The sequence below is a fragment of the Streptomyces sp. WMMB303 genome (genome assembly GCF_029351045.1).
Lineage (GTDB): Bacteria > Actinomycetota > Actinomycetes > Streptomycetales > Streptomycetaceae > Streptomyces.
Window position 1 is genome coordinate 505,937 of record NZ_JARKIN010000001.1, and the last position, 46,564, is coordinate 552,500.

39 protein-coding genes, 2 rRNA genes, 1 pseudogene and 2 riboswitches (1 of these 44 only partly in view) are annotated in these 46,564 nt (G+C 70.7%); of the genes and pseudogenes, 12 read left to right on the forward strand and 30 right to left on the reverse strand.

Features of this window, described 5'->3' with window-relative positions:
- The 3 genes from P2424_RS02400 to P2424_RS02410 all read left to right on the forward strand — a co-directional run.
- On the forward strand, nucleotides 1–548 hold the 3' portion of the coding sequence (locus P2424_RS02400) for a TetR family transcriptional regulator (RefSeq protein WP_276474150.1). Its footprint begins 61 nt before the window's first position; the window shows 548 of its 609 coding nt (coding positions 62–609); its start codon lies off the left edge, out of view; it ends in the stop codon at nucleotides 546–548.
- Nucleotides 549–611: 63 nt separating this feature from the next.
- Nucleotides 612–1,223, forward strand: coding sequence for a DinB family protein (locus tag P2424_RS02405; protein WP_346660058.1), 612 nt, complete (start codon nucleotides 612–614; stop codon nucleotides 1,221–1,223).
- A gap of 72 nt (nucleotides 1,224–1,295) precedes the next feature.
- Nucleotides 1,296–1,826, forward strand: a complete 531-nt coding sequence (locus tag P2424_RS02410; protein WP_276474151.1) for a hypothetical protein — start codon at nucleotides 1,296–1,298, stop codon at nucleotides 1,824–1,826.
- Between the two features lie 203 nt (nucleotides 1,827–2,029).
- On the opposite strand, the gene P2424_RS02415 is transcribed toward P2424_RS02410, so the two are convergent.
- On the reverse strand, nucleotides 2,030–2,581 hold the full coding sequence (locus P2424_RS02415) for a hypothetical protein (protein ID WP_276478792.1): 552 nt from the start codon (nucleotides 2,579–2,581) through the stop codon (nucleotides 2,030–2,032).
- Between the two features lie 92 nt (nucleotides 2,582–2,673).
- Nucleotides 2,674–3,342, reverse strand: a complete 669-nt coding sequence (locus P2424_RS02420) for a uracil-DNA glycosylase (protein ID WP_276478793.1) — start codon at nucleotides 3,340–3,342, stop codon at nucleotides 2,674–2,676.
- Nucleotides 3,343–3,731: 389 nt separating this feature from the next.
- On the opposite strand from P2424_RS02420, the gene P2424_RS02425 reads away from it, so the two are divergent.
- Nucleotides 3,732–4,895 carry an IS110 family transposase gene (locus tag P2424_RS02425; RefSeq protein ID WP_276474152.1) on the forward strand — a complete coding sequence of 388 codons (1,164 nt, stop codon included), beginning with the start codon at nucleotides 3,732–3,734 and terminating at the stop codon, nucleotides 4,893–4,895.
- A gap of 302 nt (nucleotides 4,896–5,197) precedes the next feature.
- Here P2424_RS02425 and P2424_RS02430 read toward each other — a convergent pair whose 3' ends face one another.
- From P2424_RS02430 to P2424_RS02475, 10 genes and pseudogenes are all read right to left on the reverse strand, one after another.
- A complete protein-coding gene (locus P2424_RS02430; protein ID WP_276474153.1) occupies nucleotides 5,198–6,784 on the reverse strand; it encodes an ABC transporter substrate-binding protein in 1,587 nt (528 codons plus the stop codon).
- Nucleotides 6,785–7,030: 246 nt separating this feature from the next.
- Nucleotides 7,031–7,804, reverse strand: coding sequence for an SDR family oxidoreductase (locus P2424_RS02435; RefSeq protein WP_276474154.1), 774 nt, complete (start codon nucleotides 7,802–7,804; stop codon nucleotides 7,031–7,033).
- 22 nt (nucleotides 7,805–7,826) lie between these two features.
- Nucleotides 7,827–8,588, reverse strand: coding sequence for a 3-oxoacyl-ACP reductase FabG (fabG, locus tag P2424_RS02440; protein WP_276474155.1), 762 nt, complete (start codon nucleotides 8,586–8,588; stop codon nucleotides 7,827–7,829).
- A 132-nt stretch (nucleotides 8,589–8,720) separates the two neighbouring features.
- Nucleotides 8,721–9,125, reverse strand: a complete 405-nt coding sequence (locus P2424_RS02445; protein WP_276474156.1) for a DUF3037 domain-containing protein — start codon at nucleotides 9,123–9,125, stop codon at nucleotides 8,721–8,723.
- Between the two features lie 5 nt (nucleotides 9,126–9,130).
- Nucleotides 9,131–9,949 carry a HipA family kinase gene (locus P2424_RS02450; RefSeq protein ID WP_276474157.1) on the reverse strand — a complete coding sequence of 273 codons (819 nt, stop codon included), beginning with the start codon at nucleotides 9,947–9,949 and terminating at the stop codon, nucleotides 9,131–9,133.
- Between the two features lie 192 nt (nucleotides 9,950–10,141).
- The gene (locus P2424_RS02455; RefSeq protein ID WP_276474158.1) at nucleotides 10,142–12,520 is read right to left on the reverse strand and encodes a phosphoketolase family protein; all 2,379 of its coding nucleotides are present in this window, start codon (nucleotides 12,518–12,520) and stop codon (nucleotides 10,142–10,144) included.
- 386 nt (nucleotides 12,521–12,906) lie between these two features.
- Nucleotides 12,907–13,322: pseudogene (locus P2424_RS02460) on the reverse strand (CBS domain-containing protein).
- Nucleotides 13,323–13,494: 172 nt separating this feature from the next.
- The gene (locus P2424_RS02465; protein WP_276474159.1) at nucleotides 13,495–13,671 is read right to left on the reverse strand and encodes a hypothetical protein; all 177 of its coding nucleotides are present in this window, start codon (nucleotides 13,669–13,671) and stop codon (nucleotides 13,495–13,497) included.
- The gene (locus P2424_RS02470; protein WP_276474160.1) at nucleotides 13,659–13,820 is read right to left on the reverse strand and encodes a hypothetical protein; all 162 of its coding nucleotides are present in this window, start codon (nucleotides 13,818–13,820) and stop codon (nucleotides 13,659–13,661) included. The genes P2424_RS02465 and P2424_RS02470 overlap by 13 nt, the downstream gene beginning before the upstream one ends.
- A gap of 190 nt (nucleotides 13,821–14,010) precedes the next feature.
- Nucleotides 14,011–14,268 (reverse strand): DUF5133 domain-containing protein, encoded by a 258-nt coding sequence (locus P2424_RS02475; RefSeq protein WP_276474161.1) that lies wholly within the window; start codon nucleotides 14,266–14,268, stop codon nucleotides 14,011–14,013.
- 791 nt (nucleotides 14,269–15,059) lie between these two features.
- Nucleotides 15,060–15,210: riboswitch (cobalamin riboswitch) on the forward strand.
- Between the two features lie 178 nt (nucleotides 15,211–15,388).
- Here P2424_RS02475 and metE point away from each other — a divergent pair.
- Both metE and P2424_RS02485 read left to right on the forward strand, forming a co-directional pair.
- Nucleotides 15,389–17,713 carry a 5-methyltetrahydropteroyltriglutamate--homocysteine S-methyltransferase gene (metE, locus tag P2424_RS02480; protein WP_276474162.1) on the forward strand — a complete coding sequence of 775 codons (2,325 nt, stop codon included), beginning with the start codon at nucleotides 15,389–15,391 and terminating at the stop codon, nucleotides 17,711–17,713.
- Nucleotides 17,714–17,864: 151 nt separating this feature from the next.
- Nucleotides 17,865–18,203, forward strand: coding sequence for a hypothetical protein (locus P2424_RS02485; RefSeq protein ID WP_276474163.1), 339 nt, complete (start codon nucleotides 17,865–17,867; stop codon nucleotides 18,201–18,203).
- 160 nt (nucleotides 18,204–18,363) lie between these two features.
- Here the strand turns inward: P2424_RS02485 and P2424_RS02495 are convergent, their stop codons facing one another.
- Nucleotides 18,364–19,695, reverse strand: coding sequence for an aminotransferase class I/II-fold pyridoxal phosphate-dependent enzyme (locus P2424_RS02495; protein WP_276474164.1), 1,332 nt, complete (start codon nucleotides 19,693–19,695; stop codon nucleotides 18,364–18,366).
- Between the two features lie 82 nt (nucleotides 19,696–19,777).
- Here P2424_RS02495 and P2424_RS02500 point away from each other — a divergent pair, with 82 nt between their 5' ends.
- A complete protein-coding gene (locus P2424_RS02500) occupies nucleotides 19,778–20,452 on the forward strand; it encodes a pyridoxamine 5'-phosphate oxidase family protein (RefSeq protein ID WP_276478794.1) in 675 nt (224 codons plus the stop codon).
- Here P2424_RS02500 and P2424_RS02505 read toward each other — a convergent pair.
- Nucleotides 20,439–21,455: an EamA family transporter gene (locus P2424_RS02505; RefSeq protein ID WP_276474165.1), complete on the reverse strand. Its 1,017-nt coding sequence runs from the start codon at nucleotides 21,453–21,455 to the stop codon at nucleotides 20,439–20,441. The genes P2424_RS02500 and P2424_RS02505 overlap by 14 nt on opposite strands.
- A 105-nt stretch (nucleotides 21,456–21,560) precedes the next feature.
- Nucleotides 21,561–22,055, reverse strand: a complete 495-nt coding sequence (locus P2424_RS02510; protein ID WP_276478795.1) for a Clp protease N-terminal domain-containing protein — start codon at nucleotides 22,053–22,055, stop codon at nucleotides 21,561–21,563.
- Between the two features lie 394 nt (nucleotides 22,056–22,449).
- Here P2424_RS02510 and P2424_RS02515 point away from each other — a divergent pair, with 394 nt between their 5' ends.
- Both P2424_RS02515 and P2424_RS02520 read left to right on the forward strand, forming a co-directional pair.
- A complete protein-coding gene (locus P2424_RS02515) occupies nucleotides 22,450–23,313 on the forward strand; it encodes an endo alpha-1,4 polygalactosaminidase (RefSeq protein ID WP_276474166.1) in 864 nt (287 codons plus the stop codon).
- Nucleotides 23,314–23,389: 76 nt separating this feature from the next.
- Nucleotides 23,390–24,220 (forward strand): PhzF family phenazine biosynthesis protein, encoded by an 831-nt coding sequence (locus P2424_RS02520; RefSeq protein WP_276474167.1) that lies wholly within the window; start codon nucleotides 23,390–23,392, stop codon nucleotides 24,218–24,220.
- Between the two features lie 41 nt (nucleotides 24,221–24,261).
- Here P2424_RS02520 and P2424_RS02525 read toward each other — a convergent pair whose 3' ends face one another.
- Together P2424_RS02525 and P2424_RS02530 are read right to left on the reverse strand one after the other, a co-directional pair.
- A complete protein-coding gene (locus P2424_RS02525; RefSeq protein WP_276474168.1) occupies nucleotides 24,262–25,065 on the reverse strand; it encodes a CPBP family intramembrane glutamic endopeptidase in 804 nt (267 codons plus the stop codon).
- Nucleotides 25,066–25,537: 472 nt separating this feature from the next.
- On the reverse strand, nucleotides 25,538–27,034 hold the full coding sequence (locus P2424_RS02530) for a glutamate--cysteine ligase (RefSeq protein ID WP_276474169.1): 1,497 nt from the start codon (nucleotides 27,032–27,034) through the stop codon (nucleotides 25,538–25,540).
- A gap of 500 nt (nucleotides 27,035–27,534) precedes the next feature.
- Here P2424_RS02530 and P2424_RS02535 point away from each other — a divergent pair, with 500 nt between their 5' ends.
- Together P2424_RS02535 and P2424_RS02540 are read left to right on the forward strand one after the other, a co-directional pair.
- Nucleotides 27,535–28,230 (forward strand): hypothetical protein, encoded by a 696-nt coding sequence (locus P2424_RS02535; protein ID WP_276474170.1) that lies wholly within the window; start codon nucleotides 27,535–27,537, stop codon nucleotides 28,228–28,230.
- Between the two features lie 296 nt (nucleotides 28,231–28,526).
- Nucleotides 28,527–28,733 carry a DUF5999 family protein gene (locus tag P2424_RS02540; RefSeq protein WP_074999764.1) on the forward strand — a complete coding sequence of 69 codons (207 nt, stop codon included), beginning with the start codon at nucleotides 28,527–28,529 and terminating at the stop codon, nucleotides 28,731–28,733.
- 193 nt (nucleotides 28,734–28,926) lie between these two features.
- On the opposite strand, the gene gcvP is transcribed toward P2424_RS02540, so the two are convergent.
- Nucleotides 28,927–31,833, reverse strand: coding sequence for an aminomethyl-transferring glycine dehydrogenase (gcvP, locus tag P2424_RS02545; RefSeq protein ID WP_276474171.1), 2,907 nt, complete (start codon nucleotides 31,831–31,833; stop codon nucleotides 28,927–28,929).
- A 184-nt stretch (nucleotides 31,834–32,017) separates the two neighbouring features.
- A riboswitch (glycine riboswitch) is annotated at nucleotides 32,018–32,115 on the reverse strand.
- Nucleotides 32,116–32,250: 135 nt separating this feature from the next.
- On the opposite strand from gcvP, the gene P2424_RS02550 reads away from it, so the two are divergent.
- Entirely contained in the window at nucleotides 32,251–32,628 is a 378-nt protein-coding gene (locus P2424_RS02550; protein WP_276474172.1) for a PRC-barrel domain-containing protein, read from the forward strand.
- Here the strand turns inward: P2424_RS02550 and P2424_RS02555 are convergent.
- The 12 genes from P2424_RS02555 to P2424_RS02610 form a co-directional block, all read right to left on the reverse strand.
- Nucleotides 32,544–34,076 carry a DNA polymerase IV gene (locus P2424_RS02555; protein WP_276474173.1) on the reverse strand — a complete coding sequence of 511 codons (1,533 nt, stop codon included), beginning with the start codon at nucleotides 34,074–34,076 and terminating at the stop codon, nucleotides 32,544–32,546. The genes P2424_RS02550 and P2424_RS02555 overlap by 85 nt on opposite strands.
- A 78-nt stretch (nucleotides 34,077–34,154) precedes the next feature.
- The gene (locus P2424_RS02560) at nucleotides 34,155–34,799 is read right to left on the reverse strand and encodes a MerR family transcriptional regulator (protein WP_276474174.1); all 645 of its coding nucleotides are present in this window, start codon (nucleotides 34,797–34,799) and stop codon (nucleotides 34,155–34,157) included.
- Between the two features lie 243 nt (nucleotides 34,800–35,042).
- Nucleotides 35,043–35,516, reverse strand: a complete 474-nt coding sequence (locus P2424_RS02565; RefSeq protein ID WP_026004895.1) for a bifunctional nuclease family protein — start codon at nucleotides 35,514–35,516, stop codon at nucleotides 35,043–35,045.
- A 74-nt stretch (nucleotides 35,517–35,590) separates the two neighbouring features.
- Nucleotides 35,591–36,358, reverse strand: a complete 768-nt coding sequence (locus P2424_RS02570) for a MerR family transcriptional regulator (RefSeq protein WP_276474175.1) — start codon at nucleotides 36,356–36,358, stop codon at nucleotides 35,591–35,593.
- An 18-nt stretch (nucleotides 36,359–36,376) separates the two neighbouring features.
- Entirely contained in the window at nucleotides 36,377–36,910 is a 534-nt protein-coding gene (locus P2424_RS30940; RefSeq protein ID WP_346660059.1) for an FHA domain-containing protein, read from the reverse strand.
- 420 nt (nucleotides 36,911–37,330) lie between these two features.
- On the reverse strand, nucleotides 37,331–38,248 hold the full coding sequence (locus P2424_RS02580) for a DUF881 domain-containing protein (protein WP_276474176.1): 918 nt from the start codon (nucleotides 38,246–38,248) through the stop codon (nucleotides 37,331–37,333).
- A 5-nt stretch (nucleotides 38,249–38,253) separates the two neighbouring features.
- Nucleotides 38,254–38,586, reverse strand: a complete 333-nt coding sequence (locus tag P2424_RS02585) for a small basic family protein (RefSeq protein ID WP_276474177.1) — start codon at nucleotides 38,584–38,586, stop codon at nucleotides 38,254–38,256.
- Nucleotides 38,583–39,479, reverse strand: coding sequence for a DUF881 domain-containing protein (locus P2424_RS02590; RefSeq protein ID WP_276474178.1), 897 nt, complete (start codon nucleotides 39,477–39,479; stop codon nucleotides 38,583–38,585). Before P2424_RS02590 ends, P2424_RS02585 begins: the two co-directional genes overlap by 4 nt.
- Before the next feature lie 100 nt (nucleotides 39,480–39,579).
- Nucleotides 39,580–42,075, reverse strand: a complete 2,496-nt coding sequence (locus P2424_RS02595; RefSeq protein WP_276474179.1) for a mannose-1-phosphate guanyltransferase — start codon at nucleotides 42,073–42,075, stop codon at nucleotides 39,580–39,582.
- 112 nt (nucleotides 42,076–42,187) lie between these two features.
- On the reverse strand, nucleotides 42,188–42,799 hold the full coding sequence (locus P2424_RS02600) for a CDP-alcohol phosphatidyltransferase family protein (RefSeq protein WP_276474180.1): 612 nt from the start codon (nucleotides 42,797–42,799) through the stop codon (nucleotides 42,188–42,190).
- A 199-nt stretch (nucleotides 42,800–42,998) separates the two neighbouring features.
- Nucleotides 42,999–43,115 (reverse strand): 5S ribosomal RNA (rrf, locus tag P2424_RS02605).
- 104 nt (nucleotides 43,116–43,219) lie between these two features.
- Nucleotides 43,220–46,343, reverse strand: a 23S ribosomal RNA gene (locus tag P2424_RS02610).
- Nucleotides 46,344–46,564: the final 221 nt, after the last annotated feature.

Below are 46,564 nucleotides of genomic sequence, written 5' to 3' on the forward strand. Positions count from 1 at the left end.
TGCTGGCGGAGCGCGGCATGCGCGGGCTCACCCATCGCGCGGTGGACGAGGCGGCCGGACTGCCACCGGGCTCCACCTCGAACCACGCGCGCACCCGGGCAGCCCTGCTGGAGGCGGCCGTACGGCGGCTGACGGAACTGGAGGGCGCCGTGCTGCACACCGCGGACATGGCGGCGGCCGCCGGGGCGGCCGAGGGACCCGGCCCGTTCGCCGGTCTCGTCGCGACCGCGCTGCACCGCCATCTGACCCGGCACCGCGCCCTGCTGGTGGCCCGCTACGAACTGGCGCTGGAGGCCACCCGCCGCCCGGAACTGCGGGCGCACTACGACAGGACCGGGCTGAGCGACTTCGCCGGGCCGCTGCGCACCTTGCTCACCGCAGCCGGCTCCAGCGACCCCCAGCGGCACGCCCTCTCGCTGCTGGCCTGGTGCGACGGGATCCTCTTCAGCTGCACGGCGGGCACCTTCAACAGCACCGTCCCCACCGAGGAGGAACTGCGGGAGAGCGTGCGGGAGATTCTCACCGGGATGCTGGCACCGCGCGGCTGACACCGGCGCCGGCCACCGGCGCGGCGGAACTGCCCCCGCACCTGCGGCCAGCAGGATGGCCGCATGACCACACACGAGGACCAGCCGGCCGCCGGGCTGCGGACCGCGCCCCAGGAGGGAGCGGCCGGCGGCCGCAGCGGGCAGCCCCAGGGACCGCCGGTCGGCGCGGTGAGCGGACTCCCACTACCCCAGGGCGACGGAGCCGAGCGGCAACTGCTGGAGCAGTGGCTGGACTTCCAGCGCGCCACGCTGGCCGCCAAGTGCGCCGGGCTCAGCGACGAGCAGCTCAGGACCGCCTCGGCGCCGCCCTCCGGGCTGACGCTGCTGGGACTGGTGCGGCACCTGACCAAGGTGGAACGGCACTGGTTCCGGTTCGTGTTCGGTGAGGCGGACTCCGAGCCGCTCTACTCCTCGAAAGACAAACCGGACGGCGACTTCGCGGTGGCGGACGCGGACAGCGGAGCGCGGACGCTGGCCGTCTGGCGGCAGGAGGTCGACCGGGCCCGCAGGTCAGCGGCCGCACGCTCGCTCGACGACACGGGAACCAGCCCGTGGCGTCCGGCCTGGACCAACTCCCTGCGGTGGATCCATCTGCACGTGATCGGTGAATACGCGCGGCACAACGGCCACGCCGATCTGCTGCGGGAGCGCATCGACGGCAGGACCGGCTTCTGAACACTCCCCGATCACTCCTGAGGGGGCTTCCGCACCGCGGCCCGGGTGGGAAGAGTTGCCGGAGTGTCACGCATGACGAAAGCCATGGCCCTGTTGGGAGTGGCGCTCTCGACCACCACCGGGTGCATCACCGTCCAGGGCGGTCCCGGTGAGCCGCACGGCAGACCCGCAGCCCAGCACTCCCACCCGCCCCGCGGCGGGGCCGTACCGACCCGCCGCCTGGTGCGGCCCCCGGCGAAGGAAGCGCTGTCCCAGGTGCCGCGCCGGGGAGCCGGACCGGCCCCCTCCCCCGGTGCACAGCCCCCGGGAAGCGGCGCGCCCGGCAACCGCGAGGACGCGCACCCGGCGGCCACGGCAGGCCATCCGGGTCAGCGGCCCGCGCCTCCCCGACCGCGGCCCGGCGCACCGGGCCGGGATCCGGCGCAGGTCATCGGCGGCGGGACGGGTCGCGGACACGACGGCCCCGGGGTGCGTGAGCGGCACCGGCGCAACCACCACCCGCCGCGTCCGAACAGTGCCGTCTGCGAGCTGGGCGAGTCCTACGGGCGCTGGGAGGCGGACAGCACACAGGCGCGCATCTGCCGCTCCCGGTACGGGAGGTGACACCGGCCCTGCGGAACCTGGCCCCTCCGGGACGGCGGCAGGCACCGCCCCCGCCGGGACGCCCGCAGCTCGGCCACCGGCCCGGCCGCGGACCCGCGTCCGGGGCGCGACCCGGCGGAGAGCGGACGCCCGGTCGGGGAGCGCAGGCACCATGCCGGGCGGCGACCGCTCCGGGAGGGGGAATCCGCTCCGGCAGGCGCGCGCTATGCCTGCGGGTCCGGGCCGCCGCCCGGGCCCTCGGCGTCGCCCGGGTACCCGCCCGGTGAGGCGGCGCCGTCGGCGATCCGCTTCTCCAGGCGTTCGGCAGCGGCGAGGAGGCCCTGCCGGTACGCGTCCGCGGGGAGCGCGTCGAGCCTCCGCCGGGCCTGCTCCAGCTCGCTCCGGGCCGCCTCCTCGTCACCCAGCTTGACGTGATCGGCGGCGAGGTCGAGGTACAGCGAGGGGTACAGCGACCGGACCGCCGAGCGGTGCTGCTCCCGGCCGGCCCCGTCCTGCTCCAGCGCGTCGGCGGCCGCGAGGGCGCGCAGATCCCAGGCGAGCTCGTCGACCGGGTCGTCCTGGGTGTCGGCCATGTAGTGCGCGATCGTGCAGCGGTGGAACAGGTCGGCGTCGATGTCGGTTTCCGTCCACAGCGCGGCGAAGCGGTTCCGGGCTTCTTCCCGGTCGCCACCGCGGTGCAGCATGACCGCCTGGCCGATTCTGACCATCGTCGCGTGCTCCGCGCCCTGGGGCACGTCCTGCTGGGGCTCCGCCACGAGGGGCTCCTCCCGTTCGCCGAGTGCTGAGGACACGACGCTAACGGTCGCCTCCGACGATGGCGCCCACCCCCGGCTGAGCCCCGCGTGGCTCAGCTCCGACCGGGGATGCGCCAGTTGACGGGCGTGTGGCCCTGGGCCGCGACGGCCTCGTCGATCCGGGTGAAGGGCCGGGATCCGAAGAAGCGCTTCGCCGACAGCGGTGAGGGGTGAGCACCCTGCACCACCGCGTGCCGTTCGGTGTCGATGAGCGGCAGCTTCTTCTTCGCGTAATTGCCCCACAGCACGAACACCGCCGGGTCGGGCCGGTCCACGACGGCGCGGATGACCGCGTCGGTGAACTTCTCCCACCCCTTGCCCTTGTGCGAGTTGGCCTCGCCCTCGCGCACGGTCAGCACTGCGTTGAGCAGCAGCACGCCCTGCTCGGCCCACGGCATCAGATAGCCGTTGTCCGGCACGGGGTGACCCAGCTCGTCCTGCATCTCCTTGTAGATGTTGCGCAGCGAGGGCGGGGTGCGCACGCCCGGACGGACCGAGAAGCACAGACCGTGCCCCTGGCCCGCGCCGTGGTACGGGTCCTGGCCGAGGATGAGCACCTTCACCTGCTCGTACGGGGTCGCGTCGAGTGCGGCGAACACCTCCTCGCGGGGCGGGTAGACCGGCCCCCGCTCCCGCTCCTCCTCGACGAACTCCGCCAGCTCCTTGAAGTAGGGCTTCTCGGTCTCCTCACCGAGGACGCCCTGCCAGGACCGGGGCAGCATTTCCTTCACGCGCTGTTACCTCCGCTGCGGTGGTGCACTTCCGTCGTGCTCACTGACCGCACCGAAGGTACCGTCCCGCACTGACATTTAGCGTTGTCCTTGGCTCTTCTGGATCTTCGAGGGGCTGCGTAGGGTGCGTCGGGTCCGGTTCTTCCGGCACGGCTGGATCACTGACCGAAGCGTCTGCTTGCAGGCGACTTCTCAACGCTGATCGACGGCTGGACGAACCGCCCGACGCACGTGCGTCCCTGTTGGGAACCCGTGGCCGCGCCCGGCGTGGACCACTGCTACCGAATGTCCGGTCAGCACAACCCTGCGGAACACGCGCTCAGGGGCCGTGGCGGATGTCCCGGGCGGCAACAACACTGCGCCGAGACGGGATACAGCCGTTGAGAATCCACCTGGGCATCGATGTGGCCTGCCGGGCCTCACACCGTGCCACCTGCACCGACGCCACCGGAGAGGTCCTCATCTCCGGACGACGTTTCACCACCACCGCTGACGACCTCGAACGGTTATGGGCGACCCTGCCGGCCTCCGACGACATCATCGTGATCATGGAACCGACCCGTAACGCCCGGGTGCCGCTGGCAGCCTGGTTCCAGGACCGTGGCGCCACGGTCGTGCTGGTGCCTCCGGAGCAGTCCTCCGACCTGCGCGACTACTACAACAAGCACACCAAGAACGACCGCCTGGACTCCCGCGTCCTGGCCCGGCTGCCGCTCCTGCACCCCGAGGGCCTGCGGTCCCTGTCGGACACCGGCCCCGCACACCCCTTGCGCCGCGCCGTCCGCCGCCGCAGCTCGCTGGTCGAGCGCCGCACCGCATCCTTCTACCGGCTCGACGCCCTGCTGGAGCTGATGGGACCCGGCTGGGGCAATGCTCTGGGCTCAGGCGCCTACTGCAAGGCCGCCCTCGCGGTGCTCCAGCGCACCGGCGCCGACCCCCACGCCCTCCGCCGCCTGGGCCCCAAACGGCTGACGGCCCTGCTGATCCGCCACAGCCGCGGACAGTGGCGCGAGGACCGCGCCGAGAAGATCACCCAAGCGGCCCGCGAAACCCTCAAGCTCTGGCCCGCCGGCCTGCTCGACTACGCCGAACTGGCCGAGGACATCGCCGCTGAGGCCCAGCTCGCCGACCACCTGAACACGCAGATCACCATGCTGGAGGACCGGATCGCCGTCCTCTACGAAGAAGCCGACCCCGGCCGGATCATGGCCTCCGGGCCGGGCCTGGGCGTCATCACGGCAGCGGGCATCCTCGGACGCCTGGGAGACCCCAACCGGTTCACCAGCCTCGCGGCCATCCGCTCCTTCACCGGACTGGTGCCCCGAGTCAGCCAGTCCGGCCTGACCGGCCGCCACGGACCGCCCACCCGGGCCGGCGACCCGGGACTACGCGAAACCGCCTTCAAGGCCGCCGATCTGGCCCGCCACGTCGACCCCACCCTGGCCAGCCGCTACCACGACCTGGTGGTCGACAAAGGCAAGCACCACAACTCCGCCCTCTGCACGCTCGCCGCGATGCTGATCACACGACTCGCCGCATGCTGACGCAACGGCACCCTCTACGAACTCCGGGACACCGACGGCCGCGAGATCAGCGAAGCCGAAGGCCGCGCCATCTGCGCCACCCAATACAAGATCGACAAGACCGAGCGCGCCAAGACACTGACCCGCAGGCGCAGCCAACGCCTCAAAGACACCACGACGAGCCGACGCGATCAGGAGTCGCTCAGCGCTCCGGCAGCCGGCTCGTCTGCGAACCAGCCTACGAACGCCGCCCGAAGAACACCACAACGGGCTTGACGTCCGTTAGGAACTCAGCGCAGGACGGCCCCGGCGGCACCCCGTGGCTACCAGCTCGACTTCTTGTACAGCTCCCAGACGCGCATGATGACCGAGGTGTCGACGGCCCACTCGACCCCCGCGACATCCTTCTCGGCGGCGATGTAGACCTTGCCCTGCCACAGCGGCAGCAACCGCACGTCTTCAGCCATCTCCCGCTGCACCTTGGCGAACGACTGACCGGCCGCGCCGCGGTCGCTCTGCCGCCGCGAGTACGGCAGCAGCTCCTCGGTCAGCTTCCGGTTCTTGTACGGGGTGCCCATCGCGTTCTTGTCCCCCACGAAGGGGGTGATGTAGTTGTCCGCGTCCGGGAAGTCGGCGGACCAGCCGCGGCCGAAGACCGGGTACTGCCCCTTGAGGTAACCGTCCTGGAAGTTCTCCCAGGAGCGCGACCGCAGCGTGATGTCGAACAGTCCGGAGTCCTCCAGTTGCTCCTCGAGCTCGGCGAACTCGCGGCTCGTCGAGTCGCCGTACCGGTCCTCGGCGTACCAGAGGGTGAGCTGCACCTTGTCGGTGATGCCCGCGTCCCGGAGTATGGTGCGCGCCTTCCCGCGGTCGGGCTCCCCGTAGCGGTCGAGGTAGGCGTTGGTGTGCCCGGTGATGCCCGTCGGGACCATGGAGTAGAGCGGGTTCGCGGTGCGGTCGTAGACCTCGCGCACCAGCTTCTTGCGGTCGACGAGCTGGGCGACGGCGCGGCGTACGGCGGGTTCGGCGGCCTGCTCGTCCTTCGGGTTGAAGACCAGGAAGTGCACCTCGGAGCCGGTGATCTCGCTCAGGTCGAAGGAGGTGTCACCCGTGGTGGCGGCCTCCTGGAACTTCAGTACCTGATCGGAGGTCAGGCCGCGGTAGGTGAGGTCTATTCGGCCGTGCTCGAGGTCGCCGACCATCTTGGTGGACCGCTTGTAGTAGCGGATGGTGACCGCGTCGTTCCGGATCTTGGCGGTGCCTTTGTAGTCGTCGTTCCGGACGAGCACGGCCCGCTTGCCGGGCTCGTAGCTCTTGAGCTCGTAGGGCCCCGAGCCCGTCACCTCGTTGCCAGGCCGCAGGCTCGCGCGGGGGTAGTCGTCGGGGTCGACGAGGGAGGTGGCGGGAGTGGAGAGGATGAAGGGGAAGGTCGCGTCGGACTTCCTGAGCCGGAAGACCACCACCCGGCTGCTCTTCATCTCGACCTGCTCCAGATTGGCCAGCAGCGCGGCCGGCCCCTTCGGCGACTCGATCGAGGTGATGCGGTCGAAGGAGTGCTTCACCGCTTGGGCGTCCAGCTTGCGGCCGCTGGAGAACTTCAGCCCTTCCCGCAGCTCGCAGCGGTAGATCCGGCTGGCCGAATCGGTGAACCCGCAGTCCTCCGCGGCCTCGGGTTCCGGCGTGGTCCCGGTGTTCGGGATGGTCATGAGGGTCTGGAAGACGTTCCGGTACAGCTCCCAGGAGCCGTCCCAGGCAGCAGCCGGGTCCAGGGAGCTGGGGGCGCTTGTGGTGCCGACCACGATCTTGTGCTCCTCGCCCCCGTCACCCCCGGAGAGCGCGCTGCACCCCGCCAGGAGCACGAGGGAGAGTATGGTCGCTGCGGCTTTCAGCAGCCCATTCCGGTCGAACACGTGCGCGCTCCTCAGTCGGCGGTGCCTTACCTCTGGTGCGGGTGCCCACGGGGTGCGTCCACGCTCCGACGTCACCCGACTACGGGAAAACGTTTGGACATTACCCCAGGCACAGCCGTGACGGAGCAGAACGAACTGTCCGGGTGCCGGGACTTGGAGTCCGACACCCGGACATAAGAGCCATAGGCCGCTCGGTGCGCGAAACCGCTGCACCTGTCCGACGTCCGTACGGGCGCGCCTATTGTGCTATTCGACACCCGCGTTGAGGAAGAGGCCGCCGTCCACGGTCAGCGTCTGCCCGGTGATCCAGCCCGCCTCCTCGGAGGTGAGGAACACCGCGGCGCCGGCCACGTCCGAGGGCGCGCCGAGCCTGCCCATCGGATAGCGAGCGGCCGCCTCCTCCTCGCGCCCCTCGTAGAGCGTGGCCGCGAACTTGGTCTTGACCACGGCCGGCGCCACCGCGTTGACCCGGGCCGCCGGCGCGAACTCGTGCGCGAGCTGCTGGGTCAGGTTGATCATGGCGGCCTTGCTCATCCCGTACGCGCCGATGAACGGCGAGGCCGAGAGGCCCGCGATCGAGGCGACATTGACGATCGTGCCGCCGTGCTCCTGCTGCCAGGCGGCCCAGGTCCGCTGCGCGAAGCCGAGCGCCGAGATCACGTTGGTCTCGAACACCTTGCGTGCGACGCCCGGGTCCAGTTCGGCCATCGGCCCGAACACCGGGTTGGTACCCGCGTTGTTGACCAGGTGGTCGACGCGCCCGTACGCCTCCATCACACCGTCGACGACGGCCGCCTGGTGCTCAAGGTCGTGTGCCTTGCCCGCGATCCCCATGGCCCGGTCGGAACCGAGCCGCTCGACCGCCTCCTTGAGCGCGTCCGCGTTCCGCCCGGTGATGCACACCCGGTCGCCGCGCGCCACGAGCGCCTCGGCGATCCCGTAGCCGATGCCCCGGCTGCCGCCCGTGACCAGGGCGACCTTCCCACTTTCGGGCTGCCCGCCCGTGTTCTGCTCCGTCATGCGATCCGCTCCTCGTCGGCCGTCAGTTGAGGGGTCCGCCGGCGACGTACAGCACCTGACCGGAGACGAAGCCGGCCTTCTCGTCGACGAAGAAGGCGACCGCGTTGGCGATGTCGGCGGGCTCCCCCACGCGCTGGACCGGGATCTGGCCGGCCGCGGCGGTCTTGAAGTCGTCGAAGCCCATACCCACGCGCTCGGCGGTGGCGGCGGTCATGTCGGTCGCGATGAAGCCGGGGGCCACCGCGTTGGCCGTGATGCCGAACTTGCCCAGTTCCTTGGCGAGGGTCTTGGTGAAGCCCTGCATACCGGCCTTGGCCGCGGCGTAGTTGACCTGGCCGCGGTTGCCCAGCGCGGAGGACGAGGAGAGGTTGACGATGCGCCCGAACCCGGCGTCCACCATGGACTTCTGGCAGGCGCGGGACATCAGGAAGGCGCCGCGCAGATGCACGTTCAAGACCGTGTCCCAGTCGCTGTCGCTCATCTTGAACAGCAGGTTGTCGCGCAGCACCCCGGCGTTGTTCACCAGGACCACCGGCGCACCGAGCTCCTCACAGACGCGGGTGACCGCGGCCTCGACCTGCCCGGAGTCGGAGACGTCGCAGCCGACGGCGAGCGCCTTGCCGCCCTGCTGGATGATCTGGTCGACCGTCGGGGCGCAGGCGGCCTCGTCGAGGTCGAGGACGGCGACGGCGTGGCCCTCCTCCGCGAGGCGGACGGCCGTGGCCGCGCCGATCCCTCGGGCGGCGCCCGTCACGATCGCGACTCGCTGCTCGGTGCTGGACATGCTGGTGTCTCCTCGGCCTGAATGGGTGAGCAACCGCTTAGTACCTTTGGCAGTCGTGACGCTATGAGGCACGACAGGCCCTGTCAACGGCGCCCGTGCGGGAGCGGCACGGATGCCGCCCCCGCGCCCGGCTCAGCGGACCAGCAGATCCAGCAGGCGCTCGCTCTCGGCCTCCGGATCGGCCGTCAGCCCGGTGTGCACCGGACCGGGCTGCACGACCGTGCTGCGCGGGGCCACCAGCCACCGGAAGCGCCGCCCCGCGTCGTCGCCGGCGGCCTGCCCGGCCCGGGCGCCGCCGTCGCACACGCACTCCACGGCGTGCAGCGCCGCGCGGACACCGCGCACGTCGGCACACGGGTCGAGGGCAAAGAGCCGGTCCTCGTCCAGGTGGGTGCGGGCCCCCAGGTAGGAGCGCGCACGGCAGTAGACCAGCACACCCGCGTTGATCAGCTCACCGCGCTCGATGTGGGGAACGACACGCAACAGGGCGTACTCGAACACGTCGAGATCGCCGCGCGCGGCCGGCTCCGCAGGCATCCGCTTCACTTGGCACCGCCGCCCTTCCCGGTGAGCCACCCCGGCGCTTGCGAGGGTCCGTCCTTGCTCGGCTCGCCGAGCGTGATCCGTTCATGGATCGTGCGGGCGCGGGAGGCCAGGACCTCGGTGTACGCGGCGCGCACCGCGTCCGGGCCGGCGAATCCCGGCTCGTCGGCGAGCCACGCGTCGGGAATCTCGGCTGCGCACTCGGACAGCAGTTCCTCGGTGACGCGGGGGGCCAGCTCGGCTGCGGCGTCCTCGGTCCTGGGGGCGAAGGGGGCCAGCGCATGGTCGGAGGCGTCGTAGGAGCGCTCGGCGGCCGCCCGCGCGGTGGGCCAGTTGTGGTGGAAGACCAGGGTCGCGCCATGATCGATCAACCACAGATCGCCGTGCCATACCAGCATGTTGGGGTTGCGCCAGGAGCGGTCGACGTTGCCCACGAGCGCGTCGAACCACACCACCCGTCCGGCTTCCTCGGAACTCACCTGGTAGGCGAGCGGATCGAAGCCCAGCGAGCCGGGCAGGAAGTCCATCCCCAGGTTGAGGCCGCCGCTCGCCTTGAGCAGCGCCTGCACCTCCTCGTCCGGCTCGGACAGTCCGATCACCGGGTCCAGCCACGCCCGCACCAGGTCGGGCACCCGAAGCCCGAGCCGCAGCGCGAGTCGGCCGCACAGCACTTCGGCCACCAGCGTCTTGCGACCCTGACCGGCTCCGACGAACTTCATGACATAGGAGCCCAGATCGTCGGCCTCGACCAGACCGGGGAGCGAACCGCCCTCTCTCAGGGGCGTGACGTAGCGCGTGGCGGTGACTTCGGGGAGCATTTCGCCAGGCTATACGGCCCCGGGGACGGGTTGTGGGGTGGCGAGCCCGGTCCGCCGCACCCGCTGCCCCCGGGGAGCCGGAAAGTTCCGTCCCCCGGCGCTGCACCCGTCGTCCCCGCCGTCGCGGGGCGGGCCGGACCGCCGGGGGCGGATCCCAGGCGCCTCGCGGCGACGACGGCTCCCGGGTGGCGCTCAGCCGGGCCAGGTCCAGTCCGTGACCTCGGGCAGGTCCGTGCCGTGCTCCCGGACCCAGCTCTCGTGCCGCAGCCGGATGCTGTCCATGTCCTGACGCAGCTGTGTGGCCCGTGCGGAGAGGCCGGGCACCCGGTCGATGACGTCCATGACGAGTCGGTAGCGGTCCAGATCGTTGCGGACGACCATGTCGAAGGGTGTGGTGGTGCTGCCGACCTCACGGTAGCCACGCACGTGCAGGTTCCCGTGACCGGTGCGCCGGTAGGTGAGCCGGTGGATGAGCCACGGGTAGCCGTGATAGGCGAAGATGACCGGCCGGGCCGTGGTGAACAGCGCGTCGTACGCCGCGTCCGGCAGGCCCTCGAGGTGCTCCTCGCGGGGCATGAGCCGGGCCAGGTCGACGACGTTGACCACCCTGACCGCCAGCTCCGGCAGATGGCGGCGCAGCAGTCCCGCGGCGGCGAGGGTCTCCTGGGTGGGAACGTCGCCCGCGCAGGCGAGCACGACGTCGGGTTCCCGCGCCCCGTCCTCCGTACCGGCCCAGGTCCACACGCTCGCCCCGCGGGCGCAGTGGGCGTGTGCCTCCTCGGAAGAGAGCCAGTCGAAGGTGGGCTGCTTGCCCGCGACGACGACGTTCACCTGGTCGCGGCTGCGCAGCACCCGGTCGGCGACATGCAGCAGCGTGTTGGTGTCGGGCGGCAAGTAGACCCGTACGACCTCGGGTGCCTTGTTGAGCACATGGTCGACGAAGCCGGGGTCCTGATGGGAGAAGCCGTTGTGGTCCTGGCGCCACACATGCGAGGTGAGCAGGTAGTTGAGGGAGGCCAGCGGGCGGCGCCAGTCCAGCCGACGGGTGGTGCGCAGCCACTTGATGTGCTGGTTGACCATGGAGTCGACGATGTGCGCGAACGCTTCGTAGCAGGAGAAGAGGCCGTGCCGGCCCGTCAGCAGATAGCCCTCCAGCCAGCCCTGACAGGTGTGTTCGGAGAGCATCTCCATCACCCGCCCGTGCCGGTCCAGGTGTTCGTCGGTCTCCAGGAGCTGGGCCTGCCATGCCTTACCGGTGGCGCGGTAGACCCCCTGGAGCCGGTTGGAGTCCGTCTCGTCGGGCCCCACGAGCCGGAAGTCCCGCCGCTCCCTGGTGGCCTCCAGCACGTCGGCGAGGAAGTCGCCGAGCACGGCGGTCGGTTCGTGCTGCACGGTCCCCGGCTGATCGACGCGCACGGTGTGCCGGGCGAGGTCCGGCAGCGGCAGACCGCGCAGCAGCAGACCTCCGTTGGCGTGCGGGTTCGCACCCAGACGGCGGGTCCCTTCCGGCACCGCTGCGAGCACCTGCTCGCTCGGTGCGCCGTCCTCGGTGAACAGTTCCCCGGGCCGGTAGGAGCGCAGCCACTCCGCCAACTGCGCCAGCCTCTCCGGGTCCTCACGCACCTGGGCGAGCGGCACCTGGTGAGCACGCCAGGTGCCCTCGACCGGTTGCCCGTCCACCCGGGCCGGACCCGTCCAGCCCTTGGGGCTGCGCAGCACGATCATCGGCCAGCGGGGCCGTTCGGTGCGGCCGCCGTCCCGCGCCGAGTGCTGCAGCTCCGCGATGCGTTCCACGGCGGTGTCCATGGCGACGGCCATGGCGGCGTGTGCGTCGGTGCTGTGCTCCGTGTCGACATAGAGCGGATCGTGGCCGGCGCCCCGCAACAGCGCGTCGAGCTCGTCCGCGGGGATCCGGGCGAGGAGCGTGGGATTACCGATCTTGTAGCCGTTGAGATGCAGGATCGGCAGAACGGCCCCGTCGTGCACGGGGTCGAGGTATTTGTTTCCGTGCCAGGACGCGGCCAGTGGGCCCGTCTCCGCCTCGCCGTCCCCGATGACGCACGCGACCAGCAGCCCGGGGTTGTCCAGCGCAGCACCGTAGGCGTGGGAGAGCGAGTAGCCGAGTTCTCCCCCTTCGTGGATGGAGCCCGGCGTCTCGGGCGCGACGTGACTGGGCACGCCGCCGGGGAAGGAGAACTGCTTGAACAGCCGGGCCATGCCGTCCGCGTCCCGGGACACGTCGGGGTAGGTCTCGGTGTAGGAGCCGTCCAGCCAGGAGTTGGCCAGCACCGACGGACCACCGTGCCCCGGACCCCACACGCACACGGTGTCCAGATCGCGCTCCTTGATGACGCGGTTGAGGTGGACGTGCACCAGGTTCAGGCCGGGGCTGGTGCCCCAGTGCCCGAGGAGCCGGGCCTTGATGTGCTCGGGCCGCAACGGTTCGCGCAGCAGAGGGTTACCGGTCAGATAGATCTGGCCCGCGGACAGATAGTTGGCGGCCCGCCACTGGGCGTCCAGCGCCAGCAGTTCGGCCTCTTCGAGGCCCGCCCGGTCGGCGCTTGCGGACATCTCGGTTTCCTCCTGATGCGTTGTACCTCTGCGGCACGGCGACCTGAAGTGCCCGGAAGGGAGCGGCAGGCGAGGCTTCGCGACGATCCCGACCGTGCCTCTGCCTCCTCCGCTTCCCAGGAGACGGACGCGTCGGTCCGGCCCGTCGGCCACGTCGACGAAAGTGCCGGCCGACGGCCGGATGGCACCGCTGTCGGCAGCGGGTCGCCGGAACCCCTGAGGCGTCCGGGACCGGGCGGTACGTGCCGAATCCGGTGGCCCGGTGCTCACCGGCCCGGAGCAGCCGACCTCGCGCCGTGCCAGGGGTCTCCGCCCGCATGCCGCCGGCTGCGACGCACTCGGCCGTCCGGGGGCGCGCTCAGCACGCGTCCGTCAGCCCTCGCGTGTCAGTCGGCGGAGAGCGCCTCGAGAAGCCGGCCGGTCTCGTCGTGCGGCAGGCTCCTGGCGACATCGGCGACCGCGATCATTCCGACCAGGCGGTCTCCGTCGATGACCGGGACCCGGCGCACGCCGTGGTCGCTCATCGTGGCGAGCACCTCGCTCATGTCGTCATCCGCACCGACGGTGACGGCTTCGGCCTGGTTGAGGCTGCCGGCGGGATCTCGGCGGGCTTGCGCCCTTCGGCGAGAACCTTGGTGACCAGGTCGCGGTCGGTCACCACGCCCTTGACCTTGTTGTCCTTGCCGCAGATGGGAAGGGCTCCGACACCGAGGCGGGCCATCAGCCGGGCCGCGTCGCCGGCGGTCTCGTCGCTCTGCACGCATTCCGCGCCGGGTGTCATCACGTCTCGTGCCGTCGTCATGATTCCTCCTCTGGTGTCCTGACCGGACGGCGGATGCGACCACCGTCCGGGGTCGGGGGATCAGGGCCGTCCGAACCGGCGGGTTTCACACGTTCCGCCGGTCAAACCCGTGGTCGGCGGGCGCCGCGGCGACGCGCGTACCGGCTCCGGGACGGCTCCCGCCTCACATCGGTCAGAAGCGGTGCCGCCCGTGCCGGAGCGGTTCCGTGGGCTCGGCTGCGGTGTCCGGTGCGGCCGGTGAGCGCCCGGAGGCCCCGTCGGAGCGCTCGGGACGCTCGCCCTGCGGATCTCCTCCGGTGGGCTCGGCCCCGGCGGCCAGTTCGTCGAGCCGCGCGGTCAGGAAGTGCACGACCTGTGTCCGGTTCGCGTGGGCCCGTTCATGTCGAGAAGCCGCTGCACGTCCTCGCGGGCCAACGGCCGGATGCGGTGCTCGACGGCGCCCGCGGGGAGCTGGTCGAAGTCCGGCAGGGGCAGGGGCTTGTCCTGGGATGCTGACATGGGTTGCGCTACCTCCGGGCGGGAGACGGTTCCGCTTCCGAGTCTCCCGACAGTTCCGGCGTCCCGCAGCACGGGAGCGGCGCTCCGGTGCGAGGCGGGGTGTGTATCACGCGCCGGCGCCCGGCGGCCGGGGGCGCCTGGGCGCGGCACCGGCGCGGCCGCGGCACCGCCTCGGTGCACGTGAGCGGACTCAGACCGCGGCCGGCGCGCCGTGTGCGCGCGCCCGTCGGGTGCCGTGCTTCCGCTCCGCGACGTGGCGCTCCAGCATGCGGTCCGCCGTGGAGAGGGCCTCGGCGAGGGACCGGGTGCGGGTGGTCACGCAGAGGGTGTACGCCAGGTCCTCCACGGCTTCGCGGCTCGCCGCAGTGGGAGCGGTTTCGTGCTGTGTGCGGGCGTCGGCGTAGCGGGCGAGGAGGAGCCGGAGCGTCTTCTCTGCTGGGTGCAGCACAGGGAGTTCCTTTCCGGGTGCGGGCGGGCCGGGCCCGGGCACCGCATCCGGAATCTGCATATCCGGAGTCCGCGGTGGCCGGACGCACGCGCCATGACCGTTGCCGTGCCGTTTCGGCCGGCGTTCGACGGCCCCGGGTACCCGGAGTCCCATCCGCCACACCAGCAGTTCCGCGGCGCGGTGGCGACGCCTGGTGCGGGGCGTCCGCGGCACGAACGCAACAGGCACTCGGCTCCGCACCGGCCTCGCCGCGCGGGACCGGGCCCAGCGGCGGGAGGAGTCGGGGCGCCGTCGGCCCTGCCGTTCGCGTTGCCGAAAGAGGACGCCCCCCATCCCCTCGCCCGTCCCGCCCCCGGCTTGCTCAGTACTGCGGGAGGAGTTCGGGTCGAGCGTGCTGCCGGCCGTCGTCGGCTCCGGATGCTTCCTCCTCGCCCTCGGCCCTGCCTGGCTCTTCGTCGGACGCGTGAGCCAGGCGCGGCACTGGCGGCCGCGTTCCTCCGTCGGCCCGGCCGGCGTTCGTCCCCCGGGCCGACGGCCGGTCCCTCCTGGCCCGCATCGTGCGACAGCGCAGGAACACCCCTCCGGGACGTGGCGGAACCGCTGAACCGCATGAGGGCGACACGGGCAGGGCCACTGCCTGCGTCGGGGAGGGCACGCTCACCTCCGGAGCGCCGGCGCCCGGGGCCGGGCACGGAGGGGCGGGGGCTCGCGGGGCGCACTACCCGGGCGGGGGGCTCTGCACCTAGGCTGGCGGGGCAGCTGGTTCGTCCCGCCCGCCAGGCGGGGCGTCGTAAGAGGGAACCCGGTGGAAGTCCGGGACTGCCCCGCAGCGGTGAGCGGGAACGACCGCCGTCACACGCACTGGACCCGACGGTCCGGGAAGCGACGGCCAGTAGGAGCCCGCCGGGAGACCGGCAGGCGAGCCCGCGAGTCCGAAGACCTGCCCGTTGCCCGCACGCGCCCACGTGTGTGCGGATATTCCGGTGACCTCGAGGGCGGGTCGGCGCACATGTCCGGTGGACGGAAGCAGCCGCGCTTCCGGCTTTTCACCGGTATTCCGTCACCTTCGCTCCTCGTGCCCGCCGGGATCCCGACGAGACATCTCGCGAAGGAGATCTCCGTGACAGCGAAGTCCGCAGCTGCGGCAGCAGGGGCCACCGTCCACGGCTACCCCCGCCAGGGCCCGAACCGGGAACTGAAGAAGGCCGTCGAGGGCTACTGGAAGGGCCGCGTCACCGCCGAAGCCCTCCGGCAGACCGCCAAGGACCTCCGCGCTGCCAACTGGCGGCAGCTCGCCGAGACCGGCATCCACGAGGTGCCCACCGGCGACTTCTCCTACTACGACCACATGCTGGATGCCGGCGTCATGGTCGGTGCCATCCCCGAACGCCACCGGGAGGCCGTGGCGGCCGACACCCTGGCGGGCTACTTCGCGATGGCCCGCGGCACCCAGGAGGTGGCGCCGCTGGAGATGACCAAGTGGTTCGACACCAACTACCACTATCTGGTCCCCGAACTCGGTCCGGACACCGTTTTCGCGGCCGACGCCGGCAAGCAGGTCGCCGAGCTGAAGGAAGCCCTCGCGCTGGGGCTCGCGGGCCGGCCCGTGCTGGTCGGTCCCGTCACCTACCTCCTGCTGGCCAAGCCCGCCCCGGGGGTCGCCGCGGACTTCGAGCCGCTGAGCCTGCTGGAGCGGCTCCTGCCGGTCTACGCCGAACTGCTCGCCGATCTGCGTGCCGCGGGCGCCGCATGGATCCAGCTGGACGAGCCCGCACTGGTCCAGGACCGCACCCCGCAGGAGCTGGCCGCCGCGGAGCGGGCCTACCGCGAGCTGGGCGGGCTCACCGACCGGCCGAAGCTGCTGGTCGCCTCCTATTTCGACCGGCTCGGCGACGCCCTGCCGATGCTGGCCAAGGCACCGGTCGACGGCCTCGCGGTGGATTTCACCGAGGCGGCCGCGGCCAACCTCGACGCGCTGGCCGCAGCCGGCGGCCTGCCCGGCAAGCGCCTGGTGGCCGGCGTCGTCAACGGCCGCAACATCTGGATCAACGACCTGGAGAAATCCCTGACCACCCTGGGCACCCTCCTCGGGCTCGCCGGCCGGGTGGACGTATCGGCCTCCTGCTCACTGCTGCACGTACCGCTGGACGTGAAGGCCGAACGCGACATCGACCCCGAGGTGCTGCGCTGGCTCAGCTTCGCCCGGCAGAAGACAGCCGAGATCGCCACCCTCGCCAAGGGCCTGGCACACGGCACCGACGCCATCGGCGCCGAACTGGCCGCCAACCGTGCCGACCTGGCCTCCCGCACCGACTCCGCGCTCACCCACGACCCGGCGGTGCGGGCCCGGGCCGCCGCCGTCACCGAGGCCGAGACCCGCCGCTCCCCCTCCTACGCCGAGCGCACCACAGCCCAGCGCGCACACCTGGGCCTGCCGCTGCTGCCGACCACCACCATCGGCTCCTTCCCGCAGACGACCGAACTGCGTACCGCCCGCGCCGATCTGCGCGCCGGGCGCATCGGCCCCGACGCCTACGAGGAGCGGATCAAGACCGAGATCCGCGATGTCCTGGCCTTCCAGGAGAAGGCCGGCATCGACGTGCTGGTGCACGGCGAACCGGAACGCAACGACATGGTGCAGTACTTCGCCGAGCAGCTCACCGGCTACCTGGCCACCCAGCACGGCTGGGTGCAGTCCTACGGCACCCGCTACGTCCGCCCCCCGATCCTGGCCGGCGACCTCTCCCGCCCCGAGCCGATGACGGTGCGCTGGACCCGGTACGCCCAGTCGCTGACAAAACGCCCCGTCAAGGGCATGCTGACCGGCCCGGTCACCATGCTCGCCTGGTCCTTCGTCCGCGACGACCAGCCCCTCGGCGACACGGCACGCCAGGTCGCCCTCGCCCTGCGCGACGAAGTGGGCGACCTGGAAGCGGCCGGCACCTCGGTCATCCAGGTCGACGAACCCGCACTGCGCGAAACCCTCCCGCTGCGCGCCGCCGACCGCGATGTCTACCTGGCCTGGGCGACCGAGGCGTTCCGCCTCACCACCGCCGGAGTACGGCCGGACACCCAGATCCACACCCACATGTGCTACGCCGAGTTCGGCGACATCGTCCAGGCCATCGACGATCTCGACGCCGACGTCATCAGTCTGGAGGCCGCCCGCTCGCACATGCAGGTCGCCCACGAGCTGGCCGGACACGGCTACCCCCGTGAAGCCGGCCCCGGCGTCTACGACATCCACTCCCCCCGGGTGCCCGGTGCCGACGAGGCCACGGCCCTGCTCCGCAGGGGTCTCGAAGCCATCCCGCCCGAACGGCTGTGGGTCAACCCCGACTGCGGCCTCAAGACCCGCGGCTGGCCGGAGACCAGGGCGTCTCTGGAGAACCTGGTCACCGCCGCACGGACCGTCCGCGGCGAGCTGCCCGACAGCACGTCCTGATCCTGGTCCGCGGGCCGGAGCGGCCCGGTTGCGCCGCCGCTCCGGACCGCGGGCCCGCACCTCCCGGCCCGCCGCGAAGCGGGGCAGGATGGTGCCGAGGCCACCGCGAGGAGCGGAGCAGGGCACCAGACCACCGACGAGGAGTTCCCCCATGACCGCCGAGCAGCGCTCCGTCCCCCGCAGCGTCCGCCGGGCTCTCACGACCGTGCCGGCACTCCTCTACCTCGCGGTGTGCGTGTGCCTGATCGGGTGGGCCGTCGCTGCCACGGCGTGGGACGAGAGCGGCGAGTCCATGGCCGGGGTGGTCCCCACGTTCGCGACCCTGCCCCTCAGCCTGATCGTCCTGGCGCTCCCGCTGCCCGACGGACCCTGGGGGTTCGTTCCACTCCTGCTGGGGTGCGCCCTGGTGAACGCCGTGCTCATCGGCTGGTGTGTACGCGCTCTGACGGGACGCTCCGGCTCCGCGCCGCGTTCGGGCTCCGGGAACTGACCGTGGCGACGCGGCGTCGGCCGGGAGCCGCTCGGCGAGCAGGCAGGGCGCGCCGCATGTGGGGGCGCTGTGGTTCTGCTGGGACGGCCGGGCGGTGTGGCCGCACTCGCTCATCCGCAGCCGGAGGTGGGCCGGGACCGCGCCGGGCTGGTGCGTCGCGTCAGTCGAAGCGCCCTCCACCGGTGGGGCGCAGCGCGGCGGCGACATCGGCGGCGACGCGTTCGATGTCGGCCGGGGACAGCGGCGAGACGGTCAACCGCAGCCCGGGCGGCGACGCGAGCCGGAACCGGGCGCCCGGGGCCGCCGCCCAGCCCGCCTGGAGCAGTCGGGCCACCGGACCGGTCTCGTCCGGCACGGGAACCCACACGTTCATGCCGCTGCGCCCGTGCGCGGCGACGCCCCGGGCGGCGAGCGCGCCGATGAGCGCGGAGCGCCGCGTGCCGTAGGAGTCGGCCACCTGCTCCGGGCGGGTCGCGCCGGTCTCCCACAGGTGCGCGACGGCCCGCTGGAGCAGATGGCTGACCCAGCCGGGGCCCAGCCGCTGGCGGCCGCGTACCCGGTCGACGGTGCGCGGGTCGCCGGTGAGCACCGCGAGCCGCAGATCGGGGCCGTACGCCTTGGCGGTGGAGCGCACCAGCGCCCATCGGTGCGTGGTGCCCGCGAGCGGGTGCAGCGGAAGGTCGACGATGCCGTGGCCGTGATCGTCCTCGATCAGCAGCGTCTCGGGGCGGGCCGCCAGTACGGCGCGCAGTTCGCCGGCGCGGCCGGCCGGGACGGCGGCGCCGGTCGGGTTCTGGGCGCGGTCGGTGACGAGAACTGCCCGCGCGCCCTGTGCCAATGCGCGGTCCAGGTCGGCGGGGAGCGGCCCGGCGTCGTCGACGGGGACGGGCACCGGGCGCAGCCCCAGTGCGGGCACGAGGTCGAGCAGGCTGCCCCAGCCGGGGTCCTCGACGGCGACCGCGTCGCCGGGACGCAGATGTGCCGTGAGTACGCGTTCGATGGCGTCGAGCGAGCCGGACGTGACGGCGAGCGGCCCGGCCGGCACGCCGTCGGCGTCCAGTGCCGCCCGGGCCAGGGAGGCGAACCCGGGGTCGGTGTCGGGAGCTCCGTAGAGCACCGGCGTCCGGGCCGCGTGGTCGGCGGAAGCGGCGAAGGCGGCGGTGAGCGGGGGAAGCAGCGCGGGGTCGGGGTTGCCGGTGGAGAGGTCGACGCCGCCGGGGGGCGGCTCGACCCGTACGGACTCCCGGGGCGCGCTGGCCGGACGTTGCCGCACCCGGCTGCCGCGGCGTCCGGCGGTCTCGATGACGCCGCGGTCGCGCAGCGTGCGGTAGGCCGCGGCCACGGTGTTGGGGTTCACGCCGAGCGCGGTAGCCAGTTCCCGCAGGGGCGGCAGCGGGTCGCCGGGGGCGAGCGCGCCGCGGCCGACGCCGCGCTCCACGCTGTCCGCGATCTCTGCTGCGCCCCGACCTGTGATCCGGTAGTCTCCTAGCACAAAATCTATTATGCACTAGTGCAATCAAGGGTATAAGGAGGATGCCGTGAGCGGCTCACCATCCGAACCGACAGCCGATCCGATGGCCGACTCGTCGGCAGGCCCGAAGACATATCCGCCGACCCCGCGCACCACCGGCACCCGGGCACGCGAGCGTGTGGCCTACGACCGGGAGACGGTGCACGCCGTCCTGGACGCGGGCTACCTGTGCCACCTCGGCTTCGTCCGCGACGGCGCGCCCGTCGTGCTGCCCACGCTGTACGCGCGCGTGGGAGAACGGCTGTACGTGCACGGCTCCACGGGGTCCCGCCCGCTGCGGGAGGCCGGACAGGCGGACGACGGGATGCCGGTGTGCGTGACCGTCACGCACGTGGACGGGCTGGTGCTGGCCAAGGCGGCCTTCCACCACTCGGTGAACTACCGCTCGGTGGTGGCACACGGCCTCGCATACCCGGTGACCGGCCACGAGGAGCGCCTGCTGGCCCTGGATGCGATCGTGGAGAGCGCCGTCCCCGGCCGGGCGGCGGACTCCCGCCGGGCCGACCCCAAGGAACTCGCCGCGACCGCCGTCGTCCGCGTGGACCTGGCCGAGGTGTCGGTCAAGTCCCGCAGCGGCGGCCCCGGCGACGAGCCGGAGGACCTCGGCCTGCCGCACTGGAGCGGCGTCCTGCCCGTCTCCACCGCCTACGGCGCTCCGATACCGGCCGACGACCTGGCTCCGGACATCCCCGTCCCCGGCTACCTCACCGCACGCTGACGTCCAGCGCCGGGTCCGCGGCACCGCCGGACCCGGCGACGGGCGGGGCGGCGGCGCGCGGCTTGGGAGTGGAGCGCTGGGCGACCAGGGCACCCAGCAGCACGAGGGCGCCCCCGGCCAACTGCACGGCGCTGAGGTGTTCCCCGAGCAGCACCCAGGCGAGCACCGTCGCGACGACCGCCTCCAGGCAGGCGACCACGCCGGCCACCGGCGGCGAGAGCCGCCGCACCGAGACCACTCCGGTCAGATAGGCGGCGGCGGTGGCCACCAGCACGATCCAGGCCAGCAGCACGAGTCCGTGCACCGCGGTGCCGTGCAGCGGAGCGCTGTCCGCCAGCAGGCTCCAGTCGGTGTGCCAGGGCCGGGCGACGGCGGTCAGCGCCAGGGCACCGATCAGGAGTCCGTAGGCGATGACACCCGCCGGGTCGGCGGGCGGCCGGGCCTCGTGGTCGCCCTCGGCGGTGCTGCCGTGGTCCGAGAGCACGAAGTAGCCCACCTGGCAGCAGGCCGCCCCCAGGGCCAGCAGCAGGCCGAGCCCGTCCAGCCGCAGGCCGGCCCACACCTCGACGACACAGCTGAGTCCGCCGACGGCCAGCACCATGCCGACGGCGGCGGCCCGGGTCACCGTCCGGCGCTGCACGAACCGCACCCACAGCAGCACCAGCGCCGGGGCCAGGTACTCGATCAGCAGCGCGACGCCGACCGGGATGCGGGAGAGCGCGGTGAAGTAGCACGCCTGGACACCCGCGACGGCGAGCAGCCCGAACCCCAGCAGCAGCCAGGGGCGTTCGCGTACCAGTGCCCGGTGCCGCCAGGCCAGCGGCAGCAGCACGAGCGCACCACCCGCCGCCCGCAGCCAGGTGACGTGGAGCGGCTCCATCCCGGCTTCGATGAGCGGTTTCGCCGCGACCCCCGAGCTGCCGAACGCGCAGGCGGATATCAGGGCGAGGGCGAGACCCGAGGCGGGGGCCCGGGAGGCGGCCGTGGAGGAGTGGGTGCGCATCGGCGCATCATCTCAAGCACCGACAGGAGTGTCACCCCAGATGCCCCTGACAATGCCCGACCGGGCAGGGTTCCCTGGCCGAGAGGTCCGGAACCGGCGGGCGGCTCAGACGTCCGCCGCGACGCCGGTCCGGTCGGCGAGCCGCACGACGTCGACCCCCGCACGCCGCAGCACCTCCGCGCCCCGGCACTCCGGATCGGCCACCACGCCCGCGAACAGGTCGACGGCCTCGGTCCGCGCGATCCCCAGCCGCCGGGCACGGCGGGCCGCGACCTCGAGCGCGGCCTGCGCGCTGGGCGACCAGCCGGGCACCCCGCCGGGCTGCTCGGAGACGGCGGGCACGGCTCCGGAGTCCTCCACGGCACTCTGCCAGCGCAGGCCGTATCCGATGCTGCGCTGGACGAGATAGCCGAGCAGCCTGCCGAGCTGCGCACCCCCACCGTCCAGCAGCTCCCAGGTGCCGCTGTCGGACTCCAGCAGACTGTGCAGCAGGTGCGCCGTGTCGATCTGCCGGTCCCCGTCGCGCGCCGCACGCCGGCGCGCCGTGGCGATCACTTCGGCCAGCGCGTCGCCGGCCGGCGGGTCGACCAGGGCGTCGATCCCCGCTTCGGCCGAGGCGCCGGGCGGTGTAGGACTGTGCACCGAACCACCACATCACACGCACCTGTGCGGATCGTCAGCGTGCCGTGGCATATGCCGGTCCGCCTGGAGGTGTGCACGGGTGCCGCCGCCTCCTCCCTGAGAAGGAGGCCGGCCCTTCGGCCCTCCTGGAGGTCAGGAGGCGCCGCGGGCCGCGCACCCGGGGTTCAGTCCTCCTCGGCGAGGGGTACGGGCTCTTCCTGACGTCGTCGACCACCCGGAGCGCCTTCTGCCGCTGCTCCTCCGTCCCGGTCGCCCGGAATCTGCCGAACGAGCGGCACGTCCGCACGGCACTCTCCGTAAACTGGGCGCCAGGGGGCGGCAGGCGCTTCCCGCGTCTCGTCAGGAGCCCCCTGTGCACACCACCGCCGTCCCGGCGAGCCGCTTCCGGATCCCGGCACTCGCCACCGCACTGCTGCTGTGGACCGCTCTGAGCGGCTGCGGACCGGGCCAGGGCGACGACGGCACCCCCGACCCCGGGCGCAGCACCACCGCCGCACACCCGGCGCCACCGCCCGCGCACGCGGGCTTCGACTACCAGATCGGGGGCGCCTACCCACCGCCCCACGGGGTGCGCGTGCTCTCCCGGGACCGTGCGCACGACCCCGCACCAGGGCACTACAACGTCTGCTACGTCAACGGCTTCCAGGCCCAGCCCGACGCGCTCCACTGGTGGCAGCGGCACCATCCCGACCTGGTGTTGCGGACCGGGAGCGGCAAGCCGGTGATGGACACCGACTGGAACGAAGCGGTGTTGGACACCTCCACCGCCGCACACCGCGAGAAGCTCGCGGACATCGTCGGAGGCTGGATCGACGGCTGCGCCGAGAAGGGGTTCCAGGCGGTGGAGGTGGACAACCTCGACTCCTACGAGCGCTCCGACGACCGGCTCGACCGGGCCGACAACGTGGCGTTCGCCGCCCTGCTGACCCGGCAGGCACACCGGAGGGGGCTGGCGGCCGGGCAGAAGAACGCACCGGAACTGCTGCCTCGGCGTACCGCCATGGGCTTCGACTTCGCGGTGGCGGAGGAGTGCGGACAGTACGACGAATGCGACCGCTACGCGGAGGCGTACGACGACAGGGTGCTGGATGTCGAGTACACCGCCGAGGGACTGGCAGCAGCCTGCCGCACCTGGGGCGAGCGGCTGTCGGTCGTACGACGGGACCTGGACGTCCGCCCCGCGGGCGAGGACGGGCACCGCTACGAGCGGTGCTGACCCACCCGTACTCCCGGTCCACCCGCCGTGCATTGGCCCTGCATCCGCCCGTCCCCGCCCCCTACCGTCCTCGGGCATGAGACTGCGCACCGTCGACGCCTTCGCCGCCCGCCCCTTCACCGGGAATCCCGCCGCCGTCGTGCTCCTGGAGACGGCCGCGTTCCCGGACGACTCCCGCCTCCAGGCCCTCGCCGCCGAACTGAACCTGTCCGAGACCGCCTACCTGCACCCGCTGACCGACACCACCGACGCCGACTGGGCGTTGCGCTGGTTCACACCGACGACCGAGGTCGACATGTGCGGCCACGCCACGCTCGCCGCCGCCCATGTGCTGGGCGGCGACGGCCTGCTGGACGAGGAGGGGCGGGTACGCTTCCGGACCCGCAGCGGCGTCATGGGCGCCTCCCGCGCCGCGGACGGCAGCCTCACCCTGGACTTTCCGACCGCCGCTCCGGTGCCGGTCCCGGTCCCGGACGACGCCCGGGAGATCTTCGGCAGCGACCCGGTGGCGGCCTGGGACACCGGTCCGCTGCAGATGCTGGTCCTGGAGTTCGCCGACGAGCGGACGGTGCGCGACCTGGCGCCCGACTCCGCAGCGGTGGCCGCGCTCCCCGCCCCGACCGTGGTGGTGACGGCGGCGGCCGGATCCGGAAACCGGGAGCCGGGACACGACTTCGTCTCCCGGGTCTTCGCCCCCGCACAGGGCCTCCCGGAGGACCCCGTCACCGGCAGTGCGCACACCGCGCTCGCCCCGCTGTGGTCGCAGCGGCTCGGACGCGCCGCCCTGACCGGCCTTCAGGTGTCGCGGCGCACCGGCGAGGTGCGCACCACGCTGCGCGGCGAGCGCACCCTGCTGACCGGGCGGGCGGTCACCGTACTGGACGCGGAGCTGCTCACCGGGCTGTAGCGGTGGCCGGGCGGACGCGTCACGGGCCCCCCGGCGCGGCCTCAGGGAGTGGGCAGCCAGTCCACTCGCCCCGCCAGCAGCGCGTAGCCGACGAAGGCCACGATGTCGATCAGTGCGTGGGCCGCCACCAGCGGCCCCACGCGGCCCCACCGCCGGTAGAGGAAGGCGAAGACGATGCCCATCGCCAGATTGCCGAAGAACCCTCCGACGCCCTGGTAGAGGTGGTAGGAGCCGCGCAACACCGCGCTCGTGCCGAGCGCGGCGAGCGGCGACCAGCCGAGCTGGTCGAGCCGGCGCAGCAGATATCCGACGACGATGACCTCTTCCAGCACCGAGTTCTGCACTGCGGAGGCGACCAGCACCGGATACTTCCACCACACGTCCGGCAGCGACTCCGGCTCCACGGTGAGATTGAACCCCCCGGCCTGGGCCAGCAGATACAGCCCGATACCGCAGCCGCCGATGCCCGCCGCCAGGGCGGCTCCCCGGCTCAGGTCGAAAACGGGCCTGCGGCGGTCGAGGCCCAGCACCCGCAGCCCTCCCGCGCCCTCCCGCGCCAGGAGGTGGGCGACCAGGGCCACGGGCACCAACGCGGTGGCGATCCCGAACAGCTGCCAGGCCAGATCGAGCCAGGGGCGTCCGGGCGCCTGAGAGGAGTTGAGCCGGGCGGCCTGGTCGGCCAGCCCGCCCGGCCGCGTCAGCGCGCCGACGAAACTGATCAGGGACGAGACGGCACTGGCTCCCAGTGAGAGCGCGAGGACGAGCAGCAGTTCGGTGCCGAGCACCCGCCGCGTCAGCCCGCTCGCTGAGGCGGGCCGTGGTTCCTCAGGCACCTGTGCGCGCACGCGAACCTCCCAATGCCGACGCCGGATCCATCCTTGTCCCTCCTGTCGTTCCACCGGCGGCTCCGCCACCGCCCCGGCGCGCCGCGACGGCACCGTCGGCGGTCGGGCCGCGTCGTGCCGTCCGCGGGCCGTGCCAATCCGCGGGCCGTGCCAAGGGGACGGCAGCGTCTGAGCGACACGCAGCACGGCGCCGGAGGAGCGGGGCACGCCGGGGCGGCGCCGCCCTCCGCCGTTGCCGCACCTGCCGGGCGCCCTCCGGTGCGCTGTCATGTCACAGCTTGCCCGACGGCCGGGGCGGGGCCGGCGTGCGGGGTGCGGCGCACCGGTACGGACGACGCGGCCGGGCCCGCGCCGGATGGCGCGGGCCCGGTGGGGTCGGGGGTGCCGTCGGGGCGGGCACACGCGCCGGGCGCGGAGCGCGCGCGACGACCGCCTGGGGCCTGCCGCGCCCGAGCCGGGCGCGGCAGCCGGGCTACGGCCCGTTGTCCCAGGTGTGGACGGCCGCCCCGGAGGCGGCCCGGTCGCAGTAGCCGCGGGCCATGGCGGCCAGCGCCTTCTCCCGGTCCAGGCCGGACTCCAGCGCACGGTGGTACGCCGCCGCCTGCCAGGACGCGCCGTTGACGCGCAGCCGGCAGCGCTCCTCGATCACCGAGAGACAACGGTCCCGGTCGGCCGGCTCCACACCCCACGCGTCGAGCCCCGCGGCGGCCAGTGGCAGCAACTCCTCGCGCACCAGCCGGACGGCGGGCTGCCGGCGCAGCCCGGTGCCCCGGCCCGAGCGCGGCCACCACAGCTCGGCCTCGATCCCGTACCGGCACGCCGCCTCGAAGTTCCGCTCGGCGTACTCGAACGGCAGCCGGTTCCAGACCGGTCGCGGCTCGTCGGCCAGTGCGCGCACCAGCCCGTAGTAGAACGCGGTGTTGGCCAGCACGTCGGACACCGTCGGTCCGGCGGGCAGCACCCGGTTCTCCACCCGCAGGTGCGGGGCGCCGTCCACCACCCCGTAGACCGGCCGGTTCCAGCGGTAGATCGTGCCGTTGTGCAGCGTCAGCTCCGACAGGGCCGGCACCCCGCCGGAAGCGAGCACGCGTGCGGGATCCTCCTCGTCGCAGATGGGCAACAGGGCGGGGAAGTAGCGCAGGTTCTCCTCGAACAGGTCGTACGCGGAGGAGATCCAGCGCTCCCCGAACCAGGTGCGCGGGCGCACGCCCTGGGCGATCAGCTCGGGCGGGCGGGTGTCCGTCGCCTGGACGAAGAGCGGAACCCGGGACTCGCGCAGCAGCTCGTGCCCGAACAGGAAGGGCGAGTTCGCCCCCATGGCGACCTGCGCGGCGCTGACGGCCTGCGCCGCGTTCCACACGTCCGCGAACCGGCCGGGCGTCACCTGGAGGTGGAGTTGCACAGAAGTGCAGGCGGACTCCGGCGCTATCGACTCCGAGGTGCTCACCAGGTGCTCGACCCCCTCGATGTCGAGCGCCACCTCCTCGCCGCGCGCGGCCATGATCTGGTCGTTGAGCAGCCGGTAGCGGTCGTCCTCGGTGAGGTTGGCCAGCGTCAGGTCGCGCGCCGTGAGGGTCGGCAGGGTGCCGATCATGACGATCCGCGCATCCACTTCCCGAGCCTGCCGGTCCGCGTACGCCAGCCCGGTGCGGAGTTCCTCGGCAAGCTGGTCGAGAACTCTCCCGGAGAGCGCGTGCGGCACGATGTTCACTTCGAGGTTGAACTGCCCCAGTTCTGTCTGGAAATCCGAGCTCGCGATGTGCTGGAGTACTTCGGCATTCACCATGAGGGGTTGCCCCTGGACGTCCGCGAGATTGAGTTCGATCTCCAGCCCCATGAGATTCCTGGGGCGGTCGAACCGCTTCTCCTCCAGTAGCTGCCACAGTCCCCGCAGACATGTGTGCAGCTTCTCCCGGTACCGCCGTCGATCGGACAGGTCGAACCTGTCGGCGACGACCTTCTCTCCCATCGGAGGCTTCCTCCCTGCTGGTGGACGCTGCCGGAGGTCCCGGCCGAGCGTGCACCGATGATGCCCTGCCGCGCCGCGGATAACGCCTGGCAGGGCTGACGCGGCGGGGAACTGCCGCTACGCTGGCCGAGGCCCGGCGGCACATTCCCTCGGCATACGGCAGTGTCCAGCTCGCGCGGCACAGCTCTCGTCATAAGCACCGACGACATCAGGCCGACCGCGTATTGCCCGGAATCCGAGGCCAACTGCGCAGCGTCGGCATCGGCGCAGGTGAAAAGTCCGTCGAATCGTCCTGTTACGACCTTACGGGAAACAGCGGGGCACGTTAGCGGAAACACCACTCGAACACATCTCGTATAAACTGCGCGAACGAGGCAGAGACGTGGCGATCCCGGCCGCCCCGGTCGACCCCTCCCAGCCGCGCCTGCGGCCATCTCCGCGCCGACACCGCCGTCGCGCCCTTGCCAGCACCATGTGTCTCCCAAGAGAGGCGACCCGCCATGCCGCTGCACGTACTCCCGGCCCCGGCCCCCGCTCTGCGCAGTGTCCTGACCGCCCTCGACTCCCCGAGCACGGTCCGGGGCTCCCGGGCCCCGCTCGCCCTGCGCGCGGCACAGGGCCCGCTGCGCCCCGAACTCCCGCTACCCGCCTACGAGATGGTGCGCGTGGCGCCGGACGGCACCGGGTACGCCACCCCGGCCGCGGTGGCCCCGCGTACCCGGCTGACCGGCTGGCGCTTCCTGCTGGCCGACGGCGGCGCCGACGGCGAGGGCATCCACGGCTCCGCGTTCGTCGGCACCGCCGAGGCCGTGCCGACCGCGGACGGCTGGGCCTTCGGCCAGTTCCGGCAGGGCCCCTACGCGCTCTCGACGGTCCGCGCGCTGCGCCAGGCCGAGGTGCTGCCGACGCCCTACCAACCGCGCCTGCTGTCGGTGCCGGAGCTCTACATGCTGACCCTGTGGCTGCACGCCGACGTCGGCGGGGACGCGCATGACGGCGTACCGGACCCGGCCGATCTGCTGATCCCCCTGGCCCCGGCGCCGCCCGGCATCGCCCCGCACACCGCGCACCGCGTGGACGCACTGCTGCCCGTGCTGACCCGCAGGCTCGGGTCGGCGCCGGCCTCCGCTCCCGCCCCCGCTCCCGCCCCCGAAACGGACGCCGGTACGGCACCGCTGCTGCGTACGCCCGCGTGAGACGGCGTCCGCCTGCGGAATCCGCGGGTGCCGCTGTGCGCCCCTCCGAATGGGCTAGTCTTCGCGGGAACCCGAACCCCCCGAAATGACGGTGCAGTTGGGCGCAACCGCCTGCCCGGGTGACGCGTCTGTGCGGTTGGGTACGAGCTGACGCGAAATCCCTGCGAATCCGCGTCGGCAGCGGAACACTGGGAGACGGACCGGAACGTACGCACGTACGGGGTGACGGGGGATCGGTCATGCACAACAGGAACCGCAGGACAGACGCCACAACACGACGGAAGACGACACCGACAATGTGCCAGCACCAGCCACCGTGCCCGACAGCGGACTCAGCCGACAGGGAGGCCGCGCAAGCCGTGGTCCACCACCCGGAGCAGGGCTGGAGCCTGCTCTGCAACGGGGTGCTCCTCTTCGAGGACACGGGAGAGCTGCTGCCGGACGGGCGGATCATCGCTCCGCACAAGCCGCTCGGCACGCGCCACGTCATCACCGCCGCCTGACACCCGGCACGCGCGTGCGGTGCGGCCGCCCGCACGACGCGGCGCGCCGCGGACGGCCGCACGACGCACGGCAGTATCGCAAATACCGCACAACACCGCACGACGCAGGGCCGGCACGGCAACCGCCGTACCGGCCCTGAATCCGTCGTGCCGTAAGCCGTCGGCCCCGGGAGGCGCGTGCGGCACGCCGTCGCTACCCGGCGTCGTACTCCGCGATCGGCGGGCAGGAGCAGACCAGGTTGCGGTCCCCGTACGCGCCGTCGATCCGGCGCACCGGCGGCCAGTACTTGTCACCTGCCCGCACTCCGGCGGGGAAGACCGCCTCCTCGCGGCCGTACCCCTGCTGCCATTCGCGGCCCAGCATCGCGGCCGTGTGCGGGGCATTGCGCAGCGGGTTGTCCTCCGCGTCCCACTCCCCCGTACCGACCTTCTCGATCTCCGCACGAATGGCGATCATCGCCTCGCAGAACCGGTCGACCTCGTTCAGGTCCTCGCTCTCCGTCGGCTCGATCATCAGTGTCCCGGCCACGGGGAAGGACATCGTCGGCGCGTGGAAGCCGTAGTCGATCAGCCGCTTGGCCACATCGTCGATGCTCACGCCGGTCTGCTTGGTCAGCGGGCGGACGTCGACGATGCACTCGTGCGCCACCAGCCCGTGGGGGCCCGCGTAGAGCACCGGATAGTGCGGCTCCAGCCGCTTGGCGATGTAGTTGGCGCTCAGCACCGCCACCTGGGTGGCCTTGCGCAGCCCCTCGGCCCCCATCAGCCGGACGTACGCCCAGGAGATGGGCAGGATGCCGGCCGATCCCCACGGCGCCCCGGAGACCGGGCCGATCCCTGTCGCGGGCCCCGCGGCGGGCTGCAGCGGATGGTTGGGAAGATACGGTGCCAGGTGCGCGCGCACCCCGATCGGGCCGACTCCGGGACCGCCCCCGCCGTGCGGGATGCAGAACGTCTTGTGCAGGTTCAGGTGCGAGACGTCGGCGCCGAAGCGTCCCGGCCTCGCCAGCCCCAGCAGCGCGTTCAGGTTGGCGCCGTCCACGTAGACCTGGCCGCCCGCGTCGTGCACGGCTGCGCAGACCTCGGTGATGTGTTCCTCGAACACGCCGTGCGTGGACGGGTAGGTGACCATCAGAACGGCCAGCTCGTCGCCGTACTGCTCGATCTTGGCGTGCAGGTCGGCCACGTCCACGTCGCCGTTGTCGCTGGTCTTGACGACCACGACCCTCATCCCCGCCATCACCGCACTGGCCGCGTTGGTGCCGTGCGCCGAGGAGGGGATGAGGCAGACGGTGCGCCCGGGCTCGCCGTTGGCACGGTGGTAGGCACGGACCGCCAGCAGCCCGGCGAGTTCGCCCTGCGAGCCCGCGTTGGGCTGGAGGGAGACCTTGTCGTAGCCGGTGACCTCGGCCAGCCGCTCCTCCAGCTCGCGGATCAGCGTCAGATACCCCTCGGCCTGCTCGGCGGGCGCGAAGGGGTGCAGCGCGCCGAACTCGGGCCAGGTGACCGGCTCCATCTCCGTGGTGGCGTTGAGCTTCATCGTGCAGGAGCCCAGCGGGATCATGCCGCGGTCCAGCGCGTAGTCCCGGTCGGCCAGCCGGCGCAGGTAGCGCAGCATCGCGGTCTCGGAGCGGTGCTCGTGGAAGGCCGGATGGGTGAGGTACTCGTCGGTGCGCAGCAGGTCGGCCGGCAGCGCATCGTCGGTGGCCGCGTCCAGCTCGTCGAGGTCGGTCGGCGCAGCCGCGACACCGAACGCCTGCCACACGGTGGTGAGCTGGTCCCGGCCCGTGGTCTCGTCGCAGGCGATGCCGACATGGTCGGCGTCCACCAGCCGCAGGTTGACGCCCGCCACGCGGGCCCGCTCGGTGATCCGGGCGGCCTGGCCCGGGACGCGCGCGGTGACGGTGTCGAAGAAGCTGTCGTGGACGATCTCGACCCCGCCACCCCGCAGTCCGGCCGCGAGCAGCGCCGCGTACCGGTGGGTGCGACGGGCGATCCCGGCCAGCCCGTCCGGCCCGTGGTACGCGGCGTACATGCCGGCCATCACCGCGAGCAGGACCTGCGCGGTGCAGATGTTGCTGGTGGCCTTCTCCCGCCGGATGTGCTGTTCACGGGTCTGCAGGGCGAGGCGGTACGCCTGCTCGCCGTCCACGTCCTTGGAGACCCCGACGAGCCGCCCGGGCAGGCTGCGGGCGAACTGCTCGCGGACGGACATGTAGCCCGCGTGCGGTCCGCCGAAGCCCATCGGAACCCCGAACCGCTGGCTGGAGCCGACGGCGATGTCCGCGCCCAGCTCGCCGGGAGAGGTCAGCAGCGTCAGCGCCAGCAGGTCCGCGGCGACGGTGACGACCGCACCGAGTTCGTGCGCCTGCTCGACAGTGCGGCGCTGGTCGCGTATCGCTCCGGAGGCGCCCGGGTACTGGAGCAGCACCCCGAAGATCCCCCGCTCCGTGAGGTCCGCGGGGATGCCCTCGTCCAGGTCGGCGACCACGATCTCCACACCGGTCGGCTCGGCGCGGGTGCGCAGCACCGCCACGGTCTGCGGCAGGCAGTCGGCGTCGACCAGGAACACGCCGCCGCCCCGCTTGCCGGCCTTGCCGACCCGGCGTGAGAGGGCCATCGCCTCGGCGGCGGCCGTGGGCTCGTCCAGCAGCGAGGCACCGGCGGTGGGCAGCCCGGTCAGATCCGAGACGACGGTCTGGAAGTTGAGCAGCGCCTCCAGCCGGCCCTGCGAGATCTCCGGCTGATAGGGGGTATAGGCCGTGTACCAGGCGGGGTTCTCCATGACGTTGCGCAGGATCACCGGCGGCGTGAAAGTGCCGTAGTAGCCCAGGCCGATCATGGAATGCAGGACCTGGTTGCGCCGCGCGAGGGTGTGCAGCTCGGCCAGCACGTCGGCCTCGCTCCGCGCGTCGGGGAGCTTCAGCCGCTCGGTGCTGCGGATCACCTCCGGCACGGCCGCGCCGGTCAGCTCGTCGAGCGACCCGTAACCGACCTGGGCGAGCATCTTGGCCTGGGCACCGGCATCGGGTCCGATGTGGCGACTCTCGAAGGGGATGCCGCTCTCCAGCGCCGAGAGCGGGGTGCGAGGGGAAGTCATCTGCGGGGGCCTCCTGGTCTGTGCGACCTGCGAGGGGCACCTTTCACGGGTGCCCGGACGGCCTCCCCCTCTGTCATCTGACCTGAGAGTTTCACCGAGCCACGTGCCGGACGCTCGGCTTACACCGTCGGTGAGGGAGGGCTTCGGTGTGCTGGTCCGGGCCCGCCCTGCTTTCCAGAGTGACCTCGTCCGCACGGTACGTGAGCCTGAGAGATTCCGGGGAGGAGTTGCTCCTTCGGCGCCTCCGGAAACTGCACCGGAGGACTCTCCCGCACGGGGTCGACAGCCACCTCGAGAGTATCAGCGCCCCCTCGCGTGGTAACCCGGCGTGCGCCCGAGTGGCCAATAGTCGAAAAGTGCCGTTTCGTGGTGAGTACGCGTAGAAACAGTGTGTCGCGACCCTGGTGGAGGAGCCCCGTGCAGACCGGAACAGATCCGCGAAGCCTGATCGGCCGCAAGGCGTTCGACCGTGCAGGAGCCAAGATCGGCACCGTGGACGAGGTGTACCTCGACGACGCCACAGGTGACCCGGAGTGGGCCGCCCTGCGCACGGGCCTCTTCAGCCGTGACGCCTTCGTCCCCCTGGAGCCCTCCGACCTGGACGAGAGGGGACTGCGCGTCCCGTTCGAGCGGGCTCTGATCAAGAGCGCCCCCGATTTCGGCGTCGGCCGCCACCTCTCCCCGCAGCAGGAGCTGGAGCTCTACCACCACTACGGGCTCGATGTGCCCGTCGGCGGAGAGTCGTCGCCGCCCCCGGACCGGGACTTCGGACGGATAGCCGGCGCCGGGGACTGATCCGCGGCGAGGCCGGCGATCCCCGCGCCCAGCATGACCGGATCGGCGGTCTCCAGTTGCGGATCGTCCACGGAGAAGGTACGCACCCGGCCGGGTGCCGAGTCCGGCTCCTCGAACCGGACGGTGACCTTCCCGACGCCGCTGCCCTGCACCCAGCCCCGCCCGTGGACGGCATGGCGCACATCCCGGCCGGGGATCCAGCGCCGGTCGGCCGGCACCGCCGCGCCCGGCTCCTCGACGGCGGGCGCGGCCTCTCCGGCCACCGGGACCCCGGACAGCTCCTCGGCGTCCCGCTCCGGATCCGCCGGGCCGCCTGCCCCGGTCTCGGCACCGGCCTGAGGGACGGCCGCCTGCCCCTGGGCGGCCTGGGCCTGCGCGAACAGATCCTCCTGGGTGAAGTCGGCGAGCCCGCTGACGCCTACCCCGAGCAGCCGCACACCGGCCGTGGTGTCCACCCCGTCCAGCAGCCGCAGCGCCGCCTCCCGCACGACGCCGGCGTCGTCGGTGGGGCCCCGGAGCGTCTCGGACCTGGTGAGGGTGGAGAAGTCGTAGCTGCGCACCTTGATGACGACCGTGCGGCCCGACCGCCCGGCCGCACGCAGACGCGTCACACAGCGCCCGGCCAGCCGCTCCACCTCCAGCCGGACCCGCGTGCGGTCGGTGAGATCGACGTCGTAGGTGTCCTCGACAGAGACCGATTTGGCGTCCCGCTCGGCCACCACAGGGCGGTCGTCGACCCCGTGCGCCATCGCGTGGACCGAAGTGCCGTGCGCCCTTCCGAGCAGCCGCAGCAGCTCGTCCTCGCCGACCTCCACGATCTCGCCCACGGTGCTGATCCCCGCCCTGCGCAGCACCTCCGCGGTGGCCGGCCCGATCCCGGGCAGGGTCCGCACGGACAGCGGAGCCAGCATTCCCCGCTCGGTGCCCACCGGGATGAGCACCAGACCGTCCGGTTTGGCCTGCTCCGAGGCGATCTTCGCCAGCATCTTGGACCCCGCGAGCCCCACCGAGCCGGTCAGCCCCGTCGCTGTTCTGATGTCCCGCCGCAGCCGCTCACCGACCTCCCGCGCCCCCTCAGCGCCGCCCTGCGCCCCTTCCAGGGCCTCCCCGGCCTCCAGATCCACGAACGCCTCGTCGAGGCTCAGCGGCTCCACCAGCGGCGAGAGGGCGTGCAGCAGCTCCATCACCACGTCGCTGACCGCGCGGTAGAGCCCGAACCGGGCACCCAGATACGCCGCGTTCGGTGCCAGCCGCCTCGCCTGTGCCGTGGGCATCGCGGAGTGCACCCCGAAGCGCCGGGCCTCGTAGGAGGCGGTCGAGACCACCCCGCGGGGCCCGAGACCGCCGACCACGACCGGCTTCCCGCGCAGGCTGGGCTTGGACGCCTGCTCCACCGCGGCGAAGAAGGCATCCATGTCCAGATGCAGGATGGTCGGCTGGGTCCTCACACCGCGATGCTGCCGTACGCCACTGACATTCCCCGGCGGCGGCGTGCCCGGCGGCTGCGCCGACGGGGCGCGGGGCCGCTAACCGGCGCGGTTGCGGCGCCGGGCGAGCTCGTCCTCGGGATGGTCCCGCACGAGCGTCTCACCGGTGTCGACACGCTCCCCGTGCAGCCGGGAGAGCGCCCCCTCGACGTCCTTCCAGACGACTCCGACAGCGATTCCGAAGACGCCCTGGCCACCCTGCAGAAGATCGACGACCTCGTCGGGCGAGGAGCACTCGTAGACCGTGGCCCCGTCGCTCATCAGCGTCATCCGCGCCAGGTCGGTGCGGCCTCCGGAACGCAGGTGCCGGACGGCCGCGCGGATGTTCTGCAGCGAGACGCCGGTGTCCAGCAACCGCTTGACGATCTTGAGAACGACGATGTCCCGGAAGCTGTAGAGACGCTGGCTGCCCGAGCCGTAGGCGGGGCGGATGCTGGGCTCCACCAGTCCGGTCCGGGCCCAGTAGTCGAGCTGCCGGTAGGTGATCCCGGCCGCCGAGCAGGCAGTGGGGCCGCGGTAGCCGACCTGCTCCGAGAGAGCGTCGCCGACCGGGCCGACGGCACCCGTCGGGGACGACGCGGGGCACGGCCGCCCCGGGGGCGCCTCCTGGCCGGAGGCCGGAACCGGGCCGCCGAGTAGGGACGAGTCGCCAGCCGCCGTACCTTCGCCGCCGGTGCTTGTCACGCCGACCTCCGTCCTTCACATCCCGGGTCACCCCCGGAACCTGCCCACATGAAGGTAGGCAGTCACTCCGAGTGCGTCAATGATCGCCACACTCGGCACGGCGAGTGATAGTGCCCGGGAGAGTGGTTTCGCGTGCCCGGAGACGGGGAAAGGCTGGCCGGATGCCCTGTGGACCACGCCCGGCGCGCACCCCTCTCCGGCCCCGGCCGGGAGCGCCGGCCGCGGCTGCCTATCGACGGAGCATCACTGGCTGCTGGTGCCGAAGTCCTCCGGGGAGATCTGGTCGAGGAACTCGCGGAATTTCTCCACCTCGTCCTCCTGCTCGTCCGGGATCGCGATCCCCGCGTCGTCCAGCACACCGTCGCTGCCGTAGATCGGCGTTCCGGTGCGCAGGGCGAGCGCTATGGCGTCGGACGGACGGGCACTGACTTCCACTCCGCTGGCGAAGACCAGCTCCGCGTAGAACACGCCTTCCCGCAGATCCACGATGCGGACCGCGGTCAGCTCCTGACCCACTGCTTCCAGGACGTCCTTGAACAGGTCATGGGTGAGTGGGCGTGCGGGGGTCATGCCCTGCTGCGCGAAGGCGATCGCGGTCGCCTCCCCAGGGCCGATCCAAATGGGGAGGTAGCGGTCGCCTCCCACTTCTCGCAGGAGCACGATCGGTTGGTTGGTGGGCATTTCCACCCGGACACCCACGACGTCGAGCTCATTCACACAGCAACCCTAGGCCGTGCCGCGCCTGTTTGGGTAGTCGGGCAGCCGTCCGGCACCGGCATCCGTGTGCTGATTCAGTCACACCGTGTGCGGTCCGCAAGCGCCCCGGAGGTCATGAAGGCCCCGTAGAGCCGCACGGAGAGATCGGCCAGCTCCTCGGCCGTGCTCTCGGCACCCGACCGGGTCCGCTGGTCCGGATGGCGCCGCAGCGGTGCGACGCGCTGCTCGGCCAGGGCGAGCTGCCGGTCGGCGGCGGCCTTCACGGACCGCAGGTGCCGCGCCTCCACCCCGTGCCGTCCGAGCCGGGCCACCAGCCGGGCCACGGCCACGTCGGCAAGCCGGTAGGTACCGTCCTCGGCCGGCCCGAGCAGCCCGTACTCCTCCCACTCGGCCAGTTCCTCCTCCCGCACACCCGCGGACCCGAGCAGCTCCCGGCGCCCGGTACGGGCAGCGGAGACCGCGAGCTCCGTCCCGGACTCGGGTGCGGACATCCTCCCGGGCTCGCCGCGGCGCGGAGCAGCCACCGGCACCGCCCGAGGAGGAGCGCCCCGGCCGGGCACCGCCAGGTGCTCCCTGATGGCACGCAAGGAAAGGCAGTCGTCGCGCTGCAGCCGCAGCACCTGAACCAGCCGCTCCACATCCGCGTCCCGGAACCGGCGGCCACCGGACGGCGAGCGGGCCGGCTCCACCAGCCCCTCCGCTTCCAGAAACCGGATCCTGGCCACGGTGAGCTCGGGAAACTCCGCGCGGAGGGCACGCAGCACGGCGCCGATGCTCAGCGGACCGCGCTGCGGACCGGTGGCGGTGCCCGTACGGGCACCGCCGGACGGATTGTGCGGCATGAGCCTCCCTGTCGGGAATCAGACGGCGTGCTGGCTCGCGTAGAAGACGAGCCGGTACTTCCCGATCTGCACCTCGTCGCCGTTCCCGAGCGGCACGGCGGTCTCGATCCGCTCCCGGTTGACGTAGGTGCCGTTCAGGCTGCCGACGTCGGCGACGGTGAAGACGCCGTCGGAGCCCCGCCGGAACTCCACGTGGCGGCGCGAGACGGTCACGTCGTCCAGGAAGATGTCGCTCTCCGGGTGGCGCCCGGCAGTCGTCAGGTCCCCGTCGAGCAGGAACCTGCTGCCCGAGTTCGGTCCCCGCCGCACGATCAGCAGCGCCGAACCCATGGGCAGCGCGTCCACGGCGGACTGCGCCTCGGGCGGCAGCACCGGAGAGGCGTGCTGGCCGGTGGACTCCGAGTCGTACGCTTCCAGCCCGGAGATGGAGATCGTCGACGTCGTCTCGGACGCACCCTCCGCCGGCGCTCCGCCGCGCAGCGGGGCACCACAGTTGGAGCAGAACCGGCTCGCTTCGGCGACGCGGGCACCACACCTGTTACAGACCGGCAAGGCAGAACCTCCACCCGATTCCGAGGTAGGCGGTGCCTGGGAACCTATGCGGCCCTGAGTACCGGGGTCAACAGAAACCGGGCCGTGACCACCCGAATTACCTCCACCGGACCCGGCCACCTCGTCCCGGAACAGCGGGCGGTCGGTGCCGTCCTCCGGCCTCCCCGCGTCCGGCCCCTGGGGGGCGCGATGGCGCGCGGTACCCGAGTCACCGCCCCGGCGACCCTTGCCGAACAACTTCGCAAAAAAACTCACGGGCGATTCCCCTCGCACGAAACAGACCCGCCCGTGGGGCAGGACAGACCCTCGATGCTCTCATTGGTCACACTCAACGCCCGAACAACGTCCGTGACCCACAGACAGTTTCCACCACTCGGTGCTCAACCTGCCCGCCGACCCCCCGAAACTCCTATCACCATCTCACTGCGATGACGACCGAGCGTAGTCAGGCCGCTTCACCTGCCGCAAGGCGTCCACAGTGATCTTCCCCGAGCGGGTCACCTCCACGGTGGCCTGCTTGTTCTTCAGCGTCTGCACGACCCCGCCGGGGATGTTCAACGCCGGTTCCAGGTCGGCGGGCTTGCCGATGACCTCGAAGCGGTAAGGCTGCTCGATCCTATGCCCGTCCACACTGACTCTGCCGCCGCTGTCGGTGAAATGCGTGCTGGCCACCACACGCACCCCGTTGATCTCCATGGCCTCGGCGCCGGCGGCCCGCAGCTCCTGGACCGCGTCCAGCAGCGTATCCGCATCCGCGGCGCCCGTACGATCGTTGATCTTCATATGGATACCGGGCCCCTCGGCCGCCACGGTACCGGCCAGCACCCCGAGTTGGGCTTCCTTCTCCCTGGTCTGCTTCCGCGCCTCCTCGGCCTGGTCGGAGGAGGTCTCCAGCTCCGTGCGCTGCCCGTCCAGCTTCCGCTTCTCCTCCTCCAGCCGCTTGGTGCGGTTGTCGAGCTCGTCGAGGATGCGGACGAGGTCCTCGCGGCGCGCACCGCGCAGTGCGCTGTTCTCGCTGGTCGAGCGGACCTGGATCGCCAGGCCGAGACCGAGGACGAAGAGCAGCAGCGCGACGATCAATTGGGCGCGCGTCACCCGCGGGGGCCACACGGCCTGGGCGAGGCGTTGCCGTCCCGTCAGCTTCGCGCCGCCGCCGTCACCCTTCCCGGCCTCCGGCGCCGCTCCCACGGGCGACTCCTGACCGGACGGCTCCCGTCCGGGAGACTCCCGGCTGGGCGGCTCCTGTCGGGGCGGCTCCTGCCCGGAAGAGACCGGACGCTCCGCGGGAAGCTCGCGCTTGGGGGGAAGGCCGTCTTCGGGCCGGTTCTCGTCGCTCATCGGCCTCACGCCCGGAACACATGCCGCCGGATGGCGGCCGCGTTGGAGAAGATCCGAATACCGAGGACGACAACCACACCGGTGGACAGCTGTGCGCCGACCCCGAGCTTGTCGCCGAGGAAGACGATCAGTGCAGCCACCACCACGTTCGAGAGGAACGAGACCACGAAGACCTTGTCGTCGAAGATGCCGTCCAGCATGGCGCGCAAGCCGCCGAAGACCGCATCGAGCGCGGCGACGACGGCGATGGGCAGATACGGTTCAACCGCCAGCGGCACCACGGGCCGGACGACGAGTCCGGCCACGACTCCCACGATGAGGCCCAGTACGGCGATCACGATGTGCTGCCCTTCCCTGTCCGCACAGGTTTCGCGGTTCTCAGAATCAGACTCGGCGCGGCCGGCAGCCGCACCTCGTCCTGGACGGAAATGCTGGTCCTGGCACCGTAGTCCTTGTGCAGGACATAGAGGTACTGACCGTCGACGCTGTCCTGGAAGGTCCGGGAGAGCTGCTTGCCGGGACCGATCGCCAGCAGCGTGTAGGGCGGGACGAGCGGCTTGTTGTCCACCAGGATCGCATCACCCGCCGCACGGATGGCGGAGCGCGACGTGAGCCGCTGATCGTTGATCGAGATCGCTTCGGCACCCGCCGCCCACAGTCCGTTGACGACCCGCTGCAGGTCCCGGTCGCGGATGCGGCCCGTGTCGGAGAACCCGTCGGTCTTGCGTGGTCCGTCGCCGCCCTGGGACTCGGTGTCCGCTGCGTCGTCCACCACGAGCTTGAGGCCAGGGCCCTCGACCGGGGTGGCGCCGGACAGCAGCACCGTGGTCTTCCCCCGTTCACCGCCGTGCTTCTCCAACGCCTGCCGCTGCTTCCGCTCCACCGAGGCACGCAGCTTGTCGACGTCCTGCTGGAGCTCGTCGGCCTGGCGGCCGCCCGCCTCGATCCGCTCGATGAGCTCCTGCTTCTCCTTGGCGATGCTCGGCGCCGAAATCTGCGCCTGGGCAGCTCCCACGGTCACCACCAGGGCGGCGAGCACCAGTCCGACCGCCAGGCCCAGCTTGGCCCGGAGAGTGCGGGGCATGTGCGAGCGGCCGACCTCGCCCCGCCGGGCCACTGCCTCCGCGTAGCCGTCGTCGAGGCTGTGCTCCATCACATTGGTCAGCAGCGACATGGAGGCATCGGGCCGCGAGGCACGCGGTGCGGTGCTCCGGGTGGGCTGCTGCGACATGCCGCACATCGTCGCACGTGGAGGCCCGTGCCGCCGAATGCCCCCACGCACACACCGTGCGGCGGGACTTGCCCCGACAAGGGCGAGTCCCGCCGCGCGGTCAGTGGCCCGCGCGGTCGACCACCGCGGCCCATTCGTCCAACAGTGCCTGCGCCGAGGTCTCGTCCGGGCCTTCCGCCCACAGATGGGTGACGGCCTCCGCCGGGTCGGGCAGCACCATCACCCAGCGGCCGTCGGACTCCACGACCCGCACTCCGTCGGTGGTGTCCACGGAGCGGTCTCCCGCCGCCTCCACCACCGTGCGCATCACAAGGCCCTTCACCGCCCAAGGGGTTGCCAGATCGCGACGGCTGACGTGCGCCCGCGGGATCCGCGCGTCGATCTGGCTGAGGGTGAGCTGCGTACGCGCGACCAGACCGATCAGCCGCACGAACGCTGCGGCGCCGTCGAAGACCGAGCTGAACTCCGGTACGACGAAACCGCCCCTGCCGTCTCCGCCGAAGACGGCGCCGTCCTCCCGGCTGACCCTGGTGAGATCGCCGGGAGAGGTGGTCGTCCACTCGACCTGCGTGCCGTGGTAAGCGGCCACCTGCTCGGCGATCCGGGTCGTGGTCACCGGCAGCGCCACACGGCCGCTGCGCCGCTCGGCGGCGACCAGATCGAGCATCACCAGCAGTGCCCGGTCGTCCTCCACGATCCTGCCGTGCTCGTCCACCAGCGAGATGCGCTCCCCCACCGGATCGAACCGCACCCCGAAGGCCGCGCGGGCCGAGGCCACGATCTCACCGAGCCGCACCAGCCCGGCCCGGCGGCTCTCCGCCGTCTCGGTCGGACGCGACTCGTCCAGCCCGGGGTTGATGGTCAGCGAGTCGACCCCCAGGCGTCCCAGCAGGCTCGGCAGCACCAGCCCCGAGCTGCCGTTCGAGGCGTCGACGACGACCTTCAGTCCGGCCTCCGTGACCCCGGTCGTGTCCACGGCGCGCAGCAGTGAGCCGGTGTACGAGTCGTAGACGCTGGAGGGGAAGCTGAGGTCACCGATCTCGCCCGGGAAGGCCCTGCGGTACTCCTGACGCGCATAGACGCGGTCGAGCTTGCGCTGCGCGGCCTGGGAGAGTTCGGCACCCCGCTCGTCCATGAACATGATGTCCACGGAGTCCGGGACACCGGGCGTCGTACGGATCATGATGCCGCCGGCGCTGCCCCGTGCCGTCTGCTGCCGGGCCACCGGAAGCGGCACGTTCTCCAGGTCGCGCACATCGATGGCGCTGGCCTGGAGCGCGGAGATGATGGCCCGCTTGAGGGCACGGGCACCGCGGGAGTGGTCCCGGGCGGTGCAGACTGTGGAGCCCTTCTTGAGCGTCGTCGCGTAGGCGCCGGCCAGCCGCACCGCCAGCTCCGGGGTGATCTCCACGTTCAGGATCCCGGAGACGCCGCGGGCGCCGAACAGATGCGCCTGGCTCCGGGACTCCCAGATGACGGAGGTGTTGACGAACGCACCGGCCTCGATCGTCTTGAACGGATAGACCCGGACGTTGCCCTGGACGATCGACTCCTCGCCGATCAGGCACTCGTCTCCGACCACGGCGCCGTCATCGACCCGGGAGGCACGCATGATGTCGGTGTTCTTCCCGATGACGCAGCCGCGGAGGTTGCTCTGCGGGCCGATGTACACGTTGTTGTGCACCACGGCCCGGTGCAGGAAGGCGCCGCTCTTGACGACCACGTTCGAGCCGACGACGGAGTGCTCGCGGATCTCCGCGCCCGCCTCGACCTTCGCGTAGTCGCCGATGTAGAGCGGCCCGCGCAGCACCGCGTCCGGATGGACCTCGGCGCCCTCGTCCACCCAGACCCCGGGCGAGATCTCGAATCCGTCCCGTTCCGCCTCGACCTTGCCCTCGAGGACGTCGGCCTGGGCCTTCACATAGCTCTCGTGGGTGCCGACGTCCTCCCAGTAGCCCTCCGCGATGTAGCCGTAGATCGGCTTGCCTTCCTTCATGAGCTGCGGGAAGACATCGCCGGACCAGTCCACGGGCACGTCGGGCTCGACATAGTCGAACACCTCGGGCTCCATCACATAGATCCCGGTGTTCACGGTGTCCGAGAAGACTTGCCCCCAGGTCGGCTTCTCGAGGAACCTTTCGACCTTGCCGTCGTCGTCCACGATGGTGATACCGAATTCCAGCGGATTCGGCACCCTCGTCAGGCAGACGGTGACCATCGCGCCGCGTTCCTTGTGGAACCGGATGAGATCGGTGAGATCGAAGTCGGTGAGCGCATCGCCGGAGATGACGAGGAACGAATCGTCCCGCAGCGCTTCCTCTGCGTTCTTGACGCTGCCGGCCGTCCCCAGCGGCTTCTCCTCGTTGGCGTAGGTGAGCTCCATCCCGAGATCTTCACCGTCACCGAAATAGTTCTTGACCAGTGAGGCCAGGAATTGCACGGTCACGACGGTCTCGGTGAGCCCGTGCCGCTTGAGCAGCTTCAGCACGTGCTCCATGATCGGCTTGTTCACCACCGGCAGGAGCGGCTTGGGCATGCTCGCGGTCATCGGGCGAAGGCGCGTGCCCTCGCCGCCGGCCATCACGACGGCCTTCATATCGGAAGCGTCCTCCTTGCACAGACGACGGTCACCCCGACCATGACCCCTCCAGGATGACCTACAAAGGCGCAATCAGGGCAACCGGCCTCCGAAACGAGAAAGGCGGGATTCACCCCGTCGTCGCGGCGTCCACCCTGATCAGACGGCGGACCTGGACCACGTAGAGGATCCCTGCCCACCAGTACAGAGCAGTACCCCATCCGGCGAAGGCCCATCCGAAAATCGCCGCGAGTGACGAAACCCAGCCACTTCCGTCACTGAGCAGCAGCAGGGGGAAGGCGTACATCAGATTGAAGGTCGCGGCCTTGCCCAGGAAGTTGACCTGCGGCGGGGCGTAGCCGTGCCGGTCCAGCACCCAGACCATGACCAGCAGCAGCAGCTCACGGGCCAGCAGTGTGGCGGTGAGCCACAGCGGCAGGATCTCCCGCCAGGTCAGACCCACGAGGGTGGAGAGGATGTAGAGGCGGTCGGCGGCCGGGTCGAGAATGCGGCCGAGGCTGCTGATCTGATTCCACCTGCGGGCCAGTTTCCCGTCCAGGTAGTCGGTGATACCGCTCGCGGCAAGCACGAGCAATGCCCACAGATCGCAGTTGGGGCCTCCGAACTCGGGCCAGAGGATCAGCCACAGGAAAACGGGGACGCCCACCAGGCGAGCCATGCTGAGGAGGTTCGGGATGGTGAGGACTCGATCCGTCTGGACCCGCGTCTCCTGGACCTCCACCCGTGGGCCTCCTCAACAAGACATGCCGACGCTACCCCCCGACCCTACCCGGCGCCGCTCGCGGAGCGTGCAGGGGGGCAGCGGAAAGCGGGAAGGTATCCCGACACCACCAGTCGGCGACCGGTGGGCCGGAATACGAGCCGGCCGGATACGCATATGGGCCCCGCCGACCATGTCGGCGGGGCCCATATCAAGAATTGTTCGGCGGCGTCCTACTCTCCCACACGCTCCCGCATGCAGTACCATCGGCGCTGAAAGGCTTAGCTTCCGGGTTCGGAATGTGACCGGGCGTTTCCCTCACGCTATGACCACCGAAACACGGTGAAACACACAACCAGCAGCACAACACCCACCCGACAACACGGGGATGGTGCTTGCACGGTTGTTGTCTCAGAACCGACACAGTGGACGCGAGCCTCTATGGACAAGCCCTCGGCCTATTAGTACCGGTCACCTCCACACGTTACCGTGCTTCCAGATCCGGCCTATCAACCCCGTCATCTCCAGGGAGCCTTAACCCCTCAAAGGGGGTGGGAGTCCTCATCTCGAAGCAGGCTTCCCGCTTAGATGCTTTCAGCGGTTATCCTTCCCGAACGTAGCCAACCAGCCATGCCCTTGGCAGAACAACTGGCACACCAGAGGTCCGTCCGTCCCGGTCCTCTCGTACTAGGGACAGCCCTTCTCAAGACTCCTACGCGCGCAGCGGATAGGGACCGAACTGTCTCACGACGTTCTAAACCCAGCTCGCGTACCGCTTTAATGGGCGAACAGCCCAACCCTTGGGACCGACTCCAGCCCCAGGATGCGACGAGCCGACATCGAGGTGCCAAACCATCCCGTCGATATGGACTCTTGGGGAAGATCAGCCTGTTATCCCCGGGGTACCTTTTATCCGTTGAGCGACGGCGCTTCCACAAGCCACCGCCGGATCACTAGTCCCGACTTTCGTCCCTGCTCGACCCGTCAGTCTCACAGTCAAGCTCCCTTGTGCACTTACACTCACCACCTGATGACCAACCAGGCTGAGGGAACCTTTGGGCGCCTCCGTTACTCTTTAGGAGGCAACCGCCCCAGTTAAACTACCCACCAGACACTGTCCCCGATCCGGATCACGGACCCAGGTTAGACATCCAGCACGACCAGAGTGGTATTTCAACAACGACTCCACGAACACTGGCGTGTCCGTATCACAGTCTCCCACCTATCCTACACAAGCCGAACCGAACACCAATATCAAGCTGTAGTAAAGGTCCCGGGGTCTTTCCGTCCTGCTGCGCGAAACGAGCATCTTTACTCGTAGTGCAATTTCACCGGGCCTATGGTTGAGACAGTCAAGAAGTCGTTACGCCATTCGTGCAGGTCGGAACTTACCCGACAAGGAATTTCGCTACCTTAGGATGGTTATAGTTACCACCGCCGTTTACTGGCGCTTAAGTTCTCAGCTTCACCACACCGAAATGTGACTAACCGGTCCCCTTAACGTTCCAGCACCGGGCAGGCGTCAGTCCGTATACCTCGCCTTACGGCTTCGCACGGACCTGTGTTTTTAGTAAACAGTCGCTTCTCGCTGGTCTCTGCGGCCACACCCAGCTCAGACAGCACGTGCCCTCACCAGACATGGCCCCCCTTCTCCCGAAGTTACGGGGGCATTTTGCCGAGTTCCTTAACCATAGTTCACCCGAACGCCTCGGTATTCTCTACCAGACCACCTGAGTCGGTTTAGGGTACGGGCCGCCACACAACTCGCTAGAGGCTTTTCTCGACAGCACAGGATCATCCACTTCACCACAAACGGCTCGGCATCAGGTCTCACCCCTGTAACGAGGAACGGATTTCCCTACTCCTCGGGCTACACCCTTACCCCGGGACAACCATCGCCCGGGCTGGACTACCTCACTGCGTCACCCCATCACTCACCTACTACAAGCTCGGACCGTCGGCTCCACCACACCCGGACTCCGAAGAGACCAGGAGGCTTCACGGACTTAGCATCACCTGATTCGATGTCTGACGCTGCATAGCGGGTACCGGAATATCAACCGGTTCTCCATCGACTACGCCTGTCGGCCTCGCCTTAGGTCCCGACTTACCCTGGGCAGATCAGCTTGACCCAGGAACCCTTAGTCAATCGGCGCACACGTTTCCCACGCATGTATCGCTACTCATGCCTGCATTCTCACTCGTGAACCGTCCACAACTCGCTTCCACGGCTGCTTCACCCGGCACACGACGCTCCCCTACCCACCCCAACAGGCGTTAGCCCTCATGTTGGAGTGACACGACTTCGGCGGTGTACTTGAGCCCCGCTACATTATCGGCGCGGAATCACTTGACCAGTGAGCTATTACGCACTCTTTCAAGGATGGCTGCTTCTAAGCCAACCTCCTGGTTGTCTCTGCGACTCCACATCCTTTCCCACTTAGCACACGCTTAGGGGCCTTAGTCGATGCTCTGGGCTGTTTCCCTCTCGACCATGGAGCTTATCCCCCACAGTCTCACTGCCGCGCTCTCACTTACCGGCATTCGGAGTTTGGCTAAGGTCAGTAACCCGGTAGGGCCCATCGCCTATCCAGTGCTCTACCTCCGGCAAGAAACACACGACGCTGCACCTAAATGCATTTCGGGGAGAACCAGCTATCACGGAGTTTGATTGGCCTTTCACCCCTAACCACAGGTCATCCCCCAGGTTTTCAACCCTGGTGGGTTCGGGCCTCCACACGGTCTTACCCGCGCTTCACCCTGCCCATGGCTAGATCACTCCGCTTCGGGTCTTGAACACGCTACTCAAACGCCCTCTTCGGACTCGCTTTCGCTACGGCTCCCCCACACGGGTTAACCTCGCAACATGCCGCAAACTCGCAGGCTCATTCTTCAAAAGGCACGCAGTCACGACGTTACGTGCAAGCACGCAACGCGACGCTCCCACGGCTTGTAGGCACACGGTTTCAGGTACTCTTTCACTCCGCTCCCGCGGTACTTTTCACCATTCCCTCACGGTACTATCCGCTATCGGTCACCAGGGAATATTTAGGCTTGACGGGTGGTCCCGCCAGATTCACACAGGATTTCTCGGGCCCCATGCTACTTGGGAGTCCCACAAACAAGTCGCTGGCATTTCAGCTACGGGGGTCTTACCCTCTACGCCGGGCCTTTCGCATGCCCTTCGCCTACACCAACAATTTTTCACTCGTCCAACAGCCGGCAGACCATTGAAGTGAGATCCCACAACCCCGCATGCGCAACCCCTGCCGGGTCTCACACACATACGGTTTAGCCTCCTCCGGTTTCGCTCACCACTACTCCCGGAATCACGGTTGTTTTCTCTTCCTACGGGTACTGAGATGTTTCACTTCCCCGCGTTCCCTCCACACCGCCTATACATTCAGCGGCAGGTGACAGCCCATGACGACTGCCGGGTTCCCCCATTCGGACACCCCCGGATCACAGCTCGGTTGACAGCTCCCCGGGGCCTATCGCGGCCTCCCACGTCCTTCATCGGTTCCTGGTGCCAAGGCATCCACCGTGCGCCCTTAAAAACTTGGCCACAGATGCTCGCGTCCACTGTGCAGTTCTCAAACAACAACCAGCCACCCACCACCCAGAGCACAACACCCTGGTTCACTGGGACCGGCCTCGAGCAACACAACCCAACGGCCGTGCCCTCAGACACCCAACAGCGCGCCCGGCCCGACCAGCCACCAGCTCCACGTTCCACACTCCCGAAGAAGCAGTACTAGCAAAACCGGCAACCAACCGGACCGAATA

Coding starts and splice junctions, on each gene's coding strand:
- P2424_RS02405 (WP_346660058.1), top strand. CDS start 612: ATGACCACACACGAGGACCAGCCGGCCGCCGGGCTGCGGACCGCGCCC.
- P2424_RS02410 (WP_276474151.1), top strand. CDS start 1,296: ATGACGAAAGCCATGGCCCTGTTGGGAGTGGCGCTCTCGACCACCACC.
- P2424_RS02420 (WP_276478793.1), bottom strand. CDS start 3,342: ATGCTGCCCCGGTCCTGGCAGGGCGTCCTCGGTGAGGAGACCGAGAAG.
- P2424_RS02435 (WP_276474154.1), bottom strand. CDS start 7,804: ATGACGGAGCAGAACACGGGCGGGCAGCCCGAAAGTGGGAAGGTCGCC.
- fabG (WP_276474155.1), bottom strand. CDS start 8,588: ATGTCCAGCACCGAGCAGCGAGTCGCGATCGTGACGGGCGCCGCCCGA.
- P2424_RS02445 (WP_276474156.1), bottom strand. CDS start 9,125: ATGCCTGCGGAGCCGGCCGCGCGCGGCGATCTCGACGTGTTCGAGTAC.
- P2424_RS02450 (WP_276474157.1), bottom strand. CDS start 9,949: ATGCTCCCCGAAGTCACCGCCACGCGCTACGTCACGCCCCTGAGAGAG.
- P2424_RS02455 (WP_276474158.1), bottom strand. CDS start 12,520: ATGTCCGCAAGCGCCGACCGGGCGGGCCTCGAAGAGGCCGAACTGCTG.
- P2424_RS02470 (WP_276474160.1), bottom strand. CDS start 13,820: ATGTCAGCATCCCAGGACAAGCCCCTGCCCCTGCCGGACTTCGACCAG.
- P2424_RS02485 (WP_276474163.1), top strand. CDS start 17,865: ATGACCGCCGAGCAGCGCTCCGTCCCCCGCAGCGTCCGCCGGGCTCTC.
- P2424_RS02500 (WP_276478794.1), top strand. CDS start 19,778: ATGGCCGACTCGTCGGCAGGCCCGAAGACATATCCGCCGACCCCGCGC.
- P2424_RS02505 (WP_276474165.1), bottom strand. CDS start 21,455: ATGCGCACCCACTCCTCCACGGCCGCCTCCCGGGCCCCCGCCTCGGGT.
- P2424_RS02520 (WP_276474167.1), top strand. CDS start 23,390: ATGAGACTGCGCACCGTCGACGCCTTCGCCGCCCGCCCCTTCACCGGG.
- P2424_RS02530 (WP_276474169.1), bottom strand. CDS start 27,034: ATGGGAGAGAAGGTCGTCGCCGACAGGTTCGACCTGTCCGATCGACGG.
- P2424_RS02535 (WP_276474170.1), top strand. CDS start 27,535: ATGCCGCTGCACGTACTCCCGGCCCCGGCCCCCGCTCTGCGCAGTGTC.
- P2424_RS02540 (WP_074999764.1), top strand. CDS start 28,527: ATGTGCCAGCACCAGCCACCGTGCCCGACAGCGGACTCAGCCGACAGG.
- gcvP (WP_276474171.1), bottom strand. CDS start 31,833: ATGACTTCCCCTCGCACCCCGCTCTCGGCGCTGGAGAGCGGCATCCCC.
- P2424_RS02570 (WP_276474175.1), bottom strand. CDS start 36,358: ATGCCGCACAATCCGTCCGGCGGTGCCCGTACGGGCACCGCCACCGGT.
- P2424_RS02580 (WP_276474176.1), bottom strand. CDS start 38,248: ATGAGCGACGAGAACCGGCCCGAAGACGGCCTTCCCCCCAAGCGCGAG.
- P2424_RS02590 (WP_276474178.1), bottom strand. CDS start 39,479: ATGTCGCAGCAGCCCACCCGGAGCACCGCACCGCGTGCCTCGCGGCCC.
- P2424_RS02595 (WP_276474179.1), bottom strand. CDS start 42,075: ATGAAGGCCGTCGTGATGGCCGGCGGCGAGGGCACGCGCCTTCGCCCG.